This window comes from Escherichia sp. E2586 (genome assembly GCF_005781105.1).
Classification (GTDB): Bacteria; Pseudomonadota; Gammaproteobacteria; order Enterobacterales; family Enterobacteriaceae; genus Escherichia.
On record NZ_VATN01000002.1, the window covers coordinates 287404 to 345074 of the forward strand.

The 57671-nt window shown below is 50.9% G+C and carries 54 protein-coding genes (2 of these 54 only partly in view); 20 read left to right on the top strand and 34 right to left on the bottom strand.

Translation table 11 applies throughout. The features are described 5' to 3' along the window. Window positions 1-5, top strand: partial view of an ACP phosphodiesterase gene (gene acpH, locus FEK50_RS02595; protein ID WP_130223247.1) — the end only. Its footprint begins 577 nt before the window's first position; 5 of the gene's 582 nt are visible here — the last part of the coding sequence; its start codon lies beyond the left edge, outside the window; it ends in the stop codon at window positions 3-5. A gap of 4 nt (window positions 6-9) precedes the next feature. On the opposite strand, the gene malZ is transcribed toward acpH, so the two are convergent. From malZ to phoB, 5 genes are all read right to left on the bottom strand, one after another. After that, entirely contained in the window at window positions 10-1827 is a 1818-nt protein-coding gene (gene malZ, locus FEK50_RS02600) for a maltodextrin glucosidase (RefSeq protein WP_131160971.1), read from the bottom strand. A gap of 154 nt (window positions 1828-1981) precedes the next feature. After that, a complete protein-coding gene (gene proY / locus FEK50_RS02605; RefSeq protein ID WP_130206219.1) occupies window positions 1982-3355 on the bottom strand; it encodes a proline-specific permease ProY in 1374 nt (457 codons plus the stop codon). 76 nt (window positions 3356-3431) lie between these two features. Continuing rightward, window positions 3432-4751, bottom strand: a complete 1320-nt coding sequence (gene brnQ / locus FEK50_RS02610; RefSeq protein ID WP_130206217.1) for a branched-chain amino acid transporter carrier protein BrnQ — start codon at window positions 4749-4751, stop codon at window positions 3432-3434. A gap of 405 nt (window positions 4752-5156) precedes the next feature. Then, window positions 5157-6452, bottom strand: a complete 1296-nt coding sequence (gene phoR, locus FEK50_RS02615; protein WP_131160970.1) for a phosphate regulon sensor histidine kinase PhoR — start codon at window positions 6450-6452, stop codon at window positions 5157-5159. A gap of 57 nt (window positions 6453-6509) precedes the next feature. Then, window positions 6510-7199: a phosphate response regulator transcription factor PhoB gene (gene phoB, locus FEK50_RS02620; RefSeq protein ID WP_000113933.1), complete on the bottom strand. Its 690-nt coding sequence runs from the start codon at window positions 7197-7199 to the stop codon at window positions 6510-6512. 189 nt (window positions 7200-7388) lie between these two features. Between phoB and sbcD the strand changes: the two genes are divergently transcribed. From sbcD to araJ, 3 genes are all read left to right on the top strand, one after another. Then, window positions 7389-8591 (top strand): exonuclease subunit SbcD, encoded by a 1203-nt coding sequence (gene sbcD / locus FEK50_RS02625; protein WP_131160969.1) that lies wholly within the window; start codon window positions 7389-7391, stop codon window positions 8589-8591. Next, on the top strand, window positions 8588-11731 hold the full coding sequence (gene sbcC, locus FEK50_RS02630; protein ID WP_131160968.1) for an exonuclease subunit SbcC: 3144 nt from the start codon (window positions 8588-8590) through the stop codon (window positions 11729-11731). Before sbcD ends, sbcC begins: the two co-directional genes overlap by 4 nt. A gap of 125 nt (window positions 11732-11856) precedes the next feature. Continuing rightward, a complete protein-coding gene (gene araJ, locus FEK50_RS02635; protein ID WP_131160967.1) occupies window positions 11857-13041 on the top strand; it encodes an MFS transporter AraJ in 1185 nt (394 codons plus the stop codon). A gap of 138 nt (window positions 13042-13179) precedes the next feature. On the opposite strand, the gene mak is transcribed toward araJ, so the two are convergent. After that, on the bottom strand, window positions 13180-14088 hold the full coding sequence (mak, locus tag FEK50_RS02640) for a fructokinase (protein WP_131160966.1): 909 nt from the start codon (window positions 14086-14088) through the stop codon (window positions 13180-13182). Window positions 14089-14212: 124 nt separating this feature from the next. On the opposite strand from mak, the gene rdgC reads away from it, so the two are divergent. Beyond that, the gene (gene rdgC / locus FEK50_RS02645) at window positions 14213-15124 is read left to right on the top strand and encodes a recombination-associated protein RdgC (protein WP_131160965.1); all 912 of its coding nucleotides are present in this window, start codon (window positions 14213-14215) and stop codon (window positions 15122-15124) included. A gap of 82 nt (window positions 15125-15206) precedes the next feature. Here rdgC and FEK50_RS02650 read toward each other — a convergent pair whose 3' ends face one another. The 7 genes from FEK50_RS02650 to FEK50_RS02680 all read right to left on the bottom strand — a co-directional run bounded on the left by FEK50_RS02650 (window position 15207) and on the right by FEK50_RS02680 (window position 20776). Continuing rightward, window positions 15207-15662, bottom strand: coding sequence for a hypothetical protein (locus FEK50_RS02650; protein WP_130260317.1), 456 nt, complete (start codon window positions 15660-15662; stop codon window positions 15207-15209). Continuing rightward, a complete protein-coding gene (locus FEK50_RS02655) occupies window positions 15659-17938 on the bottom strand; it encodes a DUF2773 domain-containing protein (protein WP_131160964.1) in 2280 nt (759 codons plus the stop codon). The genes FEK50_RS02650 and FEK50_RS02655 overlap by 4 nt, the downstream gene beginning before the upstream one ends. 144 nt (window positions 17939-18082) lie before the next feature. Beyond that, the gene (ppnP, locus tag FEK50_RS02660) at window positions 18083-18367 is read right to left on the bottom strand and encodes a pyrimidine/purine nucleoside phosphorylase (protein WP_130206199.1); all 285 of its coding nucleotides are present in this window, start codon (window positions 18365-18367) and stop codon (window positions 18083-18085) included. Window positions 18368-18438: 71 nt separating this feature from the next. After that, window positions 18439-19116, bottom strand: coding sequence for an AroM family protein (locus FEK50_RS02665; protein ID WP_131160963.1), 678 nt, complete (start codon window positions 19114-19116; stop codon window positions 18439-18441). Window positions 19117-19369: 253 nt separating this feature from the next. Continuing rightward, entirely contained in the window at window positions 19370-19561 is a 192-nt protein-coding gene (gene yaiA / locus FEK50_RS02670) for a protein YaiA (protein ID WP_130206195.1), read from the bottom strand. A gap of 28 nt (window positions 19562-19589) precedes the next feature. After that, window positions 19590-20135 carry a shikimate kinase AroL gene (aroL, locus tag FEK50_RS02675; protein WP_130223263.1) on the bottom strand — a complete coding sequence of 182 codons (546 nt, stop codon included), beginning with the start codon at window positions 20133-20135 and terminating at the stop codon, window positions 19590-19592. 182 nt (window positions 20136-20317) lie between these two features. Next, entirely contained in the window at window positions 20318-20776 is a 459-nt protein-coding gene (locus FEK50_RS02680) for a YaiI/YqxD family protein (RefSeq protein WP_130223265.1), read from the bottom strand. Window positions 20777-20895: 119 nt separating this feature from the next. On the opposite strand from FEK50_RS02680, the gene proC reads away from it, so the two are divergent. Further along, window positions 20896-21705 carry a pyrroline-5-carboxylate reductase gene (proC, locus tag FEK50_RS02685; RefSeq protein WP_130206189.1) on the top strand — a complete coding sequence of 270 codons (810 nt, stop codon included), beginning with the start codon at window positions 20896-20898 and terminating at the stop codon, window positions 21703-21705. Window positions 21706-21721: 16 nt separating this feature from the next. Here the strand turns inward: proC and adrA are convergent, their stop codons facing one another. The 4 genes from adrA to iraP all read right to left on the bottom strand — a co-directional run bounded on the left by adrA (window position 21722) and on the right by iraP (window position 25153). Beyond that, complete coding sequence (adrA, locus tag FEK50_RS02690; RefSeq protein ID WP_130260319.1) at window positions 21722-22837, bottom strand: diguanylate cyclase AdrA; 1116 nt, start codon at window positions 22835-22837, stop codon at window positions 21722-21724. A gap of 100 nt (window positions 22838-22937) precedes the next feature. Then, window positions 22938-23258, bottom strand: coding sequence for a phosphate starvation-inducible protein PsiF (gene psiF, locus FEK50_RS02695; protein ID WP_130206185.1), 321 nt, complete (start codon window positions 23256-23258; stop codon window positions 22938-22940). A 118-nt stretch (window positions 23259-23376) separates the two neighbouring features. Next, window positions 23377-24792: an alkaline phosphatase gene (phoA, locus tag FEK50_RS02700; RefSeq protein ID WP_130260321.1), complete on the bottom strand. Its 1416-nt coding sequence runs from the start codon at window positions 24790-24792 to the stop codon at window positions 23377-23379. Between the two features lie 100 nt (window positions 24793-24892). Then, window positions 24893-25153, bottom strand: a complete 261-nt coding sequence (gene iraP / locus FEK50_RS02705) for an anti-adapter protein IraP (protein ID WP_064527081.1) — start codon at window positions 25151-25153, stop codon at window positions 24893-24895. A gap of 462 nt (window positions 25154-25615) precedes the next feature. Here iraP and ddlA point away from each other — a divergent pair, with 462 nt between their 5' ends. Next, complete coding sequence (ddlA, locus tag FEK50_RS02710; RefSeq protein WP_130215396.1) at window positions 25616-26710, top strand: D-alanine--D-alanine ligase; 1095 nt, start codon at window positions 25616-25618, stop codon at window positions 26708-26710. A gap of 153 nt (window positions 26711-26863) precedes the next feature. Here ddlA and FEK50_RS02715 read toward each other — a convergent pair whose 3' ends face one another. Then, window positions 26864-27076: a DUF2754 domain-containing protein gene (locus tag FEK50_RS02715; RefSeq protein WP_130237775.1), complete on the bottom strand. Its 213-nt coding sequence runs from the start codon at window positions 27074-27076 to the stop codon at window positions 26864-26866. Between the two features lie 259 nt (window positions 27077-27335). Between FEK50_RS02715 and FEK50_RS02720 the strand changes: the two genes are divergently transcribed. Further along, window positions 27336-27644 (top strand): YaiY family protein, encoded by a 309-nt coding sequence (locus FEK50_RS02720; protein ID WP_064527077.1) that lies wholly within the window; start codon window positions 27336-27338, stop codon window positions 27642-27644. Between the two features lie 52 nt (window positions 27645-27696). Here the strand turns inward: FEK50_RS02720 and yaiW are convergent, their stop codons facing one another. After that, window positions 27697-28791: a surface-exposed outer membrane lipoprotein YaiW gene (yaiW, locus tag FEK50_RS02725; RefSeq protein ID WP_130215392.1), complete on the bottom strand. Its 1095-nt coding sequence runs from the start codon at window positions 28789-28791 to the stop codon at window positions 27697-27699. Between the two features lie 12 nt (window positions 28792-28803). Next, the gene (gene sbmA, locus FEK50_RS02730) at window positions 28804-30024 is read right to left on the bottom strand and encodes a peptide antibiotic transporter SbmA (protein ID WP_130215390.1); all 1221 of its coding nucleotides are present in this window, start codon (window positions 30022-30024) and stop codon (window positions 28804-28806) included. Between the two features lie 351 nt (window positions 30025-30375). Between sbmA and ampH the strand changes: the two genes are divergently transcribed. Next, window positions 30376-31533: a D-alanyl-D-alanine-carboxypeptidase/endopeptidase AmpH gene (gene ampH / locus FEK50_RS02735; protein ID WP_130258527.1), complete on the top strand. Its 1158-nt coding sequence runs from the start codon at window positions 30376-30378 to the stop codon at window positions 31531-31533. Here the strand turns inward: ampH and iprA are convergent, their stop codons facing one another. Both iprA and FEK50_RS02745 read right to left on the bottom strand, forming a co-directional pair. Further along, window positions 31534-32157 carry a hydrogen peroxide resistance inhibitor IprA gene (iprA, locus tag FEK50_RS02740; protein ID WP_131160962.1) on the bottom strand — a complete coding sequence of 208 codons (624 nt, stop codon included), beginning with the start codon at window positions 32155-32157 and terminating at the stop codon, window positions 31534-31536. A gap of 87 nt (window positions 32158-32244) precedes the next feature. After that, entirely contained in the window at window positions 32245-35151 is a 2907-nt protein-coding gene (locus tag FEK50_RS02745) for an autotransporter outer membrane beta-barrel domain-containing protein (protein WP_131160961.1), read from the bottom strand. 525 nt (window positions 35152-35676) lie between these two features. Here FEK50_RS02745 and hemB point away from each other — a divergent pair. Further along, complete coding sequence (gene hemB / locus FEK50_RS02750) at window positions 35677-36651, top strand: porphobilinogen synthase (protein ID WP_130206167.1); 975 nt, start codon at window positions 35677-35679, stop codon at window positions 36649-36651. A 40-nt stretch (window positions 36652-36691) separates the two neighbouring features. Here the strand turns inward: hemB and tauD are convergent, their stop codons facing one another. Genes tauD through tauA form a run of 4 tightly spaced genes read right to left on the bottom strand, consistent with a single transcriptional unit; the run spans window position 36692 to window position 40106 of the window. Continuing rightward, window positions 36692-37543, bottom strand: a complete 852-nt coding sequence (gene tauD / locus FEK50_RS02755; protein ID WP_131160960.1) for a taurine dioxygenase — start codon at window positions 37541-37543, stop codon at window positions 36692-36694. Continuing rightward, complete coding sequence (gene tauC, locus FEK50_RS02760) at window positions 37540-38367, bottom strand: taurine ABC transporter permease TauC (RefSeq protein ID WP_131160959.1); 828 nt, start codon at window positions 38365-38367, stop codon at window positions 37540-37542. Before tauC ends, tauD begins: the two co-directional genes overlap by 4 nt. Continuing rightward, window positions 38364-39131: a taurine ABC transporter ATP-binding subunit gene (gene tauB, locus FEK50_RS02765; RefSeq protein WP_131160958.1), complete on the bottom strand. Its 768-nt coding sequence runs from the start codon at window positions 39129-39131 to the stop codon at window positions 38364-38366. Before tauB ends, tauC begins: the two co-directional genes overlap by 4 nt. Window positions 39132-39143: 12 nt before the next feature. Continuing rightward, complete coding sequence (gene tauA / locus FEK50_RS02770) at window positions 39144-40106, bottom strand: taurine ABC transporter substrate-binding protein (protein WP_131160957.1); 963 nt, start codon at window positions 40104-40106, stop codon at window positions 39144-39146. 623 nt (window positions 40107-40729) lie between these two features. Here tauA and FEK50_RS02775 point away from each other — a divergent pair. From FEK50_RS02775 to fghA, 7 genes are all read left to right on the top strand, one after another. After that, entirely contained in the window at window positions 40730-41401 is a 672-nt protein-coding gene (locus FEK50_RS02775) for a PIG-L deacetylase family protein (protein WP_130258522.1), read from the top strand. Between the two features lie 9 nt (window positions 41402-41410). After that, window positions 41411-42607 carry a glycosyltransferase family 2 protein gene (locus FEK50_RS02780; RefSeq protein WP_131160956.1) on the top strand — a complete coding sequence of 399 codons (1197 nt, stop codon included), beginning with the start codon at window positions 41411-41413 and terminating at the stop codon, window positions 42605-42607. Beyond that, the gene (locus FEK50_RS02785) at window positions 42573-43166 is read left to right on the top strand and encodes an acetyltransferase (RefSeq protein WP_240780241.1); all 594 of its coding nucleotides are present in this window, start codon (window positions 42573-42575) and stop codon (window positions 43164-43166) included. The genes FEK50_RS02780 and FEK50_RS02785 overlap by 35 nt, the downstream gene beginning before the upstream one ends. Before the next feature lies 1 nt (window position 43167). After that, entirely contained in the window at window positions 43168-43950 is a 783-nt protein-coding gene (locus tag FEK50_RS02790; RefSeq protein WP_131160955.1) for a YaiO family outer membrane beta-barrel protein, read from the top strand. A 188-nt stretch (window positions 43951-44138) separates the two neighbouring features. Further along, entirely contained in the window at window positions 44139-44414 is a 276-nt protein-coding gene (gene frmR / locus FEK50_RS02795; protein ID WP_001141271.1) for a formaldehyde-responsive transcriptional repressor FrmR, read from the top strand. Window positions 44415-44448: 34 nt separating this feature from the next. Continuing rightward, window positions 44449-45558, top strand: a complete 1110-nt coding sequence (gene frmA, locus FEK50_RS02800; protein WP_000842102.1) for an S-(hydroxymethyl)glutathione dehydrogenase — start codon at window positions 44449-44451, stop codon at window positions 45556-45558. A gap of 92 nt (window positions 45559-45650) precedes the next feature. Further along, on the top strand, window positions 45651-46484 hold the full coding sequence (gene fghA / locus FEK50_RS02805) for an S-formylglutathione hydrolase (RefSeq protein WP_131160954.1): 834 nt from the start codon (window positions 45651-45653) through the stop codon (window positions 46482-46484). Window positions 46485-46711: 227 nt separating this feature from the next. On the opposite strand, the gene FEK50_RS02810 is transcribed toward fghA, so the two are convergent. From FEK50_RS02810 to FEK50_RS02850, 8 genes are all read right to left on the bottom strand, one after another. Then, a complete protein-coding gene (locus FEK50_RS02810; RefSeq protein WP_131160953.1) occupies window positions 46712-47251 on the bottom strand; it encodes a DUF2058 domain-containing protein in 540 nt (179 codons plus the stop codon). A 101-nt stretch (window positions 47252-47352) separates the two neighbouring features. Next, window positions 47353-48564 (bottom strand): 3-(3-hydroxy-phenyl)propionate transporter MhpT, encoded by a 1212-nt coding sequence (mhpT, locus tag FEK50_RS02815; RefSeq protein ID WP_131160952.1) that lies wholly within the window; start codon window positions 48562-48564, stop codon window positions 47353-47355. Between the two features lie 416 nt (window positions 48565-48980). Further along, window positions 48981-49994 (bottom strand): 4-hydroxy-2-oxovalerate aldolase, encoded by a 1014-nt coding sequence (gene mhpE, locus FEK50_RS02825; RefSeq protein WP_001013507.1) that lies wholly within the window; start codon window positions 49992-49994, stop codon window positions 48981-48983. Then, window positions 49991-50941: an acetaldehyde dehydrogenase gene (gene mhpF / locus FEK50_RS02830; RefSeq protein ID WP_000044314.1), complete on the bottom strand. Its 951-nt coding sequence runs from the start codon at window positions 50939-50941 to the stop codon at window positions 49991-49993. The genes mhpE and mhpF overlap by 4 nt, the downstream gene beginning before the upstream one ends. Further along, window positions 50938-51747, bottom strand: coding sequence for a 2-keto-4-pentenoate hydratase (gene mhpD, locus FEK50_RS02835; RefSeq protein ID WP_130206145.1), 810 nt, complete (start codon window positions 51745-51747; stop codon window positions 50938-50940). Before mhpD ends, mhpF begins: the two co-directional genes overlap by 4 nt. Window positions 51748-51756: 9 nt before the next feature. Continuing rightward, entirely contained in the window at window positions 51757-52623 is an 867-nt protein-coding gene (gene mhpC / locus FEK50_RS02840; RefSeq protein WP_000121896.1) for a 2-hydroxy-6-oxonona-2,4-dienedioate hydrolase, read from the bottom strand. A 17-nt stretch (window positions 52624-52640) separates the two neighbouring features. After that, complete coding sequence (mhpB, locus tag FEK50_RS02845; RefSeq protein ID WP_130206143.1) at window positions 52641-53585, bottom strand: 2,3-dihydroxyphenylpropionate/2,3-dihydroxicinnamic acid 1,2-dioxygenase; 945 nt, start codon at window positions 53583-53585, stop codon at window positions 52641-52643. A gap of 1 nt (window position 53586) precedes the next feature. Then, window positions 53587-55251, bottom strand: a complete 1665-nt coding sequence (locus FEK50_RS02850; RefSeq protein ID WP_131160950.1) for a bifunctional 3-(3-hydroxy-phenyl)propionate/3-hydroxycinnamic acid hydroxylase — start codon at window positions 55249-55251, stop codon at window positions 53587-53589. Between the two features lie 191 nt (window positions 55252-55442). On the opposite strand from FEK50_RS02850, the gene FEK50_RS02855 reads away from it, so the two are divergent. From FEK50_RS02855 to FEK50_RS02865, 3 genes are all read left to right on the top strand, one after another. Beyond that, window positions 55443-56276, top strand: coding sequence for a DNA-binding transcriptional regulator (locus tag FEK50_RS02855; protein ID WP_240780236.1), 834 nt, complete (start codon window positions 55443-55445; stop codon window positions 56274-56276). Window positions 56277-56390: 114 nt separating this feature from the next. Continuing rightward, window positions 56391-57167, top strand: a complete 777-nt coding sequence (locus FEK50_RS02860) for an MBL fold metallo-hydrolase (RefSeq protein WP_130206137.1) — start codon at window positions 56391-56393, stop codon at window positions 57165-57167. 19 nt (window positions 57168-57186) lie between these two features. Beyond that, window positions 57187-57671, top strand: the 5' portion of a protein-coding gene (locus tag FEK50_RS02865) for a GlxA family transcriptional regulator (protein WP_131160948.1). The gene runs 469 nt beyond the window's last position; only the first 485 of its 954 coding nucleotides appear in the window; its start codon is at window positions 57187-57189; the stop codon falls past the right edge of the window.

The following is a 57671-nucleotide window of genomic DNA, read 5'->3' on the forward strand; positions in this document are numbered from 1 at the left end:
TGTAGGGTATTAATTCATCCACACCGTGGCTGATATCGCGGGCAACGTCAGGATCTCATCGACCCGTTGTCCGTTCCCTTCTTTGCATTGCCATTGCGCGACATTAAGCAACGGCGATGCGGGTAGCACCACTTCACACGCTTCACCACGGTTGATTGCCACTAGCACACGCTGCTGATTGAGCACACGCACAAACACCACCACGTTATCTTCCGCATACAACACCTGACAGCCGCCACGACGCAATGCCAGGCTCTTCTTACGCAGCGCAATCATTCGCTGGTACAGCGCGAATAGCTCCGTATCTTGTTTTTCCGGGTCCCAGGGAAACGGTTTACGACAAAATGGATCGTTATTGCCGTCCAGCCCCACTTCATCGCCATAATAAATACACGGCACGCCAGGCCAGGTGAACAGCCAGACGACCGCCAGTGGCAGACGCGCAACATCCCGTCCGAGTAACGTTTTAAATCGCGCGGTATCGTGACTATCGAGCTGGTTAAACATACGCAGTTGCTGTTGATGAGAAAGCCCGGCACGGTAATTGTCCATCCAGGTTATACAGATTTGAGCGTCAATCTGCTGCGGATCGTAAGAGACATCGGTATTAGCGAGAAAGCCCCACAGCGGAAAAGTAAAGCCCCGATAGTTCATCGATGCATCTTCCACATCGGCCTGTAACCATTGCCGCGCATCGCCAAAATATTCACCGACAATGTACGCTTCTGGCTGGGTTTCTTTCGCCGCCTCAGTGATGCCAGCGACATGCTGCAAATTATTGCGCGCCCCGCCTGCTTCCCCCAGCATATGCACCACATCCAGCCGCCAGCCGTCCATATTCCACGGCGCTTTCAGCCAGTGACGGACAATGCTGTCTTCACCGCGATAAATTTCATTCACCAGACTTTCCGACTGATAATCCAGTTTTGGCAGGCTGGCATAGCCCAGCCAATCGAGCGCCGTGCCGTCATCGCGAAACGAGTACCAGTCGCGCCAGGGCGATTCGGGGTTATGGCAAGCGCCGCCCGTCCCGCGATTGTGCCTGTCAAACCAGGCATGAGAATCGCCACTGTGGTTAAACACGCCGTCCAGCATCAGGCGCATTCCTTGCTGCTGCGTGTTGTGTCTCAAACGCAGCAACGCCCCGTCGCCGCCAAACTGCGGATCGACGTGGCGATAATCTTCGGTATCGTATTTGTGCACGCTGGGTGCTCTAAACACCGGATTAAGATACAGCGCCGTCACGCCGAGTTTTTTCAGGTACGGCAGTTTTTCGCTTATCCCGTCCAGATCGCCGCCATAGAACGTTGATCCGCCCGCCTGTGCCGTGACCGGTTCATCCCAGTCACGTAATATGATTTTCCGCCCGGCGGCGTGATGATAATAGACATGATCCTGATCGGCATTACGAGGCAGACTCCGGGCAAAACGATCCGGGAAGATCTGATAAAAAATCTGATCCGCCGCCCATTGTGGCCCGATATCTGGCACATCGACGGCAAACTGTTCCAGCCGTGCTGGTGGTATTGGGCTGAAACCTTGCGGCGTAAACCAACGCTGGCGATCGTGCCACAGCAATTTGAAACTGTAGCGCCGCCGTGGTTGCCCGGTGGCGAGAGAGAGCGCTCCCCGCCACGCCGTCACGCCTGGCTGCGGCTGGCTGCGCTGTTTATGCATCGGTATTGATGTTTCTTCGTTATCGTTTTCCATGCGCAACATAATGCGCTGTGGCGGCTCTTCGCCCGTCAGCCACAGTGTAATGAGCAGTTGATCTTTGCTTTGTTTAACAAATGGGGGCACCGGCAGGTGCCATGCATTTAACATCATAATTCCCCTGTGATGAAAATGTGTTCACCTTGCCATAGCCTAATGCAGGATCACTCATCATCTGAAGGATATTTGGGGGAGGAGAACGGGGGCGGATAATTTTCGGAATAGCCGGATCAGGTTTTGCTCCTGATCCGGCGACAAAAGGCAGGAATTAGTGGTTTTCTGCCAACTGGCGATCGTGGCGGCGTTTAAACATCCAGCCAATCAACAGCACCACAATCCACGCAAAACCAACGTACAGAGAGATACGCGTTTCAGGGTGATAACCAATCAGTCCGATGATAAAGAGCAGGAAAACCAGCCCAGTGATGGTCGTTGCCACCCCGCCAGGAACTTTAAATTTCAGCGCTTTAACTTCTTCTGGCGGCAGGCGGCGACGGAAGGCAATCTGCGACAGCAGGATCATAATCCACACCCACACGGTAGCGAAGGTCGCCAGCGAGGCAATCACCAGGAAGACGTTTTCCGGCATGATGTAGTTCAGATACACCGCAAACAGCAGCGCGGTAGTCATGACCAGCACCGTGACCCACGGAATACCGCGACGCGACGTTTTGCTGAAAATTTTCGGCGCACTGCCCTGCTCTGCCATGCCGTGCAACATACGGCCTACGCCAAACACGTCGCTGTTAATTGCCGACAAAGAGGCTGTCAGCACAACGAAGTTAAGAATGCTGGCGGCAAAGGTAATCCCCAAATGCTGGAACGTCAGCACGAACGGGCTACCAGCAGTACCAACCTGATTCCACGGATAGATAGACATAATGACGAACAGCGTACCAACATAGAACACCAGAATACGCATCGGCACTGAGTTAATCGCGCGCGGAATAGACTTCTCCGGCTCTTTCGCTTCACCGGCGGTAATACCAATAATTTCAATACCACCGTAGGCAAACATCACCATTTGCAACGACATCACCATGCCAAGCCAGCCGTTACTGAAGAAGCCGCCGTTGCTCCACAGGTTATGGATACCGGTCGGTTGCCCGCCGTTGCCAATCCCCCAAATGATGATACCGAAACCAGCAACGATCATGATGATAATGGTGGCGACTTTAAAGAACGAGAACCAGAACTCCAGCTCACCAAAGACTTTCACGCTCATCAGGTTAATGGCGCAGATAATCAGCACCACGCTCAACACCCATATCCAGTGCGGCACCGTCGGGAACCAGACGCCCATATAGATACCGAAAGCGGTCACATCGGCGATGGCGACAATAAGGATTTCAAAGCAGTAGGTCCAGCCGGTGATATAACCTGCCAGCGGGCCAAGGTTTTCTTGCGCATAACGCGAGAAAGAGCTGGCGGCCGGGTTATGTACCGACATTTCTCCCAGCGCACGCATAATGATATATGCCGCGACACCACCGATAATATAGGCCAACAACACGCTCGGTCCGGCCATTTTGATGGCGTCCGCCGAACCGTAAAACAACCCGGTGCCAATTGCTGAACCCAGTGCCATAAAGCGTATGTGTCGGGTACTTAGCCCACGCTTTAGCTTGTTCTTACTTTCCATCAATTCCTAACCCATCAACACAATAAAAAAACCACGGGGCATCGCAGCCCCGTGGTTAAAACAAATTTACAGTGATTTAGTGGGCGCTGGAGGTCACCTGACGACCTGCTGCGCGATCCCAGATAATGGCCAGAACCACCATCACCACCGTTGGCATTAACCACGCCAGACCTTGTTCGGCCAGCGGTAAACGCTGCGCCCAGGACGGTAAAATATCGCTGAATGCAGATGCTTTGATCCCGTCGAGAATACCAAAAAGCAGGCTGATAAACATCGGCGGAGCAATCACGCGGGACGAATTATGCCACCATGAGCGTGTAAAACTTAATACAACCAGTGCGATACACGGCGGATAAATGGCAGTCAGCACCGGTACAGAGATCTGAATCAGCTGGCTTAAGCCCAGATTAGAGACCACCATCGAGAAGCCGCCGAGGATAAACACCAGCGTACGGTATGAGAGCGGGATGTATTGAGCGAAGAATTCCGCACAAGCGCAGGTCAGGCCAACCGCCGTTACCAGACAAGCGATGAAGATTAACGCCGCCAGCAGGAAGCTACCGCCGCCGCCAAAGGTGTGCTGAACGTAAGCATGCAGAATAGCGGCACCGTTCGCGGATTGATCAACCAGCGACGCGCTGTCTGAACCCAGACGGAACAGCGCCAGGTACAGCAGAGTCAGACCAACACCCGCCATCAGGCCAGCCCAGACGGTATAACGGGTCAGCAGACGCGCTTCAGTAACGCCGCGAGAACGCGCCGCGTTAACAATAACGATACCAAACACCATCGCGCCCAGCGTATCCATGGTCAGATAGCCGTTAACGAAGCCGTTAGAAAACGCAGCGTTTTGATAAGCCTCAGTTGCCGTGCTGATAGAACCCGCAGGCCAGACAATCGCAGCAACAGACAGGATGACCAGCGCGATAATTTTCAGCGGCGCAAGGAAGTTGCCCACGGTATCCAGCAGCTTGCCCGGATAGAGCGAAACCAGAATAACGATAGCGAAATAGACCAGGCTGTAGATAAACAGCGGCAGTGCGGAGTCACCCGTCAGCGGCGCAATGCCCACTTCAAAGGAGACTGTTGCCGTACGCGGTGTTGCAAACAGCGGCCCTACCGCCAGGTAGCAGACTGTTGCCAACAGCACGCCTGCGACTTTACCGATTGGTGTGCTCAGACTGTCAACGCCGCCGCCAACTTTCGCCAGCGCCACTACCGTTAATACCGGCAGACCAACGGCAGTAATGAGGAAGCCGAATGCCGCAGTCCAGACGTGTTCGCCTGCCTGCAAGCCGACCATAGGAGGGAAAATAATGTTACCTGCGCCAACGAACAACGCAAATGTCATAAAGCCCAGAGCGATGATATCGCGCGATCTTAACTGATGGGTCATAAATCATACTGCCTGTGGATGTGGTGTTGTAACGTTAAATTTTGTGCCAATCCCTGGGGATGATACAGCGGTATATTTAAACAATTTTAGCGGGAAATACTCCCAACCAGGCGCGGCGAAGAATAGTTTTTCGATTTACCGCGTGAATGCAGTCAGTATGACAGCACCTGAAGCGCAATTTAAACGCTTATAACGTTTTAAAGCAAGGAGGGATCTAAAAACCAGAGGGATATAACGATAAGAAATCACAAACCAGTATAAAACACTATTTCCGTGAAAAAGATATGGCTTATCATGCGAACAAAAAATCACCATACATTGTAAAATTCAGCGCCCGTTTTTTGACTGCAAAGAAAAAAAGCCAGCATCGGCTGGCTTATGGCAACAAAAAATGACAAAGGCGGATTAATCGCTATTTTTGGCAATTAAACGTTCCGGCAGAACAAAACTGAAACGCGTACCTTTGCCCACCGTACTTTCAATACTGAGCCGGCTTTCATGATGATTTACCGCATGCTTCACGATCGCTAACCCCAACCCGCTACCGCCAGTTTGTCGGGAACGCGCTTTATCAACGCGATAAAAACGCTCGGTCAGGCGCGGAATATGCTCCGGTGCGATGCCCGGTCCATTATCTTCAACACTAAATTCGGCACCGTGCGGCACTCGCTGCCAGCGTACGGTGATATGCGTACCTTCCGGCGTATGATTCACGGCGTTATAGACCAGATTCGAAATCGCACTGCGTAACTGGTCTTCGCTGCCAGACACTTTGAGGCCGTTATCAATCTCAAAGGTAAATGTCTGTTTTTGCTGGCTCAGCGTCTGAGCTTCACGCTCAACGACGCGCAGCATCATCGGCACATCAACCTTCTCATTCAGCAACTGCGTCGGCGCGGCTTCAATTTTCGACAAGGTCAGTAACTGCTTCACCAGCCCTTCCATCCGCTGAGTCTGCTCACGCATGGTGTGCAACGCTTTTTCGCGTACCGCGCCTTCCAGCGGCTGCTCATCCATCATCTCCAGGTAACCCTGTAACACGGTCAATGGCGTGCGTAACTCATGGCTTACGTTGGCAAAAAAGTTGCGTCGCGCCCCTTCCAGTTGATGCATTTGCGTGACATCTCGCGCCACCATCAGCAACTGTTTATGGGTATAAGGCATGACACGAATTTCCAGATGCCGCCCGGTGTTGAGCACCAGATTGAGCGGGCGAGAAAAATCACGCGTTTTCAGATATTGCGTAAACTCCGGATAACGCAGCAGGTTAAGGATGTTCTGCCCGTTATCTTCCGGCCAGCGCAGACCAAGAATTTGTTGCGCCAGACCGTTACACCAGAAAATACCGCCCTCTTCCGTGGTCAGCACCACCGCATCGGGTAGCGACTCCGCGCCGCTACGAAAGCGTTTGATAAGATTACCCAGCTCGCGGCGGCGTTTTTTATTACGCAGTTGCATCTGGTGTAAACCGTACAGCAGCGGTTCCCAGCTACCACGCCCCGGTGGCGGGGTCATACTGCGATCCACCCACAGCCACCATGAAAGGCGCAATAAATTCCAGAAATGCCAGATAAGCAGTCCTGTTACCGATGCCAGCAAAAACCAGGGCAGGTAACCAAAAAATGCACCCAGGATGAAAGCCGGGAGGCAGCAAAGTAGCAGCTCCAGCACCAGCCTTTTCCACGACAGCCGTTCCAGCACGTAAGATACTCCAGTTAAGAAATCATAAGCCCTGCTCTGCGTCCGATGAGCAAGGCGTTAAAAGCGGGTTGAAAAACGATATCCTGTACCGCGCACGGTCTGCACCATGCGGTCATGCCCGCCGGGTTCCAGTGCTTTACGCAGGCGGCGAATGTGGACATCGACCGTGCGGTCTTCTACATATACGTTGGTTCCCCAGACGTGGTTTAACAGTTGCTCGCGACTGTACACGCGCTCGGGATGCGTCATAAAAAAGTGCAGCAGTTTAAATTCAGTCGGCCCCATCTCCAGCGGTTCTTCGCCCGCCATCACCCGGTGAGATGTCGGGTCGAGACTTAGCCCCTGCATCTCAATCACCTCTTCCACCGCCATCGGCGATATACGGCGCATTACCGCTTTGATTCGCGCCACCAGCTCCTTCGGCGAAAACGGCTTGGTGATATAGTCATCCGCACCGGTTTCAAGGCCGCGCACGCGATCTTCTTCTTCCCCTCTGGCGGTCAACATCACAACCGGAATATCACGGGTCATCGACTCACGCTTGAGATGTTTGATGAACTGGATACCGGAGCCGCCGGGTAACATCCAGTCGAGGAGAATTAAATCCGGCCAGGGTTCATTCAGTTGGTTCACAGCACTGTCATAATCTTCCGCTTCGACCGGCTGGAAGCCATTTTGCTCGAGCACGAAGCAGACCATTTCGCGAATTGGAGCTTCATCTTCTACGACCAGAATACGTCTCGCCATGATTTGCCCTGTTGTAATAAATAGATTGCGATCATTAATGCGACGTCATTATGCGTCAGATTTATGACAGATTTATGAAAAGCTCGTCGCACATATCTTCAGGTTATTGATTTCCGTGGCGCAGAAAAAAGCAAATGGCACATCTGTTTGGGTATAATCGCGCCCATGCTTTTTCGCCAGGGAACCGTTATGCGCATCCTTCACACTTCAGACTGGCATCTCGGCCAGAACTTCTACAGTAAAAGCCGCGAAGCTGAGCATCAGGCTTTTCTTGACTGGCTGCTGGAGACAGCACAAACCCATCAGGTGGATGCGATTATTGTTGCCGGTGATGTTTTCGATACCGGCTCACCGCCCAGTTACGCCCGCACGTTATACAACCGTTTTGTTGTCAATTTACAGCAAACTGGCTGTCATCTGGTGGTACTGGCGGGAAACCATGATTCGGTCGCCACGCTGAATGAATCGCGCGATATCATGGCGTTCCTCAATACTACCGTGGTCGCCAGCGCCGGACATGCGCCGCAAATCTTGCCTCGTCGCGACGGGACGCCAGGCGCAGTGCTGTGCCCCATTCCTTTTTTACGCCCGCGTGACATTATTACCAGCCAGGCGGGACTTAACGGTATTGAAAAACAGCAGCATTTGCTGGCAGCTATTACTGATTATTATCAACAACACTATGCCGATGCCTGCAAGCTGCGCGGCGATCAGCCTCTGCCCATCATCGCCACGGGACATTTAACGACCGTGGGCGCCAGTAAAAGTGACGCCGTGCGTGACATCTATATTGGCACGCTGGACGCGTTTCCGGCACAAAACTTTCCGCCAGCCGACTACATCGCGCTCGGGCATATTCACCGCGCGCAGATTATTGGCGGCATGGAACATGTTCGCTATTGCGGCTCCCCCATTCCACTGAGTTTTGATGAATGCGGTAAGAGTAAATATGTCCATCTGGTGACATTTTCAAACGGCAAATTAGAGAGCGTGGAAAATCTGAACGTACCGGTAACGCAACCCATGGCGGTGCTGAAAGGCGATCTGGCGTCGATTACCGAACAGCTGGAACAGTGGCGCGATGTATCACAAGAGCCACCTGTCTGGCTGGATATCGAAATCACTACCGATGAGTATCTGCATGATATTCAGCGCAAAATCCAGGCATTAACCGAATCATTACCTGTCGAAGTATTGCTGGTACGCCGGAGTCGTGAACAGCGCGAGCGTGTGTTAGCCAGCCAACAGCGTGAAACCCTCAGCGAACTCAGCGTCGAAGAGGTGTTCAATCGCCGTCTGGCACAGGAAGAACTGGATGAATCGCAGCAGCAACGTCTACAGAATCTTTTCGCCACGACGTTGCAGACCCTCGCCGGAGAACACGAAGCATGAAAATTCTCAGCCTGCGCCTGAAAAACCTGAACTCATTAAAAGGCGAATGGAAGATTGATTTCACCCGCGAGCCGTTCGCCAGCAACGGGCTGTTTGCCATTACCGGCCCAACAGGTGCGGGAAAAACGACCCTACTCGATGCCATTTGCCTGGCGCTGTATCACGAAACCCCGCGCCTCTCTAACGTTTCGCAATCACAAAATGATCTCATGACCCGCGATACCGCCGAATGTCTGGCGGAAGTGGAATTTGAAGTGAAAGGTGAAGCGTATCGCGCGTTCTGGAGCCAGAATCGGGCGCGTAACCAGCCGGACGGTAATTTGCAGGTGCCACGCGTAGAGCTGGCGCGCTGCGCAGACGGCAAAATTCTCGCCGACAAAGTGAAAGATAAGCTGGAACTGACGGCGACGTTAACCGGGCTTGATTACGGGCGCTTCACCCGTTCGATGCTGCTTTCACAAGGGCAATTTGCTGCCTTCCTGAATGCCAAACCAAAAGAACGCGCGGAATTGCTCGAGGAGTTAACCGGCACCGAAATCTACGGGCAAATCTCGGCGATGGTTTTTGAACAGCATAAATCGGCCCGTACTGAGCTGGAGAAACTGCAAGCGCAGGCCAGCGGCGTTGCATTATTAGCGCCAGAACAGCTGCAATCGCTTACAGATAGTTTGCAGGTACTCACTGACGAAGAGAAACGGTTACTCACTGCGCAGCAGCAAGAACAACAATCACTTAACTGGTTAACGCGTAAGGACGAGTTGCAGCAGGAAGCCAGTCGCCGTCAGCAGGCACTGCAACAGGCGTTAGCCGAGGAAGAAAAAGCACAACCGCAACTGGCGGCCCTCAGTCTGGCGCAACCGGCACGAAATCTTCGTCCGCACTGGGAACGCATCGCAGAACACAGCGCGGCGCTGGCGCATACTCGCCAGCAGATTGAAGAAGTAAATACTCGCTTACAGAGCACAATGGCGCTTCGCGCGAGCATTCGCTACCACGCGGCGAAGCAGTCAGCAGAATTACAGCAGCAGCAACAAAGCCTGAATGCCTGGTTACAGGAACACGATCGCTTCCGTCAGTGGAACAACGAACTGGCAGGTTGGCGTGCGCAGTTCTCCCAACAAACCAGCGATCGCGAGCATCTGCGGCAATGGCAGCAACAGTTAACCCATTCTGAGCAAAAACTTAATGCGCTTGCGGCGATCACGTTGACGTTAACCGCCGATGAAGTTGCTAGCGCCCAGGCGCAATATGCTGAGCAACGCCCACTGCGTCAACGCCTGGTTGCGCTGCATGGGCAGATTGTTCCCCAACAAAAACGTCTGGCGCAGTTACAGGTCGCTATCCAGTATGTCACTCTGGAACAGACGCAACGTAACGCCGCACTTAACGAAATGCGCCAGCGTTATAAAGAAAAAACGCAACAACTTGCCGATGTGAAAACCATTTGCGAGCAGGAAGCGCGCATCAAAACGCTGGAAGCTCAACGTGCACAGTTACAGGCGGGTCAGCCCTGCCCACTTTGTGGTTCCACCAGCCACCCGGCGGTCGAGGCGTATCAGGCGCTGGAGCCTGGCGTTAATCAGGCCCGGCTATTAACGCTGGAAAACGAAGTGAAAAAGCTCGGCGAAGAAGGCGCGGCGCTGCGCGGGCAACTGGATGCATTAACGAAGCAGCTTCAGCGTGATGAAAACGAAGCGCAAAGCCTCCGGCAAGATGAGCAAGCACTTACTCAACAATGGCAAGCCGTCACGGCCAGCCTCAATATCACCTTGCAGCCACAGGACGATATTCAACCGTGGCTAGATGCACAAGATGAGCACGAACGCCAGCTGCGGTTACTCAGCCAACGGTATGAATTACAAGGTCAGATTGCCGCGCATAATCAGCAAATTATCCAGTATCAACAGCAAATTGAACAACGCCAGCAGCAACTCTTAACAGCATTGGCGGGTTATGCACTGACATTGCCACAGGAAGATGAAGAAGAGAGCTGGTTGGCGACACGTCAGCAAGAAGCGCAGAGCTGGCAGCAACGCCAGAACGAATTAACCGCGCTGCAAAACCGTATTCAGCAGCTGACGCCGATTCTGGAAACGTTGCCGCAAAATGATGAACTCCCGCACAGCGAAGAAACTGTGGCGCTGGAAAACTGGCGGCAAGTTCACGAACAATGCCTCGCGTTGCAAAGCCAGCAGCAAACGTTGCAGCAACAGGAGGTTCTGGCAGCACAAAGTCTGCAAAAAGTTCAGGCGCAGTTTGACACCGCGCTACAGGACAGCATTTTTGACGATCAGCAGGCATTTCTTGCGGCGTTAATGGATGAGCAGACGCTAACTCAGCTGGAACAGCTGAAACAGAATCTGGAAAACCAGCGTCGTCAGGCACAAGCGCTGGCCACTCAGACAGCTGAAACACTGGCACAGCATCAGCAACACCGACCTGGCGGACTGGATCTCACGGTGACGGTGGAACAGATTCAGCAAGAGTTAGCGCAAACTCACCAAAAGTTGCGTGAAAACACCACTCGCCAGGGGGAAATTCGCCAGCAGCTGAAGCAGGATGCAGACAACCGTCAGCAACAACAAACCTTAATGCAGCAAATTGCACAGACGACGCAGCAGGTTGAGGACTGGGGATATCTTAATTCGCTGATTGGCTCCAAAGAGGGCGATAAATTCCGTAAATTCGCTCAGGGGCTGACGCTGGACAATCTGGTCCATCTGGCTAACCAGCAACTTACCCGGCTGCACGGTCGCTACCTGTTACAGCGTAAAGCCAGCGAGGCGCTGGAGGTCGAAGTTGTCGATACCTGGCAGGCAGATGCGGTACGCGATACCCGTACGCTTTCCGGCGGCGAAAGTTTCCTCGTGAGCCTGGCTCTGGCGCTGGCGCTTTCGGATCTGGTCAGCCATAAAACGCGTATTGACTCGCTGTTCCTCGATGAAGGTTTCGGCACGCTGGATAGCGAAACGCTGGATACCGCCCTTGACGCACTGGATGCCCTGAACGCCAGTGGTAAAACCATCGGGGTGATTAGCCACGTTGAAGCGATGAAAGAGCGTATTCCGGTGCAGATTAAAGTGAAGAAGATCAACGGACTGGGCTACAGTAAACTGGAAAGCGCGTTTGCGGTGAAATAACTATTCAGCAGGATAATGAATACAGAGGGGCGAATTATCTCTTGGCCCGGCTGGTCGTTATCCTGCAAGCTATCACTTTATTGGCTACGGTGATTCGTAGCTGCTCTGTTGGTTGTGATGGTGGTATGAAAAAAGTTATTTTATCTTTGGCACTCGGCACATTTGGCCTGGGGATGGCTGAATTTGGCATTATGGGGGTGCTCACGGAGCTGGCGCATAATGTGGGAATTTCGATTCCAGCCGCCGGGCATATGATTTCGTATTATGCGCTGGGGGTGGTGGTCGGTGCGCCGATAATCGCGCTTTTTTCCAGTCGCTACTCACTCAAACATATCTTGTTGTTTCTGGTGGCGTTGTGCGTCATTGGCAACGCCATGTTTACTCTCTCTTCGTCTTACCTGATGCTCGCCATTGGCCGCCTGGTTTCCGGTTTTCCGCATGGCGCATTTTTTGGCGTCGGGGCGATCGTGTTATCGAAAATTATCCAACCCGGCAAAGTCACCGCCGCCGTGGCGGGTATGGTTTCCGGGATGACGGTCGCCAATCTGCTGGGCATTCCGCTGGGGACGTATTTAAGTCAGGAATTTAGCTGGCGCTACACCTTTTTATTGATCGCTGTTTTTAATATTGCGGTGATGGCATCGGTCTATTTTTGGGTACCGGATATTCGCGACGAGGTGAAAGGAAAGCTGCGCGAACAATTTCACTTTTTGCGCAGCCCGGCCCCGTGGTTAATTTTTGCCGCCACGATGTTTGGCAACGCAGGTGTGTTTGCCTGGTTTAGTTACGTTAAACCTTACATGATGTTTATTTCCGGTTTTTCGGAAACGGCGATGACCTTCATTATGATGCTGGTCGGACTGGGGATGGTGCTGGGGAATATGCTAAGTGGCCGGATTTCCGGACGTTACTCGCCGCTACGCATTGCGGCAGTGACTGACTTTATTATTGTACTGGCACTGTTGATGCTCTTTTTCTTCGGCGGCATGAAAACAACGTCGCTTATTTTTGCTTTTATTTGTTGCGCGGGATTATTTGCCCTTTCAGCACCGCTGCAAATATTGTTACTGCAAAATGCCAAAGGTGGGGAGTTATTAGGTGCCGCGGGTGGGCAAATAGCGTTTAACCTCGGTAGCGCCGTGGGTGCTTATTGCGGCGGGATGATGCTGACGCTGGGGCTGGCGTATAATTACGTGGCGTTGCCTGCCGCCTTGCTCTCGTTTGCTGCGATGTCCTCATTGCTGCTGTATGGTCGCTATAAGCGCCAGCAAGTAGCGGAGAGTCCGGTGCTGGCGAAACCACTGGGGTAGGTTGCAGTCACAGTGCACGTTACTTGTTGCCGGATGCGGCGCGAGCGCCTTATCCGGCCTACGGCTGCTTATTTTGTACGCCTGATAAGACGCGACAAGCGTCGCATCAGGCATGATGCACCAATTGCCTGTTTTTTTTTACTCTTGTGGCCATAACCATGCGGCGCCGCGTACGCCGCTCGAATCACCATGTTTCGCCTTACGTACCGGCGTTTCACATTCTCCACCGAAGACAAATTGTTTAATCAGCGGTGGAACTGTTTGATATAAACGGTCAACATTGCTCATCCCTCCGCCCAGGACAATCACATCCGGGTCGAGAATATTCACCACATGCGCCAGCGACTTCGCCAGTCGTAGCTCATAGCGACGCAATGCCAACTCGGCAACCGGATCGCTTTCTTCAACGAGACGAATAATTTCACTGCCTTTCAGTGCATGTCCGCTTAAACGACGATAATCTGTGGCAAATCCGGTACCCGAAATAAAGGTTTCAATACAGCCTTGTTTACCGCAATAACAAGGGACTTCCTCGCGATAACGCAGTTCGTCTTCGTCCATCCACGGTAGCGGATTGTGTCCCCACTCGCCTGCCGTGCCATTGCCGCCGATATGCGCCCGCCCATTGAATGCCACGCCCGCGCCGCATCCCGTGCCGATAATCACAGCAAATACCGTCTGCGCTCCCGCTGCCGCGCCATCTACCGCTTCCGAAACCGCCAGACAGTTGGCGTCATTTGCCAGCCGCACTTCCCGCTGCAACCGCGCGCTTAAGTCTTTATCGAATGGCTGACCGTTAAGCCAGGTTGAATTGGCATTTTTCACCACTCCGGTATAGGGTGAAATCGAGCCTGGGATCCCCATCCCCACTGTTCCACGCTGCCCTGTCGCCTGCTCTGCCATCTCTACCAACGCGGCGATCGTTTCTATGGTCTGGCGGTAATCATCACGCGGCGTGGGCAGACGATGACGGTACAACTGCTCCCCTGCATCGCCCAGTGCAATCACTTCAGTTTTGGTGCCGCCTAAATCGATACCTATACGCACGGTACTCTCCTTATTTTTTTCAATATCAATAGCGTAGAGACGGACAACCGGATTGGCAATGCAAGGCTGCCGACAATTCGTTATCATGCCCGCTAAATTTAACGACAAGGCCGTGGAAATTATCATGCTGTGGTTCAAAAATTTAATGGTTTACCGTCTTAGCCGCGAGATTTCGCTGCGTGCAGAAGAGATGGAAAAACAGCTAGCCTCGATGGCATTTACCCCATGCGGCAGCCAGGATATGGCGAAGATGGGCTGGGTTCCTCCGATGGGATCACACAGCGATGCGTTAACGCACGTTGCCAATGGTCAAATTGTTATCTGCGCGCGCAAAGAAGAAAAAATCCTCCCGTCTCCGGTGATTAAACAGGCGCTGGAAGCGAAAATCGCCAAACTGGAAGCGGAACAGGCGCGTAAGCTGAAGAAAACCGAAAAAGATTCGCTGAAAGATGAAGTGTTGCACTCTCTGCTGCCTCGCGCCTTCAGCCGTTTCAGCCAAACCATGATGTGGATCGACACGGTGAACGGTTTGATCATAGTGGACTGCGCCAGCGCCAAAAAAGCGGAAGATACGCTGGCACTGCTGCGTAAAAGCCTGGGGTCGTTACCGGTTGTGCCATTGAGCATGGAAAACCCGATTGAACTGACGCTGACCGAATGGGTACGCTCCGGCAGCGCGGCACAGGGCTTCCAGCTGCTTGATGAAGCCGAGCTGAAATCGCTGCTGGAAGATGGCGGCGTGATCCGCGCGAAGAAACAAGATCTGACCAGCGAAGAGATCACCAATCACATTGAAGCCGGAAAAGTGGTGACTAAACTGGCGCTCGACTGGCAGCAACGCGTTCAGTTTGTGATGTGCGACGATGGTTCGCTCAAGCGCCTGAAGTTCTGCGACGAGCTGCGCGATCAAAACGAAGATATCGACCGCGAAGATTTTGCCCAACGCTTTGACGCCGATTTCATCCTGATGACCGGCGAACTGGCAGCGTTAATTCAAAACCTGATCGAAGGATTGGGCGGCGAAGCGCAACGTTAATAGCTGGTTTGCCTTCAATGCCGGATGCGACGCCTCGGTGCGTCTTATCCGGCGTACGAAGCCATGCCAGGCATTAATCTAATCATTCGCTACGTCGGATGATGATTTTTAACGCTGCAATATTGTGTGTTTTACGCCGTAACTGATCTAACCGCCTCGTCCCGATTCGCCTGTCGGCAGCACGCAGAATATTCACTAACCCCCACTTATCACTGGCAAACTGTTTCGTTAACAGCTCCGCTTTCGGTGTATCAATATATTCACGCAATAAATTAGAAATTGAACAAATATCCGTCAGGTAAGGATACCAGCAAGTTTCGCCGTGAAAATTTCGCACCCCATGATTACCCGCGACAAAATCTTTTGGATAATCCCAGATAACATCTTGATCCAGAGTGATCCAGTAACGCGGCAAATCGGTGCTTCCACCATTTTGGCTGCGCATTGGATAACGGGTACAGTGAATTTGCAGATTGATGGTCGGCGTCAGTAAATCATAGATTTCCCGCTGTAATTTACTCCAGGGCCGTGACCTCATTTTAATTCCTCAAGCTTATTGCGCGCTTCACTACGAATTTTCCGTGTCGATCCGGTTTTAACTAATTCACGTAATTGTTGTGGATCAGGATGATCGGCAAATAACAGTAAAGACGGATCCTCTTTTAACCACGCCGTTTTCACCTTAGCAGGCAGTTGCGGGTTGGCAATCGCTCCCTGACGATCCTGCGGTGTAACCAATGCTGTGAATGCGGAAGTCGGCGTATGCGCATTAATCAACGCCGTTTTACGTAATTGTTCATGCCGACTTTGCAGTAATGCCAGCCAAAACTCATCATCAGGCTTATCTGTCAGCTTATCCAGCTCGATTAAAATAACGCTATCATCATCATTCCAGCGACGTAATCCTCTATCACACTGCCTACGATTACTATTTGTCATGTCTGTAACAGACAGCGCCCAGTCAGAATTAAAGCGATATTGCTTATCAAGACGGGCAATAATCTCTGAGGGTAAATCATTTTTATCAAATAACTGATTGCGCATCCGGTAACGATATTCAGCCGGTAAATCAGGTAGCAAATCGATGGCGTCATTGAGCATTGCTTCATCTACTATGCCATTATCAATCAGTTCCAGTTGTATATCATACGCCTGCTCCTGATCCTCTTGCCGTTTGCTCATCATTAATTGCAATGTGCGCTGCCACAATTTTTTCTTGTATTCCAACGGCAGCAGTTTATCGTGTGCTAATTCATTCCAGACAGCGGGGTTATCATGATGTGTCAGGAGATAGTTAATCACTTCAGTTGACGTCAGATAACGCGCACCTTCACGTAAATATTGTATATCTTCTTTTGCCAGCGACAGTTGGCGCGCTTCAGGTAAAGCAATAAATAATGCCATAACGATATTTTTATGGTCTTTATTATCGAGATACATTTGATCTGCAATACGTTCAATATCGGGAATACTCATGTTTGCAGAAAGCCGCGTAACTTTTAGTTCCACAAGGGCATGAGCTACGGCTTCACGGACCTTAAGTGATTGATCGTTACTCAGCGCCACGGCTTGTCGTGTAGTCAAATCGGCACCAGCAATTCGTTCGCGTAGTTCATCATCATCGCTATTTATCAGTTCATCCACCACAGATGTTGGCGCCAGCCACGCGTAATCGTACTGGCTGACTAACGTCTTACGCACAATCGGAAACGGACTCTGACTTAATAGGGCAATGAGTTCCGGAGAAAGATTATCCTGTCTGGCCTGCTCGAGTTGGACGCTCTCGACAGGCGTCGACATTAATTTTTCATTCACTACTGGTGAAATATCGCTGTTTTTAATCAGTCCTTTCGCCACTGCCTGGTCTTTAATAAACGGCGCGGTGAGTAAATGCATTTGCCTGGCGGGCCAACGCTGCGCCATATATTCTCGTGTCTGGTCATCAGGATGCTGTAGCAATTGCAGCATAACATCAGTTGGTAGACTCTCCATGCGAGTCAGAAAACGCGCCACCAGCGGATCTTCATGCTTAACGTTGCCAGCCGCAAATTTTTCGACCTTGCCCTGTTCAATCCACTGCAATTTTTCACTTAACCCCGATACAGGTTTATCGCGAAACAACGGCAATCCCTGGACAATACTGGCCGCTACACTGTCATAATCAGGATAGGCATTTAAAACATTGTCGGTTTCAATTTCAGTAATCTCATAGAGATCGGGCTCAAACAGCGAATACGCTTTTCGAATATTCGCATCCCAGTCATAATTTTCATTACTGGTATCTTCGTTGATATAAAACTCAGCGTTATTAACCTCAAATTGCGTCGCCTTGTCTGAAACAATAATTCCGCGAGCCGTAATACCTTTCATTACTTCAAAGTTATGATCATTATAATCAGCATAGACTAAACCTTTCGCTTGCATCTCACCTTTGACGTATGCGAAATCATGATTAATAAAGTTGTCGACAATCACATTGCCCAACACAATGAGTTGACCATCACCTGCCGAATAATCATCATAATCACCATTAATGGTTAAATTCCCCTTGACCACCAGGGTATGCTTATTACTAAAATTGCTGGGTATTGATAAATCTCCATTATGATAATACCAACGAATGTTATTTTTAAGCATATAAGAGGCTTCCATACTATCATCGGTTTCCTCTTTAACTCCATTACGTTCTTCTGCGGTCAAGATATGGAAATCTGACTTAATAAGATCATCGCTCGTGATCCACTTTGCAGCGTAAACATTTTCGGTGGCAATAAATACAACCATACAGATGATCAATATTTTTATTTTATTCATAATCTTCACTGATATTAATATCAACCTTGATAGATTATGAATATATCGAAAATAGAAAAATTAGCAGCAATGGAGATTTTATTATTCGTGAAATAAGGAATATTTCAGAAAAATGCCCTCCCATTCAGACGGGAAGGCGCGATATTACAGATAGCGGCACAAATAGGAGGTCGGTTCGGCAACTTGCAGATGGAACTCGCTGTGGCCGGGAACATTAAATACTTCACCAGCTTCATACACGCGCCAGTCGGTAGCGCCAGGCAGCAAAACATTCAGCGCCCCGCTGACCACCGTCATCTCTTCGGGTTCCGCAGTACTGAACATGTATTCACCTTCAACCATCACACCGACGCTGGCGCGGCCAGTATCGCTGCTGGTAAAGCCGATCGATTTCACTTTTCCGGAAAAGTATTCGTTACTTTGAAGCATAAACTGGCCCTGTCAGGTGGTTTAACATCTTCTTCACTATAGGGGCCAAAGGTGCTAACTGTCACGTAAAATTACACCAGCAATTCCGCCGCCAGCCTGGCAATCAATACGTTAGAGAGCAAAACAGGTACATCGAGCTTTTTTTGCAGTAAATCGCGATGACGCTGATTAAATCCTAAACAATCCAGCATGATGACATCTGCGCCATTCACCAGCAATTCTTTCCCGGCATCAACGATTTTCTGTTCAGAATCATGAATGGGATTTCCCAGCGAGAATAGTGGTGTTCTCTGCAAAATTTGCCATTTTTGCGCCTGAACGGCCAAAAGCTCTTCTACTGGAACAATAACACCGACCTGGTGACCTTCAACAATGGAGGAAACCAAGGGTGGGAGAATGCGCAAAGGCTCGAGGAAGATCGTATTTCGCGCTGTCATATTGCTAATGTTGGCCGTACTCATTAGCAAAATAACGTCATAATCCTGATTATCGAGTACCTCAATCACGCTTTGTAGATCACGCTCCACTTTACGGCGTGAAACGTGGGCCAGCTGGTTGTCATTTAATAATGTAAGAATAGTTTCTTCGCCTGCTTCTGGCGCATACTCCGCCATCACCTCTTCGCGGCTTAATTTCCCCAGCAGGCTATGATGGGAAATATTATTTTCGTCAATGTACTCCGTCAGAAGCGGCAAAACTTCATGCATTGGTACAATGCCGATGGTCAGAATCGCCAACGACGCGCTCATTGTCTTCCACCTTTCTTTTTCGTCGTTAATTACCGGGCAAATACTAAGCACCACAGCGGGCGCTTGCCGATGCTACAAATGCAAAAAAGCGTAGCAGCAGACGCGCACGGCATAATGTAAAGATTCCCAATAGTCCCAGTAATGGATTGTTATTGTTTAATATTCTAATTATTTGAAAAACATGAATTGTGAAAAGTGTGATGCAGGTCCGTTGCAATAGCACTCAGAGTCCCTTCCGAGCAGTTTGATGCGGTCACTCTTTATCAGGATCCTCATAGCGTTTTTTAGCATCCATCGCCTCCTGGGCCGTAGGATGTTCGCTGATCAAAGAGTCTGGTTTGGGATGATCGGCTCGCAGCTGATACCAGGTCACAGTCTGTCCTTGCTGGCCTTTTTCTACCGTAACAATTCTGGCTTCTCGGGGATAAGGCGGTTTCGTTGGCATTGTTCTTCCTTATTTCACGGGATGAACATTAAGTATAGGTGCCAGGACAATGACAGTTTGCCGTTTGTGCCAAAGCGGTTCGAATTTCAGAGATCACCTGACTGGGTTCGTTGTTAGCATCGACGATAATATGCGCAACTTCACGATATAATGCATCGCGTTCTTCCAGCACTTCCTGAACTTCTTCACTTAACGGTTTTCCTGTGAGTGTTGGCCGTAAATCCTCTTCTGGCGCTGCTTGCAGACGATTTACCAGCACTGACACCGGCGCGCACAAGTAAACCACAATCCCGTTATTACGCATGTAGTGGCGATTAAATTCCGTAAGAATAATACCGCCGCCCGTCGCGATAACGGTGGATGGTGCAGTTACTGCTTCCAGAGCGGCGCTCTCCCTGGCGCGAAATCCTGCCCACTCTTCCCTTTCGACGATCTCTGCTACCGTCATATTGAGTTGTGATTGCAACCATTGGTCGGTATCAACAAACCGACAGTTGAGCGAATCGGCAAGGGCCATTCCGACCGTTGTTTTACCACAGCCCCGAGGCCCGATCAGAAAAAGAGGTTGTGTCATCGTGGGTTTTCCCCAAAAGGTCGCAATGCGGCGAAAGCCGGTTTCGTAAGAATAACGATCATACCATCAAACTAGTACAATTTCGATTGTAAAGAAATAATTCCACTTAAGGAGCGAACTTCAATACATTCCTTACTATATCAAGAAATGAGCGAGAAAGAAGTGTAAATAATATATTACATTTACGAACGGTTACGTTGAACTTCCAGCCACCATTTTTCAAGTTCAGCCGCAAATGCCTGGCGGTCACGTTGCGAAAGGCTATCTGGTCCTCCGGTCTGGATCCCGCTGGCTCGTAGGGTATCCATAAAATCGCGCATCGTCAGACGTTCACGAATAGTCGCAGGTGTGTACCGTTCGCCACGCGGATTAAGTGCTGCCGCGCCTTTCTCGATGGCTTCAGCAGCCAAAGGAATATCTGCGGTTATTACCAAATCGCCCGCCTCACACTGACGTACAATTTCATTATCAGCCACGTCAAAACCTGCCGCGACGCGCAGCGTGCGAATAAACCGCGATGGCGGCACGCGTAAACTCTGATTTGCCACCAACACCAGCGGCATCTGCATACGTTCTGCCGCGCGATACAGAATCTCTTTAATTACATTGGGACACGCATCGGCGTCCACCCATATTGTCATAAGGCTATCCTCTGTTGGGTAATCCTCTATTGTGTCGCGCTTTTGCCTTCCGGCATAGTTCTGTTTATGCTTCTGACCAGGCGCTTTTCAAAATAATGAATTCACGGCAGGAGTGTGCAATGGAAAAGAAAATCGGTTTTATTGGCTGCGGCAATATGGGAAAAGCCATTCTCGGCGGTCTGATTGCCAGCGGTCAGGTCCTTCCAGGGCAAATCTGGGTGTATACCCCCTCCCCGGATAAAGTTGCCGCCTTACATGAACAGTTTGGTATCAACGCCGCAGAATCGGCACAGGAAGTGGCGCAAATCACCGATATCGTCTTTGCTGCCGTCAAACCGGGCATCATGATTAAAGTCCTTAGCGAAATCACTTCCAGCCTGAATAAAGACTCTCTGGTGGTTTCTATCGCCGCAGGCGTTACGCTCGACCAACTTGCCCGGGCGCTGGGTCACGACCGGAAAATTATTCGCGCCATGCCGAACACCCCCGCGTTGGTCAATGCCGGGATGACATCCGTAACGCCAAACGCGTTGGTCACTCCCGAAGATACTGCCGATGTGCTGAATATTTTCCGCTGCTTTGGCGAGGCGGAAGTCATTGCTGAGCCGATGATCCACCCAGTGGTTGGCGTGAGCGGTTCTTCGCCAGCCTATGTCTTTATGTTTATCGAAGCGATGGCCGACGCCGCCGTGCTGGGCGGGATGCCACGCGCGCAAGCATACAAGTTTGCCGCCCAGGCGGTAATGGGTTCCGCGAAAATGGTGCTGGAAACCGGCGAACATCCGGGCGCCTTGAAAGATATGGTCTGCTCACCAGGAGGCACAACCATTGAAGCGGTACGCGTTCTGGAAGAGAAAGGATTCCGTTCCGCGGTGATCGAAGCGATGACGAAGTGTATGGAAAAATCAGAAAAACTCAGCAAGTCCTGATGACTCTCGCTGGACGTCAGGCCGCCACTTCAGTACGGTTACGTCCGGCTCTCTTTGCTTTGTAGAGCGCCATATCAGCCGATTTCAGCCACTCACGGTAGTGACTCATTTGCGGATTCAGCGGCGCGATACCGACGCTTATCCGTAATATCACCTGCGGCGTATTTGGCAGGCGTAATGCATTTAATCCTTCATGCACACGTAACATGGCGGTAATGGCGTTTTCGGCTGGCGTACCTGACATAATTACCGCAAATTCATCACCACCAAAACGACCAATCACATCGCTGCCACGCAGGGTAATTTGTAACTGTCGGGTAAGGGCAACGATTGCTTCATCACCGACATCGTGACCCCATGTATCGTTGATACTCTTAAAATGGTCGATATCAATAATCAATAGCGTCGCATCGCGATTGTGTCGGCGACAGTTATCAAACTCATTACGTAGCATGATTTCCCAGTGGCGCCGGTTGTAAACGCCCGTCATGCCGTCGCGGGTACTCATGACCTGCAATCGTCGTTTATGTTCAGCCAGTTTGGTCGCTGTCTGGTAGCTGACCCAGCCAAACAGCAGAGGATAAATGACGATAATGGGAAGGGAGAGCCACCATTCCAGCGGCGCACTCTTGAGCGACACCGTGATCCCCGTGAGTTCGAGTGTGACAAGGCAGGAAACGACCATCAACACCAAACCGGCGACAAACAGACGGGGGCCCCCTGCCCCCATCAAATTCAGGCACATAATCATCAGCATTGCGATCGAAGGCAGCACGTTTACGCCCATCACGCCTACCCACATACCGGCTAACACTGCATCAGTTTTTAAGTTGTATATTTCCCGGCCAAGCGGATCAACGGCCCTGCTCGCCAACTGCCAGGCTAAATGCGGCCAGACAAATGCCCAGCCAACCAACACCAGCCACCACCAGCCTGACAGCGGGTGCGAAACCAACGTCGAGGCGATTGGTAAGAACATCCCAGCCAGTCCTACCGCTCGCGGTAGTCTGACGCGACGGGCGAAGCGCAGCCCGGATCGCTGATGTTCGTTTTGAGGAGCTAATGGTGGTATCTCCCCGTGTGCCGCCGCTTTTTTGAAAAAATTTTCATCATTCATTATTTTTGGGAACATTCAGAAACAATTTTCCCAAATTATAGAGATGGGGCGAAAGGCGGGAGTATGATATTTCGGGTGAGCCATTTTCTTAACTCACCCGTTAGCACTATAGGTTTTACGCGGCTTTCTTGAGGCAAGTACTCATAAACTTATTACGATCATCACCTTTCAGAGATTGCTGCGTCGCCTGACTATTACATTCGCGCATCTTCTGCTGCTGCGGCGTCAAACTCTTTTCACCGGGCGCAGATTTGCTGTTCTTCAGGCAATCACTCATGTATGTCTTACGGGCATCCCCTTTCAACGCCTGCGCTGTCGCCTGTTGATTACAGGAGGTCATACGCTGTTGTTGTGGGGTTAACGTTCTCTCGGCAGCGCCGACAGTGGTTAAAAAAACCAGGCCGAATAGCAGGGTAACCAGTAATGTTATTTTCATAGCACCATCCCTCTTCACATTTTAACCAGGAGCGTTTGCGCCCTTGATCTGCTTTTAAGTCTGGTTGCTAACAGCAAAAAAACCACCCGACAGCCAAAATTAGCCGCCGGGTTCGGTGTTATTTCAGCCCCAGTGCAGCTTTCATGGTGTAGAAGAGATCGGTCTGATCGGTCAAACCAACCACATTCGCAGCGTGCGGACCATATGCAGCAATACGCAACTGGCTACCGGTATGCTCTTGTGAATCCTCTTCGGAGTTCCCGTAACTCATCACCATCACTGCGCCATCTTTGGTGTTTAACGCCTGAGTCAGACCCGGCGCTTTGGTATCTGGCGCGACAATCTGGCTGGCGTGGGCGTGGTCAGCGGTGACCACCACCAGTGTGTTGCCATCCTTTTTGGCAAATTCCAGCGCCCGCTGTACGGCTTCATCGAGATCGACCGTCTCGCCAATTTGGCCACAAGGATTCGCGGCGTGATCCTGTTTATCGATCGACGCACCTTCAACTTGCAGGAAGAATCCTTTCTCATTTTTGCTCAGTAGTTCAATGGCTTTATCGGTCATCTGCGCCAGCGTAGGCACACTGTCATTGCGTTGCGGATTCGGGGTACAGGTGACTGCGGGCTTATCGATATTACCGTGGTACGTTGCTTTCGGTCCTTGCCAGCGCACTGGCATATTGCCGTCAGCAAACAGTCCAAGCAGGGGTTTTTGCTGGTTCGCTTCCGTCACCGCATTCAGCGATGCGGTATCGCTGACTAACTGATAACCACGCGCCTGCGCCTGTTCACGCAGCGTTTTTCCCTGCCATTCACCGGCGGTAGCCGTTTCAGCAAAGGTTTTTGCACCGCCGCCAAGCGTAACATCTGCACGGGCGTTAAGCAGTTGTTCAGTAATCGATCCTTTTCCACCTTTTTCCAGCGCGTTGCTCGGGCATTTTTCGCTGGTAACGCTCGGACCATAGCATTTGCGCGAGGTCACATGTGCCACTAGCGCGGCGGGAGTGGCATCCTGTATTTCAGCCGTTGAAACGTTGCCGGTCGCCAGCCCTGCGGCTTTTGCCAATTCCAGAATCGTTGGATGATCTTTTTCATGAATATCGACACCCAGCGCGCCGTTATACGTTTTGACGCCAGTTGACCAGGCCGTTGCTGACGCTGCGGAGTCGGTCACGTAGTCTGGTTTTCCGGTTTTTTTATCCAGCGCATAATGGGTGTATTGTCCGGTAAGCGGCAAGGCATCGATCCCTTTAAAAAAACCGCCCGCGCCTTCAGCATAATTGCGTGCGGCAGTGATTTCCGAATCCCCCATCCCATCACCAATCAATAAAATAATATTTTTCGCGGGTTTATCGCTAAGAGAATCGCGTAAGGCAGCGGTCTGATCGCTCGTTAATCGGCGAGCGCCGCCAGGCGCGGTAATATCCCCCTGTGCCGCCCGGTTTTCCAGAATTGGCATCTCTGGGGTCCGGGCTTTAGTAACAGGGGTAAACAGTAACGGCAAGAGAGCCAGTGCAATAGTGCTTTGTTTCACTTTATTTTCTCCATGTACAAATACATTAAAAAATAAAAACAAAGCGACTATAAGTCTCTGGCATGACAGCATTATGACAACTGTTGGAGGGCTTAACTTTTTACTGACGAGGATGCCTCAATAACTTCTTTACGTAATCGCGCAGCAGCTCCGTATCGTCATCAGGAATGCTGGCATCGGGCTTTACCGAGTATAGCGCCCCTTCAACCTGATCAATCAACCGCTGTTGGTCATTTTGCGCCATATTGCGAAGCATCGCAGTAACGATAATCTCTAGTGCTTCGACCTGCGCGCACAATTCTTTCGACTCCTCTTCCTTTTGGGCAAGCTTAAATAACAACTCAGCAATGAGATTTTTCATATCTGTATTTCCTTATCCAAAGTATGGAGAAGTTAACATTATGTTTCACAACTGCATAGAGTCTTGATGTAGTATTTTTATGACAGAGGAAATAATTTTAGCAAATATTTTTTTCACATTTATCAGCGAAACGTTTCTCTATTTTTAAATAATTCCACACATAAAATATAGGTATACAATTATTAATGTTTTTTATAATAAAAAGTTATGGAATATATCCTCTTGGTTAACTTATTATTACGTATAATAACCATCCAGGCAGCAATTCACACCAGGAATAAATTAGTTTCCCGTTCATCATTTTTGTGATCTTACGCACATAATTTAGTCAGCGATGAATCTTACCCCGCAAGCTGCACGGTTTATCAGCAGAAGATTGCAACAAACTGTCAGAAGGCCGCGAATCCCCCGTTTTGTCGTGGTAATGTATGCTCTTTGTGTTCTACGGGATAGGTTTTTAAGATGGAAAAACTGCGGGTAGGAATCGTTTTTGGTGGAAAGTCAGCAGAACATGAAGTGTCTCTGCAATCGGCAAAAAACATTGTCGATGCCATTGATAAAAGTCGCTTTGACGTTGTGCTGCTGGGCATTGATAAACAAGGGCAATGGCACGTCAGCGATGCCAGCAATTATTTGCTGAACGCAGACGATCCTGCCCATATTGCGCTGCGCCCTTCGGCCACCAGTCTCGCGCAGGTGCCGGGTAAACATGAACAGCAACTTATTGATGCGCAGAACGGCCAGCCGTTGCCGACGGTGGATGTCATTTTCCCAATTGTCCACGGTACGTTGGGTGAAGATGGTTCCTTGCAGGGAATGCTGCGGGTCGCCAATCTACCGTTTGTCGGTTCCGATGTTCTGGCTTCTGCTGCATGCATGGATAAAGACGTCACCAAACGTCTGCTGCGTGACGCTGGATTGAACATCGCGCCATTTATTACCCTGACGCGCGCCAATCGCCACAAAATCAGCTTCGCCGAAGTGAAGTCTAAACTTGGGTTGCCGCTGTTTGTAAAACCAGCTAATCAGGGTTCCTCTGTTGGCGTCAGCAAAGTGACCAGCGAAGAGCAGTATGCCCTTGCTGTCGATCTGGCGTTCGAATTCGATCACAAAGTGATCGTTGAGCAAGGGATCAAAGGTCGTGAGATCGAATGTGCGGTTCTGGGTAATGACAATCCGCAAGCCAGTACCTGTGGCGAGATCGTACTGACCAGCGATTTCTACGCCTACGACACCAAGTACATTGACGAAGATGGCGCGAAAGTGGTGGTTCCTGCGGACATTGCGCCGGAAATCAACGATAAGATTCGGGCGATTGCCGTTCAGGCTTACCAGGCGTTGGGATGTGCTGGCATGGCGCGTGTAGACGTCTTTTTAACGCCGGAAAACGAGGTGGTGATCAACGAGATCAACACGCTGCCAGGGTTCACTAACATCAGTATGTATCCGAAGCTGTGGCAAGCCAGTGGCCTGGGCTACACCGACCTGATCACACGTTTGATTGAGCTGGCGCTGGAGCGTCACGCAGCGGATAACGCACTGAAAACCACCATGTAATATTCAAACGCCCGGTAATATTTTTATTGGGCGTTTAATACTAATTGCAAACGTAAGATTGCCTGACAGGCCAACCAGATTTTCGTAAGCGGATAAGGCGTTCACGCCGCATCCGGCGCAATTTGTCAGCATTCCCGACCGCCCAATCCACTGTTATTGGGCGTTTTCAGTATCGTCATCGCGACGGCGAATAATCAGTCCCGCCAGCCAGAAGCTAATCACCCACGTCACCAGCCCCACCGCGTAGGTCTGCCAGCCTTTTGCTTCAAACCCCAGCAACCCCACCACGCCATTAAGAATGAATATAAGGCCAATGGCGAACGCATAGTAATGCCAGTCGCGGCGGATTTTTACAGGCAGATTCATGGCAGCTCCGTTAACGAAAAACAACATCCTTGCATATTCTGCAACATCCGTCTGTGGTGTAGACAGCATTTCCAGAACCGTTAAGAAATTTAACTTAAGGTTGCAATTTTGTGAGTCATGACGAAGATTCTCGCTTCGGGAATATTCCCAACATCAATTTACCATGATTCTGATATTGACAATCCCAATGACCTGTCAGACTTGCCATAAGCCGCTGGTATCACACCAGAAGAGAAGCAGATGACTTCCGGAGGTTTTTATGGCTGATTTCACCCTGTCAAAATCGCTGTTTAGCGGAAAATATCGCGATGCCTCTTCAACGCCTGGCAACATTGCCTATGCATTGTTTGTGCTGTTTTGCTTTTGGGCTGGGGCGCAATTGCTGAATTTGTTGGTGCATGCGCCAGGTGTCTATGAGCGTTTAATGCAGGTCCAGGAGACAGGCCGCCCACGAGTGGAAATTGGTCTGGGAGTCGGCACCATTTTCGGGCTGATCCCGTTTTTGGTTGGCTGCTTCATCTTTGCGGTGGTTGCGGTGTGGCTGCACTGGCGACATCGCCGCCAGTAAGATTTATTTTGCCGGATGCGACGTAAACATCTGGCCTACGATTACCTATTGGTCACGGCTTCATACAGCGCGCTCGTCTTTCATCGACGCGCTTCGCAAACCATGCGGTGGTAAGGTTACGGGTGATTTTCGGGCTTTCCAGTTGAATACCGGGCAACATTTCACGCGGTAGCGATTTACCCGTTTTCGCTTCGGCGAGTTGATAAACCTTCTTATACAACGCCGTCTCTTCAAAAGAGAAACTATCCCCTTTCTCGAGCTGACGACGAATTTCGCTGTCGCTCATTCCCAGTTTGCCCGCCAGCTTACGCGTCGCCAGTTCTGTTTTACCCGGCTCTTTACTGTCATAACGAATCAAATCACCATCCAGCGCCAACTTCACGCCGCTGGCTTTGCTGACCGCATTCTGAAACGCGGCATTACGACTGGCGTACCAACCGGCATTAAAATCGGCGAAACGGAAAATCGGCGCGCTATAGCTGGCAGGATAATTAAGTAAATGGTAAGTCCCGAACCATAATCCGCCGCGACGACTGAAGACCTCCTGACGTACCGTACCGTCCATTTTCCACGGATACCCCCTGGTATGCTGTTCGGCAAAAGCAATGCTGACCTGCATCGGCCCACCGGTGCGCACCGGGTTAAGCGAACCAAACAGCGTCTGCCCCATCGGCACCATGCTGATCAGATCGTCAAAAATTGCACTCAGCTGCTTTTCCGTGCGCACGGAATCTAACCGTTCGCTGTAGCTTTTGCCGTTCGGCGATTTGATTTTTAGCGCGGTATGAACCAGAAAAGCAGGAATGTGCATTCGTTCGGCGCGGCGGTCAATCTCTTGCCAGGCGATTTTACTTAATCCAGGAACGACCGGATCCGCCTGATAATTTGACTCCTGTTGCGCCACCGCCAGCACCGAGCAGACATTTTCCAGTGTCGGTGCCAGCCCCTGGCTTTCAAAAGTGGTGGCAAGATCTTTCGCCCAGGCATCGCGGTCTTTTACGCTGGCGGGTAACTTCTGCCGCACCACGCTCGCCACATCTATCGCTTTTTCGCCCTTTTTCAACGGCTGTGGCGCCTGACTGCTACACCCCGCTAAAACCAGAACCGCCAACAACGAAAGCGAAGACAGATGGTTGACTCGCGACATTACCTCTCCTTTTTAACTCAATGTATGGGTTACTTCCTGAATTTTGTCATTATCCAGTTCATGTTCAAAGCTGCGCAGACGTTTGTAGATCGACATCAACTCGACCAGCGTGGTCCATGAGTTAATCAGATACTGGAAAGCGCCGCGAACCTGACCAAAAACGTTGGTGATTTGGGTCATCAGGCCGAGCGTAATCGTACCGGCAACAATCGACGGAAACAGCAAGAACAAACCGAAAACGTTATCGACCTGCAGGTAGAGAATGCGGGCGATGTTGAAATACATATAGTGAAAATAGAGGCGGAAATAGTTCTTCCGTACCGCGCTGAACAACTCGCGCACCGTTGGCGGTGTCGCACGCGTGGCGTCGTCTTCACCATAGACCAGCTCTTTACGGTAAGCTGCTTCTACTCGCTGGTTTTTAAACTCAAGTCCCGGCAGTTTGATCCCTACAACCGCCAGTAATCCGGTCCCCATCAGCGACCAGATAATCGCGGCAATCACCAAACCATACGGAATGTGCCCCACAATCGGCAACTCTGGCACGTGCGCGGAGAGCGTCACCAACACCGGCAAGAAGGCGATCAGCGTCATGATGGCGTTAATAAAGCTGACGCCCATATTCTCAAGCGTTGAAGCAAAACGCATGGTGTCTTCCTGCACACGCTGCGCGGCCCCTTCGATATGGCGCAGTTGCTGCCAGTTCGCCATGTAGTATTCGTTCATCGCCGTACGCCAGCGGAACACATAGTGGCTGACAAAGAAATTGTTCAACACACTGATAACCACCGCGATCAGCGCTATCCCCAGAAAGACGCCCACCTCGCGATAAAACTGTTCGATGGTCACTTTATGCGGCGAACTGAGCGCGGTTTGAATCAGGTCATAAAACGGTGCATACCAGGCGTTAACTGCAACCCCAACTTCCACCAGAAACCAGGTCACGAAGATAATTAGCGCAGTGCCGAGTATTGACCAGTATTGCCAACGATGTGGGCTGTAGATAAACCAGAACAGCGCGAAAAGTCCTACGCAAACAATGTAATAAGCGTAAAAAACCAGGAAGTCTAACGACCAGAAACGGGCAGCGCTAATCGGTATCTGCCCAGAAGCCCCGGTGATGTGGGCAACCCAGTCACCGCCTCCCGCTTGCCAGAAGATGACGGCAATCAATGCCCAAACAAAGGCCGAGAGAAAAAAGGCTCCCGGTTTTGGGAAAAAAGACTTAAACATATGCTCTCCTGCTAGCTTCTTATCGTTTTAGCAACTGCTGTGTATTAACCGCATGGCCGCTTCAAAGAATCAGCCAAATGAAACCGCCCATTGTGACCAACCGCGGGGCGCTTAGTTCGTCCTCCTGACCGGAAGAATTGTTTCGACGGATTTCACAAACAAAGGATTGTTTACATAAGCGCATTAACACGAACAGGATCACAAATGCAGACATTGGTGAGCAGGAAAAAGATCGTGTTTACGCGCCGTTACGTTTTTAACACTATTATTGCACTAATTTGCGCTTTGCAATCCATCAACGAGTAGTATAAATACGCTCAGTTACCTTCATTTAATTTATGGACACCACCGTTGAAACGTAGTCTGCTTTTTTCTGCCGTGCTGTGTGCGGCGTCATTGACCTCTGTCCACGCGGCGCAACCTATCGCCGAACCTGAATTCGCCTCTGATATTGTTGATCGCTATGCCGATCATATTTTTTACGGCAGCGGTGCCACCGGGATGGCGCTGGTCGTTATCGACGGTAATCAGCGTGTCTTTCGCAGTTATGGCGAAACTCGCCCTGGTAATAACGTTCGCCCGCAGTTGGATTCCGTAGTACGTATTGCTTCGCTCACCAAGTTGATGACCAGTGAGATGCTGGTGAAATTGCTGGACCAGGGGACAGTGAAGTTAAACGATCCACTGAGTAAATATGCCCCGCCAGGCGCACGCGTGCCAACTTATAACGGAGCCCCCATCACATTGGTGAATCTGGCAACCCACACCAGCGCCCTGCCCCGTGAACAGCCCGGTGGCGCGGCAAATCGTCCGGTGTTTGTCTGGCCGACGCGAGAGCAACGCTGGAAATACCTTTCTACAGCAAAACTAAAAGCCGCGCCAGGCAGCCAGGCCGCGTACTCCAACCTTGCGTTCGACCTGCTGGCGGATGCGCTGGCGAATGCTTCCGGCAAGCCTTATACCCAGTTGTTTGAAGAGCAAATTACCCGTCCGCTGGGGATGAAAGACACCACCTACACACCATCGCCGGACCAGTGCCGCCGTTTGATGGTTGCCGAGCGCGGTGCCAGTCCGTGTAACAATACGCTGGCGGCCATTGGCAGCGGCGGCGTTTATTCCACACCTGGCGATATGATGCGCTGGATGCAGCAATATTTGTCTTCTGATTTTTATCAGCGCAGTCACCAGGCGGATCGCATGCAGACGCTGATTTATCAGCGTGCACAGTTTACGAAAGTGATTGGCATGGATGTGCCAGGCAGAGCGGATGCTCTCGGTTTAGGCTGGGTGTATATGGCACCGAAGGATGGACGTCCGGGTATTATTCAGAAGACCGGTGGTGGCGGTGGCTTCATTACCTATATGGCGATGATCCCGCAAAAAAATATCGGTGCGTTTGTGGTCGTGACCCGCTCACCATTAACACGGTTTAAAAATATGAGCGATGGCATCAATGATTTGGTGACCGAACTTAGCGGGAATAAACCGATGGTCATTCCCGCTTCCTGATTAATACTCTGAAGGCAAACGGTTGATTGCGACCAGTTTGCCTTTATTCATTTCGATATAACCGCCCCTGCGTAAAGCCGCAAGAACTTCTGCCACAACGGAACGTGATATGCGTGTACGTTGATGGATATAATTCATTACACCAATGCGTGATCGCAATTCATCATTCCAATCAATCATTGATAATAACGTCGCACGGATTTGCTCGTAGGAATTATGCCCAATGAGCTGAACGTCGCGTAATTCCAGGATTTTATTTTGCCAGGCTAACCAGTAAAAAGCGTCACGCCAGAGTTGATTTTGTTCAATAAGAGTAATGGTTTGTTTGGCTGGTAGATGATATCCCGTACAGTTTCCTTCTGATATTAATTTGTATGGTATATCGTTTTTCATTAAACCATCAGTCAGTCCCATAATATAAGGGGCTTGCGTAATACCGATAAGTACGTTTTCTTCTCTACGGAGAGAGATAACACCTTCTAAAATAACGAATGTATCTTCGCTGTTTACATCACTGGAGAATATGACTTGTTTTTCATTATTAAACTCGAAGCGCGTGCCGTATCTGGACAAACATTTATCGAGCTTACCAAATTCCTGAAGAGGTTTAACTACAGATAACATTTGCGCGTCCTTTGCAGTAATGCCCGTCAAATCCTTGACGGGCATTATTTAGATTAAATTACCAGTATTTCTTCAGAGTGAAGAATATTACCAGGTATATTTAACACCCACGTTCGCGGACCAATCTTGATCTACGTCACCACCACCGAGGTAGTTAGCATCGGTATAGGCGCTGAAGTTCTTGGTGAAGCTGAACTGAGCCCCCAGACCAACACGTACCGCAGACCCTTCAGTACCGTTATCGATGGAATCGCCGTTCACATCGTTATCGTTGTTAGAGTCGTCGTAGACGTAAGCCAGTTTGAAGTACGGAGTCAGAGCCTGGTCTTCGCTGTAAGTGAAGGTATAACCTGCATCTACACCCAGTTCATAACGCATGCTGTCGTAAGACTGACCGTCAACTTTCATGTCGTTGCTCAGCTGGTAGTCATCACCAGACTGGAACAGACCAGAAATGCTGCCGTAAGGAGTTACGTAACCAGCATCACCCAGTTTGAAGTCGTAACCGGCTTTCAAACCGAAGCCCCACGCGTCAGAGTTGGTGCTACCGTCAACGTAAGTACCGTTGCTCATGGTTGCAGACAGATCGTTGTTGAAGTGAGAGTAGCTCAAGCTACCATCAACAAAGATGTTGTTCGCGAAGCGAGCAGAAGAGTAGATGTAGGCAGACTGGCTGTCTTGATCCACCTGACCAGAACGGTCATTCATGTCGCCTTTACCGAAGCCTGCAGCCGCACCGACGATCCACTTAGCGTTGTTACCATCAATTTTGGTATCAACACCGACCATGATGCCGTTAACATCCTGATCGTAGTCAATGGTACCGTTGTTGCCGTTGAAGTTACCACCGAAGTAGCTTACCCATGCGCCGCCGTTATCAGCCAGACCATGACGAGAGTTGGTCAAACGAGTACCAACGGTGTCTTGTTCCAGGTTCCAGATATTGGTGTTTGCAGACGGGATGCTCAGCGCCATGTTAGCGTAGTCAGTCAGCTCGGTCTGATGCAGAACAACGGTGTTACCTTCCTGACGAGCTTCGTAGGTGTATGCACCCAGGTCAGCTTTGTTAGCAGCAGAGAAGGTAGCGTCGGTGTTGACGTCGTTTACATAGATAATTTCTTTATCTTTGTAATCAGCGATTGCGCCAGCGCCAGTTGCGTTGTCGATACGAACTTTGTAGTTACCGGTTGCCGCAACAACGTTATCAACAGAGCTGTTATCCAGTTCGTCGCCGTTGTTCATGTCGCCGTTACCGTTGATAGTCAGATGACCATCAGAGTTCATAGCAACAACACCGTAGCCGTAGTTAGCCTGAGCGGTATCCCAAGTACGGTCGTTCACCAGGTCAGCGTTCAGAACATAATCGCTGCTATGGATATCGAATACACCAGATACTACATTACCGTTATTGTCAGCAATGTTGCCGCTAGTCAGTTCCAGTTTGTCAGTACGGAAAGCTTCGGTATCGAACTGATCAACGTTCACATCCAGCACACCACCGTTAGTTACAGTGATAGTATTGGCGTACAGGTTAGAATAGATGCTCCAGCCAGTTGATTCAGTCAAATCAACTGTACTATAGGAATTAATAGTCAGATGATCGGTATCAACATAACCACCTTCACCAATGTTCAGAGAAGAGCCATTAGTTAAATCGATAGTGTCTGAAGTTAAACCAGAATCAGAAACATTGACTTGAGAACCATTATTAACGGTCAGGGTATCAACAAGCGAATCACCTGTAGTATCCCATTCAGAACCGTTATTCAACGCTACGTTAAATACACCACTCTGGAAGACCTTGTCATCAACAACACGTTTCCAGTCATTGTTTTCATATGTTGCATTAGGAGTAAGGCTGTTTGTTGCAACATCATACATCGCTGACGTTTCAGCAACGTTATAAATTGCCTGACCAACCCACTTGCTTCCGTTATCAAGAGTGAGGTTCAGTTCATCAACGTTGAGGCCATCATCAGTCCAACCACCGTTGGTATCTTTCACCCCGTCACCGTTGGAATCATGACCATTCGGATCAAAATTACTATTCCAGGTGCTGTCAAATGCAACATCGCCCATCAGCGTTGAATTGCTGAAGTATACGTTGTTCTTCATTGCATAGTCGGAACCTGAAGCAGTGAAGGACATTGCAACATCCCCCGGACCGGTATAATCACTCGGTTCGCTAGAGTTGCCAAAGTGTCCTGTTCTGATATAAGTATCGCTATCCAGAATAATGTCTGAACCAGAAGTCACTGTGGAATCTTTTACAGAGATATTGTTATCCCAAGTATGAGATTCGGTAGTATAGGTTTCGTTGTAAGTATTACCTTGAGATAATGCAATACCTGCAACGCGGGAGTTATTGGAAATATTGATGTTACTTTCTACATCAAGATTAACAGCAACGCCTTCACTGGTATCAAATGTCTCATTTGTGTGCTTGGTTACATCACCATCTTTATAAGAATCGGTGAAGTAAAGAGCTTCATAATCATCATCAATAGTAGTGTTAGCAATGTTCAAAGTGAAAACATCACCATCACGCCAGTGTGTATCAACAACCGCATCAGTGTAAAAATCATATCCACCCAGATTATTACCATCTGCATCAAAACGATCATAATAACCGCCTGGCAGCATAGAAGTAATCGAACCGTGAATCACTGAATTACTGATATCAAGCTGATTAGCAGTACTGTCTGCATAATCATGGTTCAAATAATAGGTTGAGATGGTGCCGTTAACGGTATCGCCGTTAAAGGACTGATCGAAATCACCATTGGTGTTGTTGTAATAGACAAAACCACTATAGTTTACATAGTTGCCATCTACAGTGCCTGCCTTATCCATATGATCCCAATCAAGTGCTGTAACGGGATTGTCGACATAAGTCCAGGTGTCATAAGTAGTTGCATTAGCCTGAGAGGTGATAGCCAGAGTGCAAGCCAATGCTAATTGTGATACTACAAGTTTCTTTTTCCAGGAGTGCATTTGTCATCCCTCCTCAGGGACGTAATAAGTTGATCCATCAATTATCAATGCATAGAAAACATCTTATGTTTCGCGTTTACGATTATGCGGCGTTATAGAGGAATGGTTCAATTATTCTTTCCCCTAAGTCCGATTGTGGACATATATAAAAAACATCTACACACGCAAAGAAAAAACTGACAAAAACACAGCATTTCAACACGTTAATGAAAACATTAATTTTGAAGCATAGTTTCTAAAAATATCAAAACCACAAACCAGATAAATAATTTATCAATAAACAATGAACTTTAATCCATTCAATTTTTGACAGCTCAACCAAATCAACAAAAACAATAATTGAGGATTATAAATAAAAATCAAAAATATTTGCAGTGAATATAAAATCATTGCTATTTCTATTACAAAGATGTCCTGACCTCTCTTTCGTTCTCTTCTTATCAACATCGCGACAACTTTCGTAAAACACTCCCGCCCAGCATCAGGTATACTGTGCACCTTAATTCCACAAACATCAGGCAGACCATGACAGATTTAATCCAACGCCCTCGTCGCCTGCGCAAATCTCCTGCGCTGCGCGCTATGTTTGAAGAGACAACACTTAGCCTTAACGACCTGGTGTTGCCGATCTTTGTTGAAGAAGAAATTGACGACTACAAAGCCGTTGAAGCCATGCCCGGCGTAATGCGCATTCCAGAGAAACATCTGGCACGTGAAATCGAACGCATCGCCAACGCCGGTATTCGTTCGGTGATGACTTTCGGCATCTCTCACCATACTGATGAAACCGGCAGTGATGCCTGGCGGGAAGATGGTCTGGTGGCGCGTATGTCGCGCATCTGCAAGCAGACCGTGCCTGAAATGATCGTCATGTCAGACACCTGTTTCTGTGAATACACTTCTCACGGACACTGCGGCGTGTTGTGCGATCACGGCGTCGACAACGACGCAACTCTGGTGAATTTAGGCAAACAAGCGGTGGTTGCAGCTGCTGCCGGTGCTGACTTCATCGCCCCTTCCGCTGCAATGGACGGTCAGGTGCAAGCGATTCGCCAGGCGCTGGACGCTGCGGGCTTTACCGACACCGCGATCATGTCGTATTCGACCAAGTTCGCCTCCTCCTTTTATGGTCCGTTCCGTGAAGCGGCCGGAAGCGCATTAAAAGGCGATCGCAAAAGCTATCAGATGAACCCAATGAACCGTCGTGAGGCGATTCGTGAGTCACTACTGGATGAAGCCCAGGGCGCAGACTGCCTGATGGTTAAACCAGCTGGCGCGTACCTCGACATCGTGCGTGAGCTGCGTGAACGTACTGAATTGCCGATTGGCGCGTATCAGGTGAGCGGCGAGTACGCGATGATTAAATTCGCCGCGCTGGCAGGTGCTATAGATGAAGAGAAAGTGGTGCTCGAAAGCTTAGGTTCGATTAAGCGTGCGGGTGCGGATCTGATTTTCAGCTACTTTGCGCTGGATCTGGCTGAGAAGAAGATTCTGCGTTAATGATCATTATGCCGGGTTATCCCAACCCGGCATTTCCCCTTCACCCCGCCCGATAAAACGGTTTATCCCCGAGAATCGTCGCGCGATGCATAATACGCCGCTGCGGCAAATAATCGGCATTCGCATAATGCTGAGTCACGCGATTATCCCAAATCGCAATATCATTCGGTTGCCAACGCCAACGCACCTGAAACTCCGGTTTGGTGATATGGGCAAACAAAAAGCCTAACAAGGCTTCGCTCTCTTTCTCGCTGACATCAACAATTCGCGTGGTAAATCCTTCATTAACAAACAGTGCCTGTTTGCCGCTCACCGGATGCGTACGCACCACTGGATGTAACAACGGCGGATTTTTCGCGGCCGCCTCGCGCCAACGTTGATGTTCCTCTTCAGTTTTGCGGTACTTGTATTCCGGGAACGATTTACGGAAATCATGCTCCGCGCGCAGCCCGCTCAAAAGCTGGCGGAAAGGAACAGAAAGCGCCTCATAGGCCGCAATACCGCTGGTCCAGAGCGTATCGCCACCGGTCGATGGCAACTCTTTCGCTGCGAGAATCGCCCCTGCTGGCGGCATCTCAATAAATGTCACATCGGTGTGCCAGTTGTCGTTATCCGGCGGATTATCGTTATGGGTGTCCAGTACGATGATCTCGTTAACCCCTTCGGCATGAGGATAAACAGGATGAATATGCAGTTCGCCAAAACGCTGGGCCAGCGCACGTTGCTGCAGTGGCGTTATCGCCTGTTCACGCAAAAAAACTACCTGATGACGCAGCACCGCATGGTAAAGCTGTTCAAACTGATTATCGCTTAACGGGCGCGTCAGGTCGGCACCCGAAATTTGTGCGCCAATATACGGCCCCAGCGGGGTAATGCTCAGACGTTCACTCATTGTACTTCTCCATGCCAAGGCGTCAGGCGGCGTTGTAACGCACGCAGACCCAGTTCTAAAAGAAAGGCGATAATCGCAATCACCGCGATCCCCGCCAGCACCACGTCAGTCGCGAGGAATTCACCTGCTGACTGGACCATAAAACCTAAGCCTCGCGTTGCGGCAATCAACTCCGCCGCCACCAACGTAGACCAGCCCACACCCAGACCAATGCGTAATCCGGTGAGGATTTCCGGCAGCGCGCCAGGCAAAATGACAAACCACAGCACCTGTATACGGCTGGCCCCCAGCGACTGCGCGGCACGAATGCGAACCTGCTGCACGCTTTTCACCCCCGCCAGCGCCGACATCGCCACCGGTGCAAAAATCGCTAAATAGATCAATAAGATCTTCGACGTCTCGCCAATACCAAACCAGATCACCATCAGCGGCAAATAGGCCAGCGGCGGCACCGGACGATAAAGCTCGATTACCGGATCCAGAATGCCGCGTACCGTAGGGCTAAGTCCCATCGCGATCCCGACCGGAATACCGATCAACACAGCTGCAAATAGCGCCAGCATAATGCGCGTCAGGCTGGCAACCAGATGCTGCCACAGCGTGGCGTCCATAAAACCTTGCGGTCCGGCAATGGTGAGCAGTTTTTCCAGTACCTGTTGCGGCGGCGGCAAAAACAGCGGGCTAATCAGTTGCAGCGTCGCCACCGTCCACCATATGGTGAGTAAAACCGCTAACGTACCAATGCTTAAGGTCACTTGCCGTGAGAGCGGCCAGCGCCATTTCAACCGACTCGAATGCAGTTTTTCGTTAATGAGCACACTCATGAGAACGCCTCCCGTTGCTCAAATACGCGGCTTAAAACATATTCGCGAATGGCAATAAACTGCGGATCGGACTTGATGCTGCGACTCGATTCTCCCGCAACAAAACGGCGAGCGAAGTCGAGCGGAAGACGCTCCAGCACACGCCCTGGCCCTGGAGAAAGCAGAACCAGCTCGGTCGCCATAAACACCGCTTCCTCTATATCGTGAGTAATCAACAGTACCTGCTTGCCTGTCTCCTGCCAGAGTTTCAGCAACAAGGTTTGCATCTGGTCGCGGGTAAAGGCGTCCAGCGCGCCAAACGGCTCGTCGAGTAATAACAGTTGGGGATTTGCCGCCAGCGCGCGGGCAATCCCCACTCGCTGACGCTGGCCTCCAGAAAGCTGCCAGATGAAGCGTTTTTCTGCGCCTTCCAGACCTACTTTTTTCAGCATCTGGAGAGCAATTTCCGGACGCTGCATTTTCTCCATCCCCGCCAGTTGCAGACCGAACGCCACGTTATCCTGCACATTGCGCCACGGTAGCAATCCTTCATTCTGAAAAACCACGCCGCGTTCTGCTCCCGGTCCCTGAATGTGTTTGCCCGCCAGTTGAATGCTGCCGTGCTGATAAGGCACAAAACCAGCAATTAAATTCAGCAACGTGGTTTTGCCGCAGCCGGACGGTCCCAGCACAACCAGCAGCTCGCGGCTTTCCAGCGTCAGGTTGATATCTTCCAGTGCTGATTTACCGCCATAATCGGCGTAAAGATGAGAGATTTGCAGCATCTGCGCCTCCTTTTATTGCACGAAGCGAGAGGTAACGTACTGGCTGTAATCATTCGCCACGGCGGGGACTTTGCCCTGATCTTTCAAAAACTGGGCAGTGTCGATGATCGCTTTGTTCACCGGTCCGGTCAGTTCTGCCGTTTGCTGCTGCGGCGTCAGATAGGTGTTTCCCTTCACTAGCCCCGGCACATCGCCTTCCGGCACGCCGCTTAAACGCGCCAGTTTGCTGATGTTTTCCGACTGTTTCAGCCAGGCGTCAGGGTTAGCAATATACGGTTGCTGAACATTGATGGCGCTTTTGGCGAACGCTTTCACTACCTCTGGATGTTTCTCGGCAAAATCTTTCCGCACTACCCAGACGTCCAGCGTCGGCGCGCCCCACTGCCCGACCTGTTCAGAATCGGTCAGCACCTTGCCGTCTTTTTCCAGGGCGTTAACCGCAGGCGCCCAGACATAAGCGCCATCGATATCTCCCCGTTGCCAGGCGGCGATAATCGCGGGCGGCTGCAGGTTCACTATCTCCACTTGCCCAGGTTTAATGCCCCAGTGTTTCAGCGCCGCCAGCAGGCTGTAGTGTGTAGTGGAGATAAACGGCACGGCGATACGTTTACCAATCAAGTCTTCCGGTTTGCTGATGGTTTTCTTTACCACCAACGCCTCAGAGTTGCCCAGTTTTGACGCCAGCAAGAAGACTTCAATCGGCACCTGTTGGCTGGCAGCTACCGCCAATGGGCTGGAACCAAGATTACCGATTTGCACATCGCCCGAGGCCAAGGCCCGCACGATGCTGGCCCCGCTGTCAAACTTACGCCAGTCCACCGTCGCCCCGCTCTCTTTGGCAAAGGTGTTATCAGCCTGTGCGACTTTCGCCGGTTCGGCGGAGGTTTGATAGGCCACGGTGACGTTCACCGCCTGCGCCTGAAAAGCGATGAATGTCAGTGCGGCAAGAAGTGTGTTACGCGATGAAATTGCCATGATTGTCTGCTCCCCTGTCTTGTTATGGGAGCAGTATTCGCGGACAAAAACATTTGATAAAAGAATTAGTCGTTATGGTACAGATGATTTTATTCTTAGCAAAAAAACAGCAAAGGAAAGGTTAATTATGCAATTAGCATCATCCCACAACTCGGGGAAATTGCTGTACTGCATTTTATTGATGCATAAAAAGTCAGATTACGAGATTTACTATCTTCTGATTTTTATTAAAACCAAAATATATGACAAAGTTATTATATTCGCATTAAATATACTACTGTATTGTTTTTCACCCACCGCATATTACATTCACAACATGTATATAAACAATATCCGTTCATTGAACATATTTTTTAAATGCAATTAATTGACAAACTAATTCACATCTAAATACAATGCGCAAAAGAAAATAACTATACATAGCAAACACACAAAAAACTAACATATGAACTACGTAAAAAAAACTTTACCCTGTCGATTTTCAGGCCCTCATAGCATCCTGGCACTAAGTTATTAGCAACTTTCACTACGTATAAATTTTAACGTCTGTTTGCGCCAGAGATTACGTCTCTGCGCGTATCGCTGCGCTTGTAGTATAATAATTAAAAATGGAGTGTCATTAAGTGGATAAGGTTTTAAATTCTGCTCTCCTTTCTTCAAAAAATAAAAAGAAAGGTATTCTTGCTATTGGCGCACACCCTGACGATATAGAATTAGGCTGCGGCGCATCGCTCGCTCGTCTTGCGCAAAAAGGGATTTATATTGCTGCCGTAGTTATGACTACCGGCAATTCTGGCACAGATGGAATAATCGATCGCCACGCAGAGTCACGCGAAGCCCTAAAGATATTAGGATGCCAGCAGACTATTCATCTTAATTTTGCTGATACCCGTGCTCATTTACATCTCAATGATATGATTACCGCCCTGGAAAATATCATTAAGTCTCAAATTCCGTCTGATGTTGAAATCATTCGTGTCTATACCATGCATGATGCCGACCGCCATCAGGATCATCTGGCCGTTTATCAGGCGTCAATGGTGGCCTGTCGGGCAATTCCTCAAATTCTCGGCTACGAAACGCCAAGTACCTGGCTTTCATTTATGCCCCAGGTTTTTGAATCCGTGGAAGAGAAATATTTTTCTATAAAACTAAACGCGTTACAAAAACATAAAAGTCAGAGTCTGCGTGATTATATGCGCCCAGAACGTTTGCGTGCTGTCGCACAATTTCGCGGACAACAGGTCAATAGCGACCTGGGTGAAGGCTTTGTTATTCATAAAATGATTCTTTGAGCAGATTGCATGAAAACCTGGATCTTTATATGTATGGCCGTAGCAATATTACTATGGTTCCTGAGTACGTTAAGGCGTAAGCCCAGCCAAAAAAAAGGCTGTATTGACGCAATTATTCCTGCCTATAACGAAGGCCCTTGTCTGGCACAGTCGCTGGAAAATCTGCTACGCAACCCTTATTTTTGCCGGGTAATTTGCGTTAACGACGGCTCCACTGATAATACCGAAGCAGTCATGGCAGAAGTAAAACGTAAATGGGGCGACCGCTTTGTTGCCGTCACGCAAAAAAATACCGGTAAAGGCGGTGCGCTAATGAATGGCCTCAACTACGCCACCTGCGACCTGGTTTTTTTAAGCGATGCCGATACTTACGTCCCGCCCGATAAAAACGGCATGGGCTATATGTTGGCGGAAATTGAGCGCGGCGCTGACGCCGTAGGCGGCATTCCCTCCACCGCGTTAAAAGGCGCTGGCCTGTTGCCGCACATCCGCGCGACGGTGAAGTTGCCAATGATTGTTATGAAGCGCACGCTACAACAACTATTGGGCGGTGCGCCGTTTATTGTCAGCGGAGCCTGCGGGATGTTTCGCACCGATGTGCTGCGTAAATTTGGTTTCTCTGATCGTACCAAAGTCGAAGACCTCGACCTTACCTGGACGTTGGTGGCTAATGGCTACCGTGTTCGTCAAGCGAATCGCTGCATCGTTTATCCGCAGGAATGCAATAGTCCGCTTGATGAATGGCGACGCTGGCGGCGCTGGATTGTGGGCTACGCGGTATGTATGCGCCTACATAAAAAACTTTTATTTAGCCGCTTTGGCATATTCAGTATTTTCCCCATGCTGCTGGTTGTGCTTTATGGCGTTGGGATTTATCTCACTACCTGGTTTAATGAATTCATCGCCACCGGGCCACATGGCGTAATATTGGCAATGTTTCCGCTTATCTGGGTCGGCGTAGTTTGTGTTATTGGTGCTTTTAGCGCCTGGTTTCATCGTTGCTGGTTATTGGTGCCTTTAGCGCCTTTTTCCGTTGTGTATGTATTATTAGCTTATGCCATCTGGATTATTTATGGACTTATTGCCTTTTTTACTGGACGCGAACCTCAGCGCGACAAACCCACCCGTTATTCCGCACTGGTGGAAGCGCCAACCGCTTATTCTAACTCTTCTGTCGCAGGAACTGAAAAGCTATCTGAAGCTTAATGTTAAAGAGAAAAATATTCAGATTGCAGACCAGGTAATTATTGATGAGAGTGCCGGTGAAGTTATTATTGGCACCAATACCCGTATTTGCCACGGTGCAGTGATTCAAGGACCGGTAGTGATTGGCGCAAATTGCCTGATTGGCAATTATACTTTTATTCGCCCCAACACGGTAATCAGCAATGGTGTAAAAATTGGTTTTGCCACAGAAATAAAAAATGCGGTTATTGAAGAGGAAGCAACGATTGGTCCGCAATGTTTTATTGCCGACTCGGTGGTAGCAAGCGGAGCATATTTAGGCGCGCTGGTGCGTACCAGTAATCATCGTCTGGATGAACAGCCAGTATCGGTTCGCACCGCGGAAGGTACTATCGCTACCGGATGCGATAAATTAGGTTGTTATATTGGTCGGCGTTCACGACTTGGTGTGCAGGTTATTATTTTACCGGGGCGAATTATTTCTCCGAATACACAGCTTGGTCCACGCGTTATTGTAGAACGTAATTTACCTACCGGAAATTACTCACTCCGGCAAGAACTTATCCGTACAGGAGATTAAAATGATAAAACGGACGTTATTAGCGGCAGCAGTCTTTAGCGCATTGCCCGCTTATGCCGGGTTAACATCTATTACCGCTATTACCGCAGGCTACGATTTTACCGATTATTCTGGCGATCATGGTAACCGTAATTTAGCGTATGCCGAACTGGTCGCAAAAGTTGAAAACGCAACACTGCTTTTCAATCTTTCCCAGGGACGTCGAGATTACGAGACTGAAAGTTTCAATGCCACACGCGGCCAGGGTGCTGTCTGGTATAAATGGAATAACTGGCTGACGACCCGAACGGGTATTGCATTTGCAGATAATACGCCGGTCTTTGCCCGCCAGGATTTTCGTCAGGATATTAACCTGGCCCTGCTGCCAAAAACGGTGTTCACGACCGGTTATCGCTACACCAAATATTACGATGACGTTGACGTTAATGCCTGGCAAGGTGGCGTTTCGCTTTATACCGGCCCGGTGATCACCAGCTATCGCTATACCCATTATGACTCAAGCGATGCGGGCGGCAGTTACAGCAATATGATTTCCCTGCGCCTGAACGATACGCGCGGCGGTGGTTATACCCAGCTTTGGCTAACTCGCGGGACCGGAGCTTACACTTATGACTGGTCGCCAGAGACACGACACGGCAGTATGAAGAGCGTCAGTTTACAGCGTATTCAGCCTTTAACAGAGCAACTTAATTTGGGGCTGACGGCAGGTAAAGTGTGGTACGACACCCCAACCGATGATTATGACGGCTTGCAACTCGCAGCCCATCTGACCTGGAAATTTTGATTCCTTCTGCCGCCCGCTATCCAGGGCGGCCTTCCCTGCCGATTAGCGCCCAAACACTTTCCTTTTCGTTTTCCGCCCACATTCACCGGATAAATTTTATTCTCCAGTGTTATATACTATAGGGGGGTATGCATTGACACATAGAATACCCCCCTATAGTATATTGCGTGCAGATGATGAGGTGCGAAATGCCCAGTACTCCGGAAGAGAAGAAAAAGGTCCTTACTCGAGTTCGTCGTATTCGGGGGCAGATTGATGCTCTGGAACGGTCGCTGGAGGGTGATGCCGAATGCCGTGCCATACTCCAACAGATAGCCGCCGTTCGGGGCGCGGCTAACGGGCTGATGGCAGAAGTGCTTGAAAGCCATATCCGGGAAACGTTTGACCGAAATGACTGCTACAGCCGTGAAGTCAGCCAATCCGTTGACGACACTATTGAACTGGTTCGAGCCTATCTTAAATAGCTGAATCTATTACCATATTGAGGAAGAGCGAAAGATGAAATCACGTGCTGCCGTTGCATTTGCTCCCGGTAAACCGCTGGAAATCGTTGAAATTGACGTTGCACCACCGAAAAAAGGTGAAGTGCTGATCAAAGTTACCCATACCGGCGTTTGCCATACCGACGCATTTACCCTCTCCGGCGATGACCCGGAAGGTGTATTCCCGGTCGTTCTTGGTCACGAAGGGGCTGGCGTTGTGGTTGAAGTCGGTGAAGGCGTAACCAGCGTCAAACCTGGCGATCATGTGATCCCGCTTTATACCGCAGAGTGCGGCGAGTGTGAGTTCTGTCGTTCCGGCAAAACCAACCTCTGTGTCGCGGTTCGCGAAACCCAGGGCAAAGGCCTGATGCCAGACGGCACCACCCGTTTTTCTTACAACGGGCAGCCGCTTTATCACTACATGGGCTGTTCTACATTCAGTGAATACACCGTGGTCGCGGAAGTGTCTCTGGCCAAAATTAATCCAGAAGCAAACCATGAACACGTCTGCCTGCTGGGTTGTGGCGTAACCACTGGCATTGGCGCAGTGCATAACACCGCTAAAGTCCAGCCAGGTGATTCTGTTGCCGTGTTTGGTCTTGGCGCGATTGGTCTGGCAGTGGTTCAGGGCGCACGTCAGGCGAAGGCGGGACGGATTATCGCTATCGACACTAACCCGAAGAAATTCGATCTGGCGCGTCGCTTCGGTGCCACCGACTGCATTAACCCGAATGACTACGACAAACCGATTAAAGATGTCCTGCTGGATATCAACAAATGGGGTATCGACCATACCTTTGAGTGCATCGGTAACGTCAATGTGATGCGTGCGGCGCTAGAAAGTGCGCACCGCGGCTGGGGTCAGTCGGTGATCATCGGGGTAGCAGGTTCTGGTCAGGAAATCTCCACCCGTCCATTCCAGTTGGTCACCGGTCGCGTATGGAAAGGTTCCGCGTTTGGCGGCGTGAAAGGTCGCTCCCAGTTACCGGGGATGGTTGAAGATGCAATGAAAGGTGATATCGACCTGGAACCGTTTGTGACGCATACCATGAGCCTGGATGAAATTAATGACGCCTTTGATCTGATGCATGAAGGCAAATCCATTCGAACCGTAATTCGTTACTGATTTCCCGCAGGTTTACCCCGTCCAGTTTAGACGAGGTTCTTAATACCGTCCCCGGGCAGCCGTCCGGGGAATTAACCATGAGATAATGGCTGATGGAACTCATTGAAAAACATGCCAGCTTTGGCGGCTGGCAAAATGTGTATCGGCATTATTCCCAGTCACTGAATTGTGAAATGAATGTCGGCGTCTATCTCCCACCAAAAGCTGCGAGTGAAAAATTGCCGGTGCTTTACTGGCTTTCGGGCCTGACCTGCAACGAGCAGAATTTCATTACCAAATCGGGAATGCAGCGTTACGCGGCTGAACACAACATTATTGTTGTTGTGCCGGACACCAGTCCGCGAGGCAGTCATGTCGCAGATGCCGACCGTTACGATCTCGGGCAAGGTGCTGGTTTTTACCTGAACGCGACGCAAGCGCCGTGGAAAGAGCATTACAAAATGTATGACTATATCCGCAGCGAGCTGCCGGATTTAGTGATGCAACATTTTCCGGCAACGGCCAGAAAGTCTATCTCAGGTCATTCTATGGGCGGGCTGGGCGCGCTGGTACTGGCGCTGCGTAACCCAGATGAGTATGTCAGCGTCTCGGCGTTTTCGCCCATTGTTTCCCCTTCGCAAGTACCGTGGGGCCAGCAAGCCTTTGCCGCGTATCTTGGTGAAAATAAAGAAACCTGGTTGGATTACGATCCGGTGAGCCTTATTTCACAAGGTCAACGCGTTGCAGAAATAATGGTTGATCAGGGATTGAGTGATGATTTTTACGTGGAACAGCTGCGGACTCAAAATCTTGAAAAGGTCTGTCAGGAGATGAATATCAAGGCGGTAATCCGGTATCACGAAGGTTACGACCACAGCTATTATTTTGTCTCCAGTTTTATTGGCGAGCATATTGCGTACCACGCCAATAAATTGAATATGCGTTGAGCATCTGCGCACGCCTGCCGGATGCGGCGCAAACGCCTTATCCGGCCTACATTTCGCCCATAAACCGTAGGCCTGATAAGACGCGCAAAGCGTCGCATCAGGCATCTGCGCACGACTGCCGGATGCGGCGTAAACGCCTTATCCGGCCTACATTTCGCCCATAAACCGTAGGCCTGATAAGACGCGAAAAGCGTCGCATCAGGCATCTGCGCACGGCTTATCTATATTTACCACATCAAATCATCAGGCACTTTGAAGTCGGCATACGGATCATCTTCATTCTGCTCTTCGGCGCTGAGTGCACTATGCAACACAATACTGCTGGCATCGCGCTGAGCAATTTTATCGGCAACGCTGGCGGGAATAATGGCGTATTCACCTTCGCTATTGTTATCGGCCAACAAGCGGGCAATCGCCAGACGACCATTAATCAACTGCGTTTGCGTGAGCTTATCAACAAAAATCTTCTTAATCAGATTACCATCGGTAAAGTTAAAACCAATATCGCCATTGGCAATGGTGATTCGGTTCATTTCAATAAGCTGCTTCACCTGGGCTTTATATTCTTTCGCCAACGCCGCTTGTTTTTGTTGCTCGCTAAGCTGTTTATCACGCTCAAGCTGTGCCTTTTTATTTTCTTCTACCGCCGCCCGAGCTTCACGCGCCTGAACGCGCGATTTTTTCGCCGTTCTCTCGACCTTCGCCGCTTTTTTGCTGGTGACTAATCCTGCTTTGAGCAACTGCTCTTGTAAGGTAAGTTTTGCCATCTTTGTTTCCAAACCCGCTGAATAATTTTTAGCGAGTATACCTGTAAACGCCGTAGGTGTATTGAGGGCAAGTCCCTTTCGCCCCTGCTTAATAAGGCGCGTCAGGCATCGGCGCACGGCTGCATTCGTGATCTCCGGCTCATCAAAATAAACACCGCCACCCCTGCAACAAGAATACCCGGCGCAGAAGCGGCCATTACCCCAACCGTGCCAGTGCCTAATGCCAGCATTTTCCCGGCCAGCAATGGGCCGCTCATAGCCCCCAGACGCCCAACCGCCACGGCTGTTCCCACACCTGTTGCGCGGATCTGCGAACTGTAAAACAACGGTGCCAGGGCATACAAAACGCTTTGCCCACCTGTCGCAAACAACCCCGCGACAAATCCCGCCAGCAACATACCGTTAAATGACGACACCGTTCCCAGCGCCAGCAGCGAAGCTAACATGCCGCTATAAATCAGTAGCGACATGGTTACTGGGCGCAGCTTATCCATCAATGCGCCCAACATTAACGTCCCGCTCGCCGCACCCATTTGCAGTGCAAACATCACCCCTGCCGCCTGCGATGGCTGGAATCCTTGCTCCACCAAAAGCAGCGGCAGCCAGTTGATCAACATGTAGACCACTAGCAGAGTGAAGAAATAACACAACCACAGCAGCAGCGTCGCGGTGGCCGTTTCTGGCGCAAATAACGCACGCCGTGGTGGCGCAGCCTGTTTTTCGCCAGCGAAAACCGCCGACTCCGGCAGCCAGCGCATTAATAGCGGCACCAGAATCAACGGCACCACACCACCTACCCAAAACACCGTTTGCCAGGCTAAGTTTGCCCCCGCGAAACCCAGCGTCGCCGCCAGCGCCGCACCAATGGGAACACCGCAATACATCAGGCTCACTGCCGTCCCACGAAAACGTGGACCCGCGGCTTCAGACGTCAGGGCGATAAGATTCGGCAACGCTGCCCCCAGCCCGACACCGGTCATCAGCCGTGCAAAGACCAGTGAGGGGAAATCCCAGGCAATCGCCGTTGCCAGTGAGAACAAACCAAACAGCGCAACTGAGCCAATCAAAATGCGCTTGCGACCATAACGGTCCGCCAGCATTCCGCCAACCAACGCGCCGGGTAGCAAACCGAGTATTCCGGCGCTGAATATCCAACCCATTTGCATTTTATCGAGTGCGAAAGCCTGGGCGATGCCACCCGCCGCAATGCCAGCCGCCTGAAGATCCAGTCCTTCCATCAGAGCGACCAAAAAACAAAGCCCGATGGTCAGCATCAGGCGGGATGAAGATGATGAAGGGAGACGAGTTGACATAAGATGAACCTCGTTGTGAGTACAGGTGAATCGCGGCTGATACATTGCCAGCCGCGTAATCAGAACCATTTAATGACGGCCTGCGGGCGAAATGTAAGCCGGATAAGGCATTTACGCCGTATCCGGCAGGCGTGCGCAGATGCCTGATGCGAAGCTGACGCGTCTTATCAGGCCTACAAATTCCCGCGCCATCCGTAGGCCGGATAAGGCGTTTACGCCGCATCCGGCAGTCGTGCGCAGATGCCTGATGCGACGCTGACGCGTCTTATCAGGCCTACAAATTCCCACGCCATCCGTAGGCCGGATAAGGCGTTTACGCCGCATCCGGCAGGCGTGCGCAGACGCCTGATGCGACGCTGGCGCGTCTTATCATGCCTGGGATGGGCATACAAAATGCACGTTCTCGGCAGTCATCATTATTTGTTGTTGCGCAGATCCAGCGCCACGTCGACGATCATATCCTCCTGGCCGCCAACCATCCGGCGTTTGCCCAGCTCAACGAGAATATCCACCGCGCTTAAGCCATAACGCGCCGCCGCCGTTTCACAGTGACGCAGGAAGCTGGAGTAAACACCAGCGTATCCCAGCGCCAGCGTTTCGCGATCGACTCGTACCGGACGATCCTGCAACGGACGCACCAGGTCATCAGCGGCATCCATTAACGCATAGAGATCGGTCCCATGCTGCCAGCCCAGTTTATCCGCGGCGGCAATAAACACTTCCAGCGGCGCGTTACCTGCGCCCGCCCCCATTCCCGCGAGACTGGCATCGATTCGGTCACAGCCCTCTTCCACCGCCGCGATAGAGTTCGCCACGCCAAGACTCAGGTTATGGTGAGCATGCATGCCGGTTTGCGTTTCTGGTTTCAGCACTGCTTTCAGGGCGCGGAAACGGTCGCGGATATCGCTCATGTTCATCGCACCGCCAGAATCCACCACATAAATACAGGTCGCACCGTAGCCTTCCATCAGCTTTGCCTGCTTCGCGAGATTTTCCGGCGTGGTCATATGGCTCATCATCAGAAAACCAACGGTGTCCATTCCGAGCTCGCGGGCATACTGAATATGCTGGGCGGAAACATCAGCTTCGGTACAGTGCGTTGCCACACGAACCACCCGCGCGCCAGCCTGCCAGGCATTTTTCAGATCGTGAATAGTGCCGATTCCTGGCAGCAACAACGTCGCGATTTTGGCGTGCTTCACCACATCCGCCGCCGCTTCAATCCATTCAAGGTCGCTATGTGCGCCGAAACCATAGTTAAAGCTGGAACCCTGCAAACCGTCGCCGTGGGCCACTTCAATCGAATCCACGCGAGCATCATCCAGTGCTTTGGCAATCTGGCGGACATTTTCCAGCGAATACTGATGACGAATGGCGTGCATACCGTCACGCAACGTGACGTCCGAGATATAAAGTTTTTTACCGTTCATGCCGCTTCTCCTGCCTTGCGCGCCAGTGACTGGGCCATTTTTTCCGCTGTCGCCAGCGCACTGGAAGTCATAATGTCGAGGTTGCCCGCATAGGCAGGCAGATAATGCGCTGCGCCTTCGACTTCCAGCCAGACCGCCGTTTTCAGCCCGGAGAACTGCCCCACGCCCGGCAAATTAACCGGTTTATCCTGCGGGATAACTTCAAACTGCACGCGCTGTTTCAGGCGATATCCCGGTACGTAAGCCTGCACCGCCTCAGCCATTTCATTGATTGAGGCTTCGATATCATCTTGTGAAGCTTCGTCGCTCAATACATACACCGTGTCACGCATCATCAACGGTGGCTCTGCTGGGTTAAGCACGATAATCGCCTTCCCTTTTGCCGCGCCGCCCACCACTTCAATGGCGCGCGAAGTGGTTTCCGTAAATTCATCGATATTGGCACGCGTGCCAGGTCCGGCAGATTTACTGGCGATAGAAGCGATAATTTCGGCGTAATGAACACGCGCCACGCGTGAAACCGCCGCCACCATTGGAATGGTGGCCTGGCCGCCGCAGGTGACCATGTTGACGTTCAGTTGATCGACGTTCGCCTCGAGGTTAACCACCGGCACGCAGTAAGGGCCGATGGCAGCAGGCGTCAGGTCAATTAAGCGAATATCCGGTTTCGCTTCGCGCAAAGCGGCATCGTTTTTCACATGCGCGCCCGCGCTGGTCGCATCAAATACAATGTCGATATCAGCAAATTCAGGCATGTTCATCAGTCCGATCACCCCTTCATGGGTAGTGGCGACACCCATACGTCTGGCACGCGCCAGACCGTCGGACTGAGGATCAATGCCGACCATCACCGCCATCTCCAGATGCTGACCGTGACGCAAAATTTTAATCATCAGATCGGTGCCAATGTTGCCAGAACCGATAATGGCGACTTTACGCTTACTCATGACAGACTTCCTTTTGGGGCTGCGCTTGAAAATGTCGCAGCAACTGAACCTATGCCTTCAATATGGGCTTCAAAACGATCGCCCGCATTCACCGCCACCATCGGACCTAATGCCCCGGTAAGAATGATATCTCCGGCGCGCAGCGGTTGACCCAGGCTGGCCATTTTGCGTGCCAGCCAGACGGCGGCGTTAAGCGGATGTCCCAGGCATTCGCTGCCGCGCCCGCTGGAAACCTCTTCGTTATTACGCGTCATCTTCATGGCGCAGTTTTTCAGGTCTAACCCCGCCGGACGTTGCGCCGGACCGCCGATGACATACACCCCGCAGGAGGCGTTATCTGCGACGGTATCGACAAACTGAATCGACCAGTCGCGAATGCGGCTACCCACCACTTCCAGCGCCGGAAGTACCCATTCAATGGCGTTATACAGTTCGTTAAACGTGGTATCGGTCGCGGGCAAATCGCGGTTCAAAACCAGTGCGATCTCCGCTTCAATGCGGGGTTGCAAGACGCGGGAAAAAGGAATGGTTTCATTATCGCCATAACACATGTCGGCAAATAACGTCCCAAAATCCGGTTGATCAACGCCCAGTTGTTGTTGCACTTTCGGATGCGTCAGTCCCACTTTGCGCCCCACCACTCGCCGTCCCTGAGCGACGTCATGTTGCACATTGATGCGCTGAATGGCGTAGGCGGCTTTCGCGTTTTCAATACCAATCAGATCGCGCAGCGGCGCAATCGCTTCGCCCTGCTCTGCGGCGCGGCGTAAATCCGCCGCCAGTTGCTCAAGAGTATGCTTCGTCATGACCATTCCTTAAGCACGTGCGAGGAAATTCAGCACCAGTTGATTGAAAGCGTCGGCATGTTCCCACTGCGCCCAGTGACCACAGTCGCGGAAGATATGCAGTTCAGAACCGGCAATGCCGGACAGTAGACGCAGCCCCGCATCCATCGGCACAAAACGGTCGTTGCGCCCCCAGACAATCAGGGTTTGCGCTTTGATTTCCGCCAGACGTGGGCCAAAATCCGGGAACTGTTTCGGATTAGCTTCCAGGCTCTTAACGAAGTTTTCCAGGTGATCGCGGCGCGACAGCATATTATTCAGGCGCGCTTCAAACAGGGCGTCGGTCAAATCGCTGGTATCAAAAACGAAGATATCCATCATCAGCTTCAGGTTTTCGATAGTCGGCTGACGATAAAGCTGATTCAGTCGCTTAATACCTTCGGTTGGCATCGGCGTAAACAAACTCATGCCGCCCGTACCGCCGCCCATCAGCACCAGTTTGCCGACACGCTCCGGCCAGTTAAGGGTGAACGCCACAGAACTGTGGCCGCCCATCGAGTTGCCCAGCAGGTGGATTTTGGCGATATCCAGTTGATCCACCACGCTTTTCAGGATTCGTGCATTAAGATCCGATCGCGAACCACTATTAACGATCGAATCGCTCTTACCCCAGCCCGGACAATCCAACAGGATCACTCGATAGCCCGCCTCTACCAGCGGATCGATATTGCGGCTGAAGTTCGCCCAGCCCGTAGCCCCCGGGCCGGAACCGTGCAGCAGGACAACGGTTTCGTCGCCTTGTCCACAGTCATTAAAATGGATGCGCAGCGTTTTACCCGCTTCTTCTACATTCAGAAAACGGCTGGTGGCGGCTTCGGTTTGTGGCTGATAACTCATCATCTTCTCCTGCATATTCAGTTCTCTGTTCTGGCGCTTAACGAGCCAAATCCGGCAATCCACTCCGGGATTGGGCGGTAATAACGCCCTTCGCTACGCCAGTTGCCAAACGCAGAAATAGCGGCAAAAGCGGCGACCCAGGTTTTGATTTCATGTGTCGACTTTCCGGCAATGGCGGAAAGCTCTTCGTTACTGACGGCATCCAGTTCCTGTATGCGTCCCTGCTCCAGCAAAGTCATGAACTGGTTATCCCAAATCGGGTTGAGCGGATGCAGAGTTCTCTGATCCTCAACAAACTTCTCAGCGGCGCTGATCACCCGTTGCTGACGCAATTCACGCTCACTGGCGGGTAAATCTTTCCCGCTACCCAACAGACGATCGCGCATATGGGCATCGGCTTTCGCCAGTTCGGGCACCGGCGGCTGATGGGAAAGCCCACCGGACCCAAGGAACAGCACGCGTTTATTGAGAGTGCTGGTGAAACGTCCAATGGCTTCACCCAACATGCGGGTACGCTGGAAACCGGGCAACGGCGTGGCGACACCGTTGATGAACACAGGTAGAACTGGCACTTTATCCAGCCCGCCAAGCAGGAACTCCAGCGGCTGGGCAAAACCGTGATCCACCTGCATACAGTAAGAAACGGCAAGATCGATCCCGCTCTTCATGACGGCATGCGCACAGGACTCCGCCAGCTCCACAGGCACGGGCAGCTCTCCTGCCGCACTGCCGAAATCACCAATTGCCGTCGCCCCAACGCCTAAACAGAACGGCGGCATCACGTCATAGAAAAAACCGTTGTAGTGATCTGGCGCAAACAGCACCACCAGTTCAGGGGAGAAAGCCGCAATACGCTCGCGGGCGCTGGCAATCACACCATTGACCTCATCGAGCACCTCTTGCGCCGGGTCGACATACCCCACCAGCGGCGAATGGGAAAGACAGTGAAGATAAGCGTGCATATCAGGCTACCTTTTCGACAGAAACGTCGGCATCAGGGCGGGTCAGCGTCATCACCGACGCCAGTTTATTCAGCGTATTGCCCAGAGTTTGCGGAATGGCGGTGGCGGCAACAAAGCGATCCGGGCGCATCACCACCAGCGAAGCATTATGTTGCGCAAACCAGCTACGCAGGCGACCTTGCGTATCGCCCACGCGTAGCACGCCGTCGTGATTATCCTGTGCGGTATGAATTTGCACTTCCGGCACCACCTGAATGAAGCGTGTGCCCAACGCACTCCACTGCTGGATTTGCTCGTTGCTCATTCCCCACAGTGGATTGCATCCCCAGCCAATTACCGCGAAGTTCGCGCCGATCGCGTTATCGAGCAGCGTCACGTCGCCGTTTTCCAGCGTGACTTTCGGCTGAATAAACATCTTGCCGACCGGAGAGTGCTTCGCTTCGCCCTCACGCACCAGCGCACCGCCGTAATATTGCGGCATCGGCTTGAAGCGCATTTCGAGGAAGTAGCGTTTTACTGGCGGCAGATAATTCAGTAGCCAGGAAACGCCGTCACGTAACGTACCCTGCCAGCATTTCGGCGGAGCCAGCACGTTGCCCGCGGTCACGGACAGGTCAATCATCGCTTTGGCGTGATCGCGACGTTCTTGTTGATAGGTATCGAGTAGCGCATCGCGGGCTTTCCCCTGGATAACCAACGCCAGCTTCCAGGCGAGGTTAAAGGCGTCGCGCATACCGCTGTTATAGCCCTGCCCCTGCCACACCGGCATGATGTGCGCGGCATCGCCCGCCAGCAGTACGCGATCAATACGAAAACGTTGCGCCAGTCGCGCGTTGTGGGTGTAGACACGCTGGCGAATCAATTCAACATTGTCCGGATTAGGCAGCACTTTGCTTAACAGCTTGCGCATATTTTGCGGCTCACGCAGCTGTTCCTCGGTTTCTCCCGGCATCACCATAAATTCAAAGCGACGAACCGCATGAGGCAGCGCGGCAGAAACATACGGGCGCACTGGATCGCAACACAGGTAGATATGCGGCGTACTTAACGGATCGTTGGCGATATCTACCACAATCCACTGATTTGGCGCGGTTTTACCTTCAAACGGCACATTCAGGGTGCGACGGACAAAACTTGCCCCACCATCACAGGCCACCAGCCATTGGGCTTTGACCGTTTCCCGCTGCCCTTCTGCCGTTTTCAGGTGCAAGGTCACTTCGTCATCTTGCTGGCTGAAGGCCTCCAGCTCGCGGGAAAACAAGCAGCGCACATTCGGAAAACGCGACAACCCTTCCAGCATCACCGCATCGACCTGCGGCTGAATAAAGGCGTTACGGCGCGGCCAGCCAAATTCATCGGTCATTGGCTGAATATCAGCAAAACAGCGGCCTTTTGGGGTGAGAAAACGCATCGCATGCCACGGCGTAGTGTGCGGCAGAACATTATCGACCAGGCCAACCGACTGCATGGTGCGCAGCGCCTCGTCATCAATACCAATCGCACGCGGGTAGTCGATCAACTTATCGAGTTTCTCCACCACCAGCACGTCAATGCCCATCTGGCCGAGATAGTTCGCCATCATCAGCCCGACCGGACCGGCACCAGCGATCGCCACCTGAACGTTATGGTTAACAGCAGGCTGGATGTCAGGGTGTTGTATTGCCATTTCAGTACCTCACGACTCGGACAAAATGCCGTTGCGCGCACAGTACAGCGCAACGGCATTTTGTTAAAAACATGTAAATTATTTTTTATTGTTCGCTCAGTATAGGAAGGGGGTTTTCGGCTACAATCAAAACATGCCCGAATGTGCACCAGGTGCACAACGTTGTTTTAACTATAGAAATGTCAATTAATATGCAGAACGATGAGCAGACGGAATACAAAACCGTGCGCGGATTAACCCGCGGTCTAATGTTATTAAATATGTTAAATAAACTTGACGGCGGTGCCAGCGTCGGGCTGCTGGCGGAACTCAGCGGTCTGCATCGCACCACTGTGCGGCGACTGCTGGAGACGTTACTGGAAGAGGGATATGTCCGGCGCAGTACCTCCGATGACAGTTTTCGTCTGACCATCAAAGTGCGGCAATTAAGCGAAGGGTTTCGTGACGAACAGTGGATTTCTGCGCTGGCGGCCCCGCTGCTGGGCGATCTATTGCGCGAAGTGGTGTGGCCGACAGATGTTTCCACGCTGGATGTTGATGCAATGGTGGTACGCGAAACCACTCACCGTTTCAGTCGATTATCCTTTCACCGGGCAATGGTCGGGCGGCGTTTACCGCTCCTGAAAACCGCCTCGGGCCTGACCTGGCTGGCCTTTTGCCCGGAACAAGAACGCCAGGCATTAATCGAAATGTTAGCCGCCCGCCCCGGTGATGACTATCAACTGGCACGGGAACCGTTAAAGCTGGAAGCCATTCTGGCGCGTGCACGCAAAGAAGGTTACGGACAGAACTACCGCGGCTGGGATCAGGAGGAGAAGATCGCCTCCATTGCCGTGCCGCTGCGCAGTGAACAACGGGTGATTGGCTGTTTGAATCTGGTGTATATGGCCAGTGCGATGACCATTGAACAGGCGGCAGAAAAACATCTTCCGGCGCTGCAACGGGTAGCAAAACAGATTGAAGAAAGGGTGGAATCGCAGGCTATTCTGGTGGCCGGACGGCGAAGTGGCGTGCATTTGCGCTAGCGACGTCAATGTGTAATTTGGCCCATTCTCATCGTTATTCGCCCATTTGCCCACATGCACAGTACGGGCTGCACGCTACGCTAATGACATCAATACTGTGATGTGGAGCAAATCATGAAAATTACTCAAATTCGTAATGCCACCCAAATTATCCAATACGCTGGCAAAACATTTCTTATCGACCCGTTACTCGCGCCTAAAGGAAGTTATCCGGGTTTTGCCGGAACTGCACGCGCAGAAATCCGCAATCCAACGGTAGAATTACCGTGCGATTTAACAACGTTACTCAACGTTGACGCCCTAATCGTGACTCATTTGCATGAAGATCACTGGGACGAAACAGCCTCCCGCGTCGTCCCCAAAGATAAACTGATTTATGTGCAAAATGAGCAAGATGCTGAATCACTGCATAAACAAGGATTTACGCATCTTACCGTACTTACCGACGAGACTAAATTTGGTGATATAACTCTGCATAAAACGACAGGGCAACACGGCTCCGATCGCACCTATGCCGACCCGGCTATGGCGAAGCGTTTAGGCGCAGCCTGCGGCGTTGTTTTCCAGCACCCGACAGAGAAAACGCTCTATCTGGCTGGCGATACCCTCTGGCGTGACGACGTCGAGGCTACAATGCTAACTTTCCAACCAGAAGTGGTTGTGTTGAATGCCGGATTTGCGCATGTTCTGGGGCATGGCGCGATAATTATGGGAGCAGAAGATATTCTCAAAGCACATTTTACCCTGCCAGAAGCGCAAATTGTCGCGACACATATGGAGGCCGTAAACCACTGTTTGCTGACGCGTGATGCGCTCAAGGAATACGCCAGAGATAATCAAATTATCGAATTTGTGAACGTACCAGAAGATGGTGAAACGTTGACATTCTAATTCGGAGATAAAGAGTGTTATGCGCCCGCTAACTGTTGCCATTATCGCCGTTGCCGGTTTTAGCCCTTTTCACCTTTCCGTACCGTTTATCGTGTTTAGCGAAAAAATGGCGGAGAAAAAACGCTTTCACGTAATTATCTGCGCTGAAAATCTGGGAAACGTGGACTCTGCCGATGGGTTTTCCGTAACTGCCACCCATGACTATACCGCAGTCATCCAGGCGGATATTGTGATAATTCCTTACTGGGGAACAATTACACAAAAACCGCCACAAAAGCTGCTGAAAGCCTTAACGACCGCACGGGATAACGGCGCACAGATTGTCGGGCTTTGCCTGGGCACGTTTGTGCTCGGCTATGCAGGTTTACTGAACAATAAGCGTGCTGCCACGCACTGGGAGTTCGAGCGTGAATTTCAGGCACGTTTTCCACAAACATATCTGGATATTAACGCGTTGTATGTAGACGATGACGGTATTATTACCTCTGCCGGTACTGCCGCGGC

What these genes read in the sequence shown, in the direction of transcription:
- FEK50_RS02745 (WP_131160961.1), bottom strand. Translation starts at nt 35,151, where the DNA reads ATGCACTCCTGGAAAAAGAAACTTGTAGTATCACAATTAGCATTGGCT.
- FEK50_RS02855 (WP_240780236.1), top strand. Translation starts at nt 55,443, where the DNA reads ATGCAGAACGATGAGCAGACGGAATACAAAACCGTGCGCGGATTAACC.
- mhpT (WP_131160952.1), bottom strand. Translation starts at nt 48,564, where the DNA reads ATGTCAACTCGTCTCCCTTCATCATCTTCATCCCGCCTGATGCTGACC.
- FEK50_RS02680 (WP_130223265.1), bottom strand. Translation starts at nt 20,776, where the DNA reads ATGACAATATGGGTGGACGCCGATGCGTGTCCCAATGTAATTAAAGAG.
- sbcC (WP_131160968.1), top strand. Translation starts at nt 8,588, where the DNA reads ATGAAAATTCTCAGCCTGCGCCTGAAAAACCTGAACTCATTAAAAGGC.
- aroL (WP_130223263.1), bottom strand. Translation starts at nt 20,135, where the DNA reads ATGACACAACCTCTTTTTCTGATCGGGCCTCGGGGCTGTGGTAAAACA.
- mhpB (WP_130206143.1), bottom strand. Translation starts at nt 53,585, where the DNA reads ATGCACGCTTATCTTCACTGTCTTTCCCATTCGCCGCTGGTGGGGTAT.
- adrA (WP_130260319.1), bottom strand. Translation starts at nt 22,837, where the DNA reads ATGTTCCCAAAAATAATGAATGATGAAAATTTTTTCAAAAAAGCGGCG.
- FEK50_RS02720 (WP_064527077.1), top strand. Translation starts at nt 27,336, where the DNA reads ATGGCTGATTTCACCCTGTCAAAATCGCTGTTTAGCGGAAAATATCGC.
- mhpD (WP_130206145.1), bottom strand. Translation starts at nt 51,747, where the DNA reads ATGACGAAGCATACTCTTGAGCAACTGGCGGCGGATTTACGCCGCGCC.
- frmR (WP_001141271.1), top strand. Translation starts at nt 44,139, where the DNA reads ATGCCCAGTACTCCGGAAGAGAAGAAAAAGGTCCTTACTCGAGTTCGT.
- FEK50_RS02790 (WP_131160955.1), top strand. Translation starts at nt 43,168, where the DNA reads ATGATAAAACGGACGTTATTAGCGGCAGCAGTCTTTAGCGCATTGCCC.
- araJ (WP_131160967.1), top strand. Translation starts at nt 11,857, where the DNA reads ATGAAAAAAGTTATTTTATCTTTGGCACTCGGCACATTTGGCCTGGGG.
- mhpF (WP_000044314.1), bottom strand. Translation starts at nt 50,941, where the DNA reads ATGAGTAAGCGTAAAGTCGCCATTATCGGTTCTGGCAACATTGGCACC.
- ddlA (WP_130215396.1), top strand. Translation starts at nt 25,616, where the DNA reads ATGGAAAAACTGCGGGTAGGAATCGTTTTTGGTGGAAAGTCAGCAGAA.
- ppnP (WP_130206199.1), bottom strand. Translation starts at nt 18,367, where the DNA reads ATGCTTCAAAGTAACGAATACTTTTCCGGAAAAGTGAAATCGATCGGC.
- tauD (WP_131160960.1), bottom strand. Translation starts at nt 37,543, where the DNA reads ATGAGTGAACGTCTGAGCATTACCCCGCTGGGGCCGTATATTGGCGCA.
- FEK50_RS02850 (WP_131160950.1), bottom strand. Translation starts at nt 55,251, where the DNA reads ATGGCAATACAACACCCTGACATCCAGCCTGCTGTTAACCATAACGTT.
- FEK50_RS02780 (WP_131160956.1), top strand. Translation starts at nt 41,411, where the DNA reads ATGAAAACCTGGATCTTTATATGTATGGCCGTAGCAATATTACTATGG.
- FEK50_RS02665 (WP_131160963.1), bottom strand. Translation starts at nt 19,116, where the DNA reads ATGAGCGCGTCGTTGGCGATTCTGACCATCGGCATTGTACCAATGCAT.
- brnQ (WP_130206217.1), bottom strand. Translation starts at nt 4,751, where the DNA reads ATGACCCATCAGTTAAGATCGCGCGATATCATCGCTCTGGGCTTTATG.
- tauB (WP_131160958.1), bottom strand. Translation starts at nt 39,131, where the DNA reads ATGCTGCAAATCTCTCATCTTTACGCCGATTATGGCGGTAAATCAGCA.
- sbmA (WP_130215390.1), bottom strand. Translation starts at nt 30,024, where the DNA reads ATGTTTAAGTCTTTTTTCCCAAAACCGGGAGCCTTTTTTCTCTCGGCC.
- iprA (WP_131160962.1), bottom strand. Translation starts at nt 32,157, where the DNA reads ATGTTATCTGTAGTTAAACCTCTTCAGGAATTTGGTAAGCTCGATAAA.
- hemB (WP_130206167.1), top strand. Translation starts at nt 35,677, where the DNA reads ATGACAGATTTAATCCAACGCCCTCGTCGCCTGCGCAAATCTCCTGCG.
- yaiA (WP_130206195.1), bottom strand. Translation starts at nt 19,561, where the DNA reads ATGCCAACGAAACCGCCTTATCCCCGAGAAGCCAGAATTGTTACGGTA.
- proY (WP_130206219.1), bottom strand. Translation starts at nt 3,355, where the DNA reads ATGGAAAGTAAGAACAAGCTAAAGCGTGGGCTAAGTACCCGACACATA.
- FEK50_RS02650 (WP_130260317.1), bottom strand. Translation starts at nt 15,662, where the DNA reads ATGAGGTCACGGCCCTGGAGTAAATTACAGCGGGAAATCTATGATTTA.
- FEK50_RS02860 (WP_130206137.1), top strand. Translation starts at nt 56,391, where the DNA reads ATGAAAATTACTCAAATTCGTAATGCCACCCAAATTATCCAATACGCT.
- proC (WP_130206189.1), top strand. Translation starts at nt 20,896, where the DNA reads ATGGAAAAGAAAATCGGTTTTATTGGCTGCGGCAATATGGGAAAAGCC.
- yaiW (WP_130215392.1), bottom strand. Translation starts at nt 28,791, where the DNA reads ATGTCGCGAGTCAACCATCTGTCTTCGCTTTCGTTGTTGGCGGTTCTG.
- mhpE (WP_001013507.1), bottom strand. Translation starts at nt 49,994, where the DNA reads ATGAACGGTAAAAAACTTTATATCTCGGACGTCACGTTGCGTGACGGT.
- mhpC (WP_000121896.1), bottom strand. Translation starts at nt 52,623, where the DNA reads ATGAGTTATCAGCCACAAACCGAAGCCGCCACCAGCCGTTTTCTGAAT.
- phoB (WP_000113933.1), bottom strand. Translation starts at nt 7,199, where the DNA reads ATGGCGAGACGTATTCTGGTCGTAGAAGATGAAGCTCCAATTCGCGAA.
- frmA (WP_000842102.1), top strand. Translation starts at nt 44,449, where the DNA reads ATGAAATCACGTGCTGCCGTTGCATTTGCTCCCGGTAAACCGCTGGAA.
- rdgC (WP_131160965.1), top strand. Translation starts at nt 14,213, where the DNA reads ATGCTGTGGTTCAAAAATTTAATGGTTTACCGTCTTAGCCGCGAGATT.
- iraP (WP_064527081.1), bottom strand. Translation starts at nt 25,153, where the DNA reads ATGAAAAATCTCATTGCTGAGTTGTTATTTAAGCTTGCCCAAAAGGAA.
- sbcD (WP_131160969.1), top strand. Translation starts at nt 7,389, where the DNA reads ATGCGCATCCTTCACACTTCAGACTGGCATCTCGGCCAGAACTTCTAC.
- FEK50_RS02715 (WP_130237775.1), bottom strand. Translation starts at nt 27,076, where the DNA reads ATGAATCTGCCTGTAAAAATCCGCCGCGACTGGCATTACTATGCGTTC.
- tauA (WP_131160957.1), bottom strand. Translation starts at nt 40,106, where the DNA reads ATGGCAATTTCATCGCGTAACACACTTCTTGCCGCACTGACATTCATC.
- fghA (WP_131160954.1), top strand. Translation starts at nt 45,651, where the DNA reads ATGGAACTCATTGAAAAACATGCCAGCTTTGGCGGCTGGCAAAATGTG.
- FEK50_RS02655 (WP_131160964.1), bottom strand. Translation starts at nt 17,938, where the DNA reads ATGAATAAAATAAAAATATTGATCATCTGTATGGTTGTATTTATTGCC.
- tauC (WP_131160959.1), bottom strand. Translation starts at nt 38,367, where the DNA reads ATGAGTGTGCTCATTAACGAAAAACTGCATTCGAGTCGGTTGAAATGG.
- FEK50_RS02810 (WP_131160953.1), bottom strand. Translation starts at nt 47,251, where the DNA reads ATGGCAAAACTTACCTTACAAGAGCAGTTGCTCAAAGCAGGATTAGTC.
- psiF (WP_130206185.1), bottom strand. Translation starts at nt 23,258, where the DNA reads ATGAAAATAACATTACTGGTTACCCTGCTATTCGGCCTGGTTTTTTTA.
- malZ (WP_131160971.1), bottom strand. Translation starts at nt 1,827, where the DNA reads ATGATGTTAAATGCATGGCACCTGCCGGTGCCCCCATTTGTTAAACAA.